48 protein-coding genes and 1 riboswitch (2 of these 49 running past the window's edge) are annotated in these 57,671 nt (G+C 60.4%); of the genes, 16 read left to right on the top strand and 32 right to left on the bottom strand.

Translation table 11 applies throughout. The features are described from left to right. A protein-coding gene (locus ACF8MC_RS03515) for an FAD-dependent oxidoreductase (protein ID WP_039566062.1) crosses the window boundary here: on the bottom strand, window positions 1-1,113 show its 5' portion. 111 nt of this gene lie to the left of the window's left edge; the window shows 1,113 of its 1,224 coding nt (coding positions 1-1,113); its start codon is at window positions 1,111-1,113; its stop codon lies off the left edge, out of view. Beyond that, window positions 1,103-2,506, bottom strand: coding sequence for an NAD(P)/FAD-dependent oxidoreductase (locus tag ACF8MC_RS03510; protein ID WP_164104965.1), 1,404 nt, complete (start codon window positions 2,504-2,506; stop codon window positions 1,103-1,105). Before ACF8MC_RS03510 ends, ACF8MC_RS03515 begins: the two co-directional genes overlap by 11 nt. 257 nt (window positions 2,507-2,763) lie before the next feature. Between ACF8MC_RS03510 and ACF8MC_RS03505 the strand changes: the two genes are divergently transcribed. The 4 genes from ACF8MC_RS03505 to ACF8MC_RS03490 all read left to right on the top strand — a co-directional run bounded on the left by ACF8MC_RS03505 (window position 2,764) and on the right by ACF8MC_RS03490 (window position 5,903). Beyond that, window positions 2,764-4,062 carry a glycerol kinase gene (locus ACF8MC_RS03505; protein WP_392423145.1) on the top strand — a complete coding sequence of 433 codons (1,299 nt, stop codon included), beginning with the start codon at window positions 2,764-2,766 and terminating at the stop codon, window positions 4,060-4,062. Between the two features lie 18 nt (window positions 4,063-4,080). Further along, window positions 4,081-4,224, top strand: a complete 144-nt coding sequence (locus ACF8MC_RS03500; RefSeq protein ID WP_392423144.1) for a hypothetical protein — start codon at window positions 4,081-4,083, stop codon at window positions 4,222-4,224. Then, a complete protein-coding gene (gene eutH, locus ACF8MC_RS03495) occupies window positions 4,217-5,449 on the top strand; it encodes an ethanolamine utilization protein EutH (protein WP_039566054.1) in 1,233 nt (410 codons plus the stop codon). Before ACF8MC_RS03500 ends, eutH begins: the two co-directional genes overlap by 8 nt. Window positions 5,450-5,546: 97 nt before the next feature. Further along, on the top strand, window positions 5,547-5,903 hold the full coding sequence (locus ACF8MC_RS03490; RefSeq protein WP_039566053.1) for a DUF1937 family protein: 357 nt from the start codon (window positions 5,547-5,549) through the stop codon (window positions 5,901-5,903). 38 nt (window positions 5,904-5,941) lie between these two features. Here the strand turns inward: ACF8MC_RS03490 and ACF8MC_RS03485 are convergent, their stop codons facing one another. Continuing rightward, window positions 5,942-7,867 (bottom strand): DUF3857 domain-containing protein, encoded by a 1,926-nt coding sequence (locus ACF8MC_RS03485; protein WP_164104966.1) that lies wholly within the window; start codon window positions 7,865-7,867, stop codon window positions 5,942-5,944. A gap of 123 nt (window positions 7,868-7,990) precedes the next feature. Beyond that, window positions 7,991-8,560, bottom strand: a complete 570-nt coding sequence (locus ACF8MC_RS03480; RefSeq protein WP_033634588.1) for a helix-turn-helix domain-containing protein — start codon at window positions 8,558-8,560, stop codon at window positions 7,991-7,993. A gap of 129 nt (window positions 8,561-8,689) precedes the next feature. Here ACF8MC_RS03480 and ACF8MC_RS03475 point away from each other — a divergent pair, with 129 nt between their 5' ends. Continuing rightward, on the top strand, window positions 8,690-9,583 hold the full coding sequence (locus ACF8MC_RS03475) for a DMT family transporter (protein WP_039566050.1): 894 nt from the start codon (window positions 8,690-8,692) through the stop codon (window positions 9,581-9,583). A gap of 209 nt (window positions 9,584-9,792) precedes the next feature. On the opposite strand, the gene ACF8MC_RS03470 is transcribed toward ACF8MC_RS03475, so the two are convergent. The 4 genes from ACF8MC_RS03470 to ACF8MC_RS03455 all read right to left on the bottom strand — a co-directional run bounded on the left by ACF8MC_RS03470 (window position 9,793) and on the right by ACF8MC_RS03455 (window position 14,522). After that, window positions 9,793-10,398, bottom strand: coding sequence for a nitroreductase family protein (locus tag ACF8MC_RS03470; RefSeq protein WP_033632999.1), 606 nt, complete (start codon window positions 10,396-10,398; stop codon window positions 9,793-9,795). 69 nt (window positions 10,399-10,467) lie between these two features. Then, complete coding sequence (locus ACF8MC_RS03465) at window positions 10,468-11,766, bottom strand: cytochrome c (protein WP_164104967.1); 1,299 nt, start codon at window positions 11,764-11,766, stop codon at window positions 10,468-10,470. A gap of 27 nt (window positions 11,767-11,793) precedes the next feature. Next, the gene (locus ACF8MC_RS03460; protein ID WP_164104968.1) at window positions 11,794-14,052 is read right to left on the bottom strand and encodes a molybdopterin cofactor-binding domain-containing protein; all 2,259 of its coding nucleotides are present in this window, start codon (window positions 14,050-14,052) and stop codon (window positions 11,794-11,796) included. Continuing rightward, a complete protein-coding gene (locus tag ACF8MC_RS03455; protein WP_047567386.1) occupies window positions 14,049-14,522 on the bottom strand; it encodes a (2Fe-2S)-binding protein in 474 nt (157 codons plus the stop codon). The genes ACF8MC_RS03460 and ACF8MC_RS03455 overlap by 4 nt, the downstream gene beginning before the upstream one ends. A gap of 486 nt (window positions 14,523-15,008) precedes the next feature. Between ACF8MC_RS03455 and ACF8MC_RS03450 the strand changes: the two genes are divergently transcribed. Further along, window positions 15,009-15,743: a MurR/RpiR family transcriptional regulator gene (locus ACF8MC_RS03450; RefSeq protein ID WP_033648369.1), complete on the top strand. Its 735-nt coding sequence runs from the start codon at window positions 15,009-15,011 to the stop codon at window positions 15,741-15,743. Between the two features lie 130 nt (window positions 15,744-15,873). Next, window positions 15,874-17,310, top strand: a complete 1,437-nt coding sequence (locus tag ACF8MC_RS03445; RefSeq protein WP_164104969.1) for a 6-phospho-beta-glucosidase — start codon at window positions 15,874-15,876, stop codon at window positions 17,308-17,310. A gap of 70 nt (window positions 17,311-17,380) precedes the next feature. Here the strand turns inward: ACF8MC_RS03445 and ACF8MC_RS03440 are convergent, their stop codons facing one another. The 3 genes from ACF8MC_RS03440 to ACF8MC_RS03430 all read right to left on the bottom strand — a co-directional run bounded on the left by ACF8MC_RS03440 (window position 17,381) and on the right by ACF8MC_RS03430 (window position 21,648). Beyond that, complete coding sequence (locus ACF8MC_RS03440) at window positions 17,381-18,559, bottom strand: 4-hydroxybenzoate 3-monooxygenase (RefSeq protein ID WP_164104970.1); 1,179 nt, start codon at window positions 18,557-18,559, stop codon at window positions 17,381-17,383. A 4-nt stretch (window positions 18,560-18,563) separates the two neighbouring features. Further along, window positions 18,564-19,919, bottom strand: a complete 1,356-nt coding sequence (locus tag ACF8MC_RS03435) for an MFS transporter (protein WP_047567383.1) — start codon at window positions 19,917-19,919, stop codon at window positions 18,564-18,566. A gap of 385 nt (window positions 19,920-20,304) precedes the next feature. After that, window positions 20,305-21,648 (bottom strand): D-serine ammonia-lyase, encoded by a 1,344-nt coding sequence (locus tag ACF8MC_RS03430; protein ID WP_164104971.1) that lies wholly within the window; start codon window positions 21,646-21,648, stop codon window positions 20,305-20,307. Window positions 21,649-21,729: 81 nt separating this feature from the next. On the opposite strand from ACF8MC_RS03430, the gene ACF8MC_RS03425 reads away from it, so the two are divergent. Further along, window positions 21,730-21,912: a hypothetical protein gene (locus ACF8MC_RS03425; RefSeq protein ID WP_154609294.1), complete on the top strand. Its 183-nt coding sequence runs from the start codon at window positions 21,730-21,732 to the stop codon at window positions 21,910-21,912. On the opposite strand, the gene ACF8MC_RS03420 is transcribed toward ACF8MC_RS03425, so the two are convergent. From ACF8MC_RS03420 to ACF8MC_RS03385, 8 genes are all read right to left on the bottom strand, one after another. After that, window positions 21,909-22,382: a VOC family protein gene (locus ACF8MC_RS03420; protein WP_033634598.1), complete on the bottom strand. Its 474-nt coding sequence runs from the start codon at window positions 22,380-22,382 to the stop codon at window positions 21,909-21,911. The two genes, ACF8MC_RS03425 and ACF8MC_RS03420, sit on opposite strands and share 4 nt — an antisense overlap. Window positions 22,383-22,393: 11 nt before the next feature. Continuing rightward, window positions 22,394-22,744, bottom strand: a complete 351-nt coding sequence (locus ACF8MC_RS03415; RefSeq protein WP_033634599.1) for a DUF1428 domain-containing protein — start codon at window positions 22,742-22,744, stop codon at window positions 22,394-22,396. 104 nt (window positions 22,745-22,848) lie between these two features. Next, window positions 22,849-24,291 (bottom strand): diguanylate cyclase, encoded by a 1,443-nt coding sequence (locus ACF8MC_RS03410; protein WP_033648375.1) that lies wholly within the window; start codon window positions 24,289-24,291, stop codon window positions 22,849-22,851. 433 nt (window positions 24,292-24,724) lie between these two features. After that, on the bottom strand, window positions 24,725-26,044 hold the full coding sequence (locus ACF8MC_RS03405; protein ID WP_089187239.1) for an FAD-binding oxidoreductase: 1,320 nt from the start codon (window positions 26,042-26,044) through the stop codon (window positions 24,725-24,727). 249 nt (window positions 26,045-26,293) lie between these two features. Then, the gene (locus ACF8MC_RS03400) at window positions 26,294-26,983 is read right to left on the bottom strand and encodes a GntR family transcriptional regulator (protein WP_033648377.1); all 690 of its coding nucleotides are present in this window, start codon (window positions 26,981-26,983) and stop codon (window positions 26,294-26,296) included. Window positions 26,984-27,079: 96 nt separating this feature from the next. Beyond that, window positions 27,080-27,385, bottom strand: coding sequence for a hypothetical protein (locus tag ACF8MC_RS03395; RefSeq protein ID WP_049196879.1), 306 nt, complete (start codon window positions 27,383-27,385; stop codon window positions 27,080-27,082). Then, window positions 27,363-28,865: an aldehyde dehydrogenase gene (locus tag ACF8MC_RS03390; RefSeq protein ID WP_164104972.1), complete on the bottom strand. Its 1,503-nt coding sequence runs from the start codon at window positions 28,863-28,865 to the stop codon at window positions 27,363-27,365. Before ACF8MC_RS03390 ends, ACF8MC_RS03395 begins: the two co-directional genes overlap by 23 nt. Before the next feature lie 9 nt (window positions 28,866-28,874). After that, window positions 28,875-29,777 carry a dihydrodipicolinate synthase family protein gene (locus ACF8MC_RS03385; RefSeq protein ID WP_197687226.1) on the bottom strand — a complete coding sequence of 301 codons (903 nt, stop codon included), beginning with the start codon at window positions 29,775-29,777 and terminating at the stop codon, window positions 28,875-28,877. 384 nt (window positions 29,778-30,161) lie between these two features. Here ACF8MC_RS03385 and yddG point away from each other — a divergent pair, with 384 nt between their 5' ends. Then, window positions 30,162-31,079, top strand: coding sequence for an aromatic amino acid DMT transporter YddG (gene yddG, locus ACF8MC_RS03380; protein ID WP_074025903.1), 918 nt, complete (start codon window positions 30,162-30,164; stop codon window positions 31,077-31,079). Between the two features lie 216 nt (window positions 31,080-31,295). After that, on the top strand, window positions 31,296-32,681 hold the full coding sequence (locus ACF8MC_RS03375) for an MFS transporter (RefSeq protein WP_039566025.1): 1,386 nt from the start codon (window positions 31,296-31,298) through the stop codon (window positions 32,679-32,681). A 30-nt stretch (window positions 32,682-32,711) separates the two neighbouring features. Here the strand turns inward: ACF8MC_RS03375 and ACF8MC_RS03370 are convergent, their stop codons facing one another. Further along, window positions 32,712-33,731, bottom strand: coding sequence for a GlxA family transcriptional regulator (locus ACF8MC_RS03370; protein ID WP_074026598.1), 1,020 nt, complete (start codon window positions 33,729-33,731; stop codon window positions 32,712-32,714). A gap of 439 nt (window positions 33,732-34,170) precedes the next feature. On the opposite strand from ACF8MC_RS03370, the gene ACF8MC_RS03365 reads away from it, so the two are divergent. Then, window positions 34,171-34,338, top strand: coding sequence for a hypothetical protein (locus tag ACF8MC_RS03365; protein WP_239506343.1), 168 nt, complete (start codon window positions 34,171-34,173; stop codon window positions 34,336-34,338). Between the two features lie 48 nt (window positions 34,339-34,386). Here ACF8MC_RS03365 and ACF8MC_RS03360 read toward each other — a convergent pair whose 3' ends face one another. Next, window positions 34,387-36,816 carry a DUF3772 domain-containing protein gene (locus tag ACF8MC_RS03360; protein ID WP_204350878.1) on the bottom strand — a complete coding sequence of 810 codons (2,430 nt, stop codon included), beginning with the start codon at window positions 36,814-36,816 and terminating at the stop codon, window positions 34,387-34,389. Between the two features lie 450 nt (window positions 36,817-37,266). Between ACF8MC_RS03360 and ACF8MC_RS03355 the strand changes: the two genes are divergently transcribed. Further along, on the top strand, window positions 37,267-38,997 hold the full coding sequence (locus ACF8MC_RS03355) for an ABC-F family ATP-binding cassette domain-containing protein (protein WP_164104974.1): 1,731 nt from the start codon (window positions 37,267-37,269) through the stop codon (window positions 38,995-38,997). A gap of 188 nt (window positions 38,998-39,185) precedes the next feature. Here the strand turns inward: ACF8MC_RS03355 and ACF8MC_RS03350 are convergent, their stop codons facing one another. Continuing rightward, window positions 39,186-39,818 (bottom strand): TetR/AcrR family transcriptional regulator, encoded by a 633-nt coding sequence (locus tag ACF8MC_RS03350; RefSeq protein ID WP_033634603.1) that lies wholly within the window; start codon window positions 39,816-39,818, stop codon window positions 39,186-39,188. A gap of 22 nt (window positions 39,819-39,840) precedes the next feature. Then, on the bottom strand, window positions 39,841-42,945 hold the full coding sequence (locus ACF8MC_RS03345) for an efflux RND transporter permease subunit (protein WP_164104975.1): 3,105 nt from the start codon (window positions 42,943-42,945) through the stop codon (window positions 39,841-39,843). A 178-nt stretch (window positions 42,946-43,123) separates the two neighbouring features. Between ACF8MC_RS03345 and ACF8MC_RS03340 the strand changes: the two genes are divergently transcribed. Next, window positions 43,124-43,969 (top strand): inositol monophosphatase family protein, encoded by an 846-nt coding sequence (locus ACF8MC_RS03340; protein ID WP_164104976.1) that lies wholly within the window; start codon window positions 43,124-43,126, stop codon window positions 43,967-43,969. On the opposite strand, the gene ACF8MC_RS03335 is transcribed toward ACF8MC_RS03340, so the two are convergent. From ACF8MC_RS03335 to ACF8MC_RS03310, 6 genes are all read right to left on the bottom strand, one after another. Beyond that, entirely contained in the window at window positions 43,912-45,288 is a 1,377-nt protein-coding gene (locus ACF8MC_RS03335) for a cation diffusion facilitator family transporter (protein ID WP_103773644.1), read from the bottom strand. The genes ACF8MC_RS03340 and ACF8MC_RS03335 overlap by 58 nt on opposite strands. A gap of 26 nt (window positions 45,289-45,314) precedes the next feature. Continuing rightward, window positions 45,315-45,494 (bottom strand): hypothetical protein, encoded by a 180-nt coding sequence (locus tag ACF8MC_RS03330; RefSeq protein ID WP_033634607.1) that lies wholly within the window; start codon window positions 45,492-45,494, stop codon window positions 45,315-45,317. A 109-nt stretch (window positions 45,495-45,603) separates the two neighbouring features. Beyond that, window positions 45,604-45,687, bottom strand: a complete 84-nt coding sequence (gene mgtS / locus ACF8MC_RS03325) for a protein MgtS (RefSeq protein ID WP_369803928.1) — start codon at window positions 45,685-45,687, stop codon at window positions 45,604-45,606. 140 nt (window positions 45,688-45,827) lie between these two features. Then, window positions 45,828-46,850, bottom strand: a complete 1,023-nt coding sequence (locus ACF8MC_RS03320; protein WP_033653108.1) for a magnesium transporter — start codon at window positions 46,848-46,850, stop codon at window positions 45,828-45,830. A 77-nt stretch (window positions 46,851-46,927) separates the two neighbouring features. Then, window positions 46,928-47,101, bottom strand: a riboswitch (M-box (ykoK) riboswitch). A 142-nt stretch (window positions 47,102-47,243) separates the two neighbouring features. Next, the gene (locus ACF8MC_RS03315; protein WP_164098110.1) at window positions 47,244-48,863 is read right to left on the bottom strand and encodes an ABC transporter substrate-binding protein; all 1,620 of its coding nucleotides are present in this window, start codon (window positions 48,861-48,863) and stop codon (window positions 47,244-47,246) included. Window positions 48,864-49,102: 239 nt separating this feature from the next. Then, window positions 49,103-50,599 carry an alpha/beta hydrolase gene (locus tag ACF8MC_RS03310; RefSeq protein WP_392423143.1) on the bottom strand — a complete coding sequence of 499 codons (1,497 nt, stop codon included), beginning with the start codon at window positions 50,597-50,599 and terminating at the stop codon, window positions 49,103-49,105. Between the two features lie 221 nt (window positions 50,600-50,820). Here ACF8MC_RS03310 and ACF8MC_RS03305 point away from each other — a divergent pair, with 221 nt between their 5' ends. Further along, a complete protein-coding gene (locus tag ACF8MC_RS03305) occupies window positions 50,821-51,069 on the top strand; it encodes a DUF883 family protein (protein WP_004938127.1) in 249 nt (82 codons plus the stop codon). Between the two features lie 237 nt (window positions 51,070-51,306). Continuing rightward, entirely contained in the window at window positions 51,307-53,412 is a 2,106-nt protein-coding gene (fusA, locus tag ACF8MC_RS03300) for an elongation factor G (protein ID WP_033648394.1), read from the top strand. Between the two features lie 27 nt (window positions 53,413-53,439). Here the strand turns inward: fusA and ACF8MC_RS03295 are convergent, their stop codons facing one another. Both ACF8MC_RS03295 and ACF8MC_RS03290 read right to left on the bottom strand, forming a co-directional pair. Next, entirely contained in the window at window positions 53,440-54,408 is a 969-nt protein-coding gene (locus tag ACF8MC_RS03295) for a DMT family transporter (protein WP_164104977.1), read from the bottom strand. A gap of 98 nt (window positions 54,409-54,506) precedes the next feature. Continuing rightward, window positions 54,507-55,334, bottom strand: a complete 828-nt coding sequence (locus ACF8MC_RS03290; RefSeq protein WP_086579889.1) for an AraC family transcriptional regulator — start codon at window positions 55,332-55,334, stop codon at window positions 54,507-54,509. 196 nt (window positions 55,335-55,530) lie between these two features. Between ACF8MC_RS03290 and ACF8MC_RS03285 the strand changes: the two genes are divergently transcribed. Further along, window positions 55,531-56,964: an NAD-dependent succinate-semialdehyde dehydrogenase gene (locus ACF8MC_RS03285; RefSeq protein WP_033634614.1), complete on the top strand. Its 1,434-nt coding sequence runs from the start codon at window positions 55,531-55,533 to the stop codon at window positions 56,962-56,964. Between the two features lie 48 nt (window positions 56,965-57,012). Here ACF8MC_RS03285 and ACF8MC_RS03280 read toward each other — a convergent pair whose 3' ends face one another. Further along, on the bottom strand, window positions 57,013-57,671 hold the 3' portion of the coding sequence (locus tag ACF8MC_RS03280) for an alpha/beta hydrolase (RefSeq protein WP_164104978.1). The gene runs 244 nt beyond the window's last position; the window shows 659 of its 903 coding nt (coding positions 245-903); its start codon lies off the right edge, out of view; it ends in the stop codon at window positions 57,013-57,015.

Below are 57,671 nucleotides of genomic sequence, written 5' to 3'. Positions count from 1 at the left end.
ATACAGCACTTCCTCGCCCAGCCGCACCACCACCGAACCGGACACCGCCCGCTCTACCCGCATATTGATCGTGACCGTGCTGGGTTTGCCGATCAGCGCCACGTTGGCAGGCGCGGTCAGGCGGATCCGCTCGTCGTGCCGCACCGGAAGCATTTGCCGCGCCGGCGGCAGCGTGCGCCGCAGCGAACGGGCAACGGCTTCGCCAACGCGCAACCCTTCCTGATAACACTGGTCGCCCATGTCCGCCGGATGCAGCATGTTGCCGACGGCGAAATAGGCGGCGTCGGAACAGCGGCCGAACTGATCGGTCAGCGGGCAGCCGCTGTCCGGCCGCTGCGCCAGGTGGCTCTGGCGGATCAGCGTATACTCCCCGGTGAAGCGGCCGGTGAAGATCAGGCTGTCGCAGGCGATGCGCCGTTTCTCCCCGCGGCGGTTCTCCACCTCGATGGATTCGACCCGATCGCGGCCGGCAATATCGGTCACCCGCGAATAATAATGAATCGGCACCCCCATCAGGCGCGCATAGAGCGCGCTCAGCCGCCAGGCGACGGGTCTGCCGCCGCTTTCAATCATGGCGACGGCGCGCACGCCGGCGTTGCGCAGCGTCCACAGCGCGGAGAAACTGACCAGCTCGGTGCCGACCACCACCGGCGCCTTGCCCGGCTGCAGCCCGCGCAGATAGACGAACTGCTGCAGCGCGCCGGCGGTCAGCACGCCCTGCGGCCGCAGGCCGCTCACCAGGCGCGGATGGCGCGGCGTCTCGCGCACGCCGGTCGCCAGGATCACCCGCTGCGCTTTCAAGGTGCTGACGCCGTGGCGATCCGTGATGGTCAGCTCGCCGTCCGGCTTGATGGCGAGCACCGTCACGCCGGTGCGGATCTCCACCTGCCCGGCGCGCGCCAGTATCTTATCGACATAGGTGGAGCCGAGCATCGGCCGGTAAAACGTTTGCAGCCCGAAGGTGGGGTGCCGGCAGTGTCTCGGCACGCCGCCCGCTTGCTGCTCCCGTTCCAGGAGCACCACATCCTCGATCCCCGCCTGCCGCAGCGCGGTCGCCGCGGCGATCCCGGCCGGCCCGGCGCCGACAATCGCCACCTGATACTCAGTTTTCATCAATGCTCCCTACGGCCAGCGTCTGGCCAAAACGATCGCCCACCATTTCCGCCACCCGGCTGCTGCAATAAAAACCGTTGCAGCGCCCCATCATCACGCGCGTGCGCCGCCGCAGCCCGCCGATGCACTCCGGCGGCACGGCGGAATCGAACGCCGCCTCGATTTCCCGCTGGGTCACCAGTTCGCAATGGCAAACGATGCCGCCGTTGTCCGGGCGCGCGTAATCGCGCAGCGCGTAGTCGGCAAGCATCGGCATCTGCGGCCAATGCACGGTCTGTGGCGCCGTCGGCGTGAAGCACGGCGTAAAATGGTCGCGGTAAAGCTGCTCCACATATTGCGCGATGCCGAGCGCCGCCGTCAGGCCGGTGGAACGAATGCCCGCCACGCAGATCCACTGCCGCTCGGGATAGTGCTGAATGCGATAGTGTTTCTGCTCTGTCGCCGGGCGCAATCCGGCATAGCTGGCGGTCACGCTGTAATTTGCCAGCGTGGGCAGCAGCCGTGTCCCCTGTTCGATCAGCTCGCGCATTTTGGTTTCGTCCACCGTCGCCGTCTCGCGATCCTGCTGTTCTTCGGCGGTCGGCCCCAGCAACAGATTGCCAAAGATGGTTTTCGACAGCAGCACCCCTTTGGTGATCGCCGTCGGTACCGGCAAGATGATGGCGTTGACCTGCCCGGCGGCGGCCTTGTCGAACACCAGGAACTGCCCTTTGCGCGGGCGGATTTCAAACTCGGGCTGATGGCAGAAACTTTCTACCCGGTCGCCCTGATTGCCGGCGCAGTTGATGACGATTTTGCCGTGAAACTCGCCCCGGTTGCTGGTTAGCCGCCAGCCGGTCGGCAAGCGTTCGGCGCCGGTCACCTCGGTATTGAAGCGATAGTCGCCGCCGTGTTTGACACCCTGCGTCAGGTAAGCCAGCGGCGTGCTCCAGGGATCGATCACGCTCTCGCCCGGCACCTCTACCGCCGCCAATGCGCCGGGCGCCAGCTGCGGCTCACGGCGATACAGCTCGGCGGCGTCGATCTGCGCCACGTCCGGCACGCCGTTGTCATGCGCCTGCTGCACGATCGCGGGCAGCGCCTCCAACTGCTGCTCGTCCCAGGCCACGACCAGCGCGCCGGTGGGCAGCAGCGGCAGATTCATGCGTTCGTGGATGGCGATAAATTCCCGGTAGCCGGCCTGCATGCAACGCAGCTCCAGGCTGCCGCTGGGCGCATCGAAGCCGGTATGCAGCAGCGCGCTGTTGGCTTTGCTGGCGCCGGACAGGATATCGCCCCCCTTTTCCAACAGCAGCGTACGGGCGCCCATCAGGCAGAATTTGCGGAATACCGCACACCCGACCACACCGCCGCCAATCACGACAATGTCCCAACCCGTTTGTTCTTCCATCATGCTGATGTCCCGTTTTGATGTGATAACCACAATAAAACCACACAATAACCGCATTTGGAATGACAAAAACAACACAACTCCCAAAAAAAAGCCGCAGAACGCGGCTATAAGCAAAAAGTATGAGGTCGATCACGCGGGGTTATTTTATCTTGTGATTTATGTTGCTTTAATGTGTGAAATTGAAGATAGATTATTAAAACGGTCACACAACCAACACCAGGCGCAATAAAAAACAAAACCTATAAGAGAGTGAAGCAATGATGAATCAACGTTATGCCGCGATTGATCAGGGAACCACCGGCACCCGGGTCGTGGTGTTCGGCGAAGACGGCAGGCACCATTCGCCGGCCAGCATGCCGCACAAGCAATTCACCCCCAATCCGGGCTGGGTGGAACACGACGCCCTGGAGATTTTGGCGAATATCCGCCGCTGTCTCAGCCAGTGCGACATGGTGGACGCCATCGGTTTGGGGCATCAGGGCGAAAGCCTGCTGGCCTGGGACGCCGACAGCGGCCTGCCGCTGTACAACGCCATCGTTTGGCAAGATCAGCGCACCGAGCCGGAGATCCAGCGCCTGAAACGCGAAGGCGTCGAACCGCTGGTGATGGCGAAAACCGGCCTGCCGCTCGATACCTACTTCTCCGCCAGCAAGATGGGCTGGCTGATGAACAACGCCCCGGGGGCTAGGCAGCTGGCGCAACGCGGCCGCCTGCGGCTCGGCACCATGGACGCCTTCTTCCTGTTCCACCTGTGCGGCCGGCATCTCACCGACTATAACTCGGCCTCGCGCACCTCGTTGTTCAACATCCATACCCTGCAGTGGGACGAGGAGCTGTGCCGTTTGTTCGGCGTGCCGATCGACAGCCTGCCCGAGGTCAGAGACAACATCGGCCACTTCGGCGACGTCGCGCTCAACGGCAAACCGGTGCCGCTGTCGGCCTGCATCGTCGACCAGTTTGCCGGCACATACGGCCACGGCTGCCATCAACCGGGGCAGATGAAGATCACCTTCGGTACCGGCGCCTTTTTACAGGCGATCACCGGGCCGCGCCCGATCGACGCCGGCGAGTCCGGCCTGTTGCCCACGCTGTGCTGGAAGCTGCCCGGCAGCGAGCCGGTGTATGGCTTGGACGGCGGCGTTTATAACGCGGCCTCCGCCATTAACTGGGCGAGAAAGATCGGCCTGTTCAACGACTTCGATGAATTCGGCGATTTTCCGGCCCAGCCGGCCATCGCGCGCGGCCTGGCCTTTGTGCCCGCACTTTCCGGGCTGGCCTGCCCGTATTGGGACCGCTCCGCCGCCGGGGTGTGGGCCGGCCTGTCGCTGGAAACCGAACGCAAGGATCTGCTGCAGTCGATCCTCGAAGGCATCGCCATGCGTTCCGCCGAGGTGATCAACGCCATGGATAAGTTGAAACCGATCGGCGACAGCATTTCGGTGGACGGCGGTCTGTCCGCCAACCGCTATTTCACGCAGTTCCTCGCCAACCTGATCCAAAAGCGCATCGTCACGCCCGCCAACAAAGAGATCACCGCTCAGGGCGTGGCGCAGTAGGCGCGTAAAGGGCTGGGTATGGAACAGCCGCTCAAGGTGCTCAACCGCTATGAAGTGACGGAGCCCGCCGAGGTCGATATGGCGGTCTGGTTCGCCCGCTATCAGGAAATCATCGCGCGCTCGCGCGGCTTACGTTCATCGCAGGAGGAGCACCATGGCTGAGTTCGGTAATTTCATCATCTATATCATCATGGCCGGCACCCTGATCGGCGCGCTGGCGTCGATCGTCAAACCGGAAGGTGAATTGGGGCGCGAGTTCGTCAACGGCATTCACGCCATCGGCCCGGTGTTTCTCGCCCAGGCGGGTATCATGGCGGCGATCCCGATCATCTCTTACCTGATCATGCACAGCATCGGCCCCTTCTTCTCGGCGCTGGGCTCCGACGCCTCAATCGCGGCGCTGGCGGTGATCGCCGTGGACATGGGCGGCTATCAGCTGGCCGACGCCATCGCCGCCAACCGCGACATGTGGATCGTCGCCATGTTGGTGGGATACACCTCCGGCGCCAGCATCGTGTACCTGATCCCGGTCGGGCTTATCATGCTGAACCGCGACGACCATAAATATCTGGCGCTGGGCGCGATGGCGGGCCTGATCAGCATTCCGTTCGCCGTGTTGATCGCCCTGGTGACCATCACCTTCAACAACCTGCCGGTCAGGGAGATCATTTCCACCACCTCGCCCGCCGCACACTACCTGCAGCTGGACTTCCTGCAGGCGCTGCGGCTGCTGTCGCCGCTGTTCGTCCTGTGTTTCCTGCTGGCGCTGGGCCTGAAGCTGCGGCCGGCGGCCATGGTGAAGGGGTTCCTGATCTTCGGCAAGGCGGCGGACGCCTTTATCAAACTGGTGCTGGCGCTGTGCATCATCGAGCATTTCACCGGCGTGTTTAAAAAGGTGTTCGGCGGCTGGGTATTCGATCCGTTATTCGCCGACAAAGACGAATTATTCCGCGCCATCGAGATTGCCGGTTACATCGGCATTATGTTGGCGGGCACATTCCCCATTTGTTATTTGTTCCAGCGCTATTGCCGCAAGCCGATGCATTTCATCGGCAAAAAACTCGGCTTATCAGATACCGGCGCGCTGGGCTTTATTATGGTGTTGGCCAATATCATCGCGGTTTATCACCTGTTCAAAGGCATGCGGGCGCGCGATAAGGTGCTGTGCGTCGCCTTCGGCATCTGTGCGCAGGCCACGTTGGGCGATCACCTGGCGTTTACCGCCAACTTCCAACCTTCGCTGGTGCTGCCGATCATGATGGGTAAATTCCTCGGCGGCATGATTGCCGTGCTGATCGCCATCAAGATCTCGGTGCCGGAAGCCGAATTGCTGGAAAAAGAACAGACGCAAAGGCAAGCGACGGCTATTGCCGCCGCCGCTCGCTGAATTTATCCCTGAGCCATAAAAAATAAACGGGGCGCCGCCTCACGGGAAAGCTGCGCCCTTTTTTCCCACGTTCTAGTTATTGAGAGAGTAAACGGTAATGAGAAAGATATTTTTGGCCTGCCCCTACAGCCACGCCGACGCCAACGTCGTGCAGCAACGCTTTATCGCCTGCAACGAGGTCGCCGCCGCTATCGTGCGCGCCGGCAGCGCCGTTTTTAGCCAAGTCAGCATGTCGCATCCGATCAACCTGTGTTTGCAAGAGCTCGACAAAACCGCCATCGGCAGGCTGTGGGCGCCGATCGACGCCCTGTTCATGGCGGCGATGGATGAGTTGATCGTGCTCGATTTGCCGGGTTGGCAAGAGAGCGGCGGCATCAAGCGCGAGATGGACTATTTCGCCGCGCGCGGCTGCCGCGTCAGCCTGTGGTCCGAGGTCGCGGGCGAGTTCAACTGAGGCGTGCGCCCCGCCGCTTAGCGCGACGGGGCATCGGCTTACTTGCCGGTGGCCAATTCGCCGTACACCACCTGGCCGCGGAAACCGCGCCGCACCTGCTGGAACAGCTCGCGGAACGCCGGGTAATCCTGCGCCTGGCACAGCGCCTCCTTGCCGCGAATGGCGTTCACCTGCAGCTGATGATTGACGATCACCTGCTGCCCGTCGCGCCGCCACGCCACACGATAGTCGCCCGCCGCATTGCGGAACTGCCTGTCTTGCGGAATGGCGATGATCGGCACGTTGGCCGGCAGCTGCAGACGGTAGGTTTCGTCGTAGCGCTGCGCGCTGCAGTAGAACGGCGTTTCGTTGCCCGGCGCCGCCGTGGTGGTGTAAAGCGTGCGGAACGATTTGCCGCCGGGCGGATTCGGCAGCGTCATGCCACCCACCACGCCGAAATCGACGTAGTCGTCCGCCTTGAAGCGGAAGCGGTAACCGAACTGTTTTTTGAGATCCAGCGGATCGCTGTTCATCGCCACCTCGCCGCTGCCGTCGATGCCGGAGGCGGACATGATAGACGCTTCGGCCTGCGCCCGGTTCTGCCGGTTGATCTGCGAGAAGTAGCCCCGCAGGTCAATCTCTTCCACTTCGCTCAGCCGACGCTCGGTTTGCCCGTGCAGATTACCCGCTTTGTCGAACACGAAATCGACGCTCAGCGCGCTCTTGACCGGCTGCTCGTCGCTGCCCGGCGTGCGCGCCAGCTTGGCGTCGCGCGTCAGCAGCACCGGCGCCCCCAGATCGCCTTCCGGCAGTTGCCCGAAGCGCGCCCACGGATTGGTGGAATCCAGGTACAGTTTGAATTCCGGCACGTAGGTGATGGCGTGATTAAAGCGGCTGAGCAGCGGCACTTTAGGCAGTATCGGGCCTTCGTCCATGCCGATCAGCACCGGCGAGCTTGCAATGCCTTTGGCGGCGAGCAGCGCCTCCAGGATCACCACGTGATCCTTGCAGTCGCCGTAGTGGTTGTCGAGAATGCTCTGCGCCGAATTCGGCTCCAGCCCGCCGTTGCCCAGATACACCGCCACGTAACGAATGTTTTGCGCCACCCAGCGATAGAGGGCCTCCGCCTGCTCGCGCCGATCGCTGATGCCGGCGGTGATGTTGTCCGCCAACGCCTGGATGCCCGGCGTCACCTTCGCCGCCGCGCCGGCCTTCAGCTGGTAGGCCTTGGCCAACTGCGGCCACTCGCGGTAGGTGCTGGCCATGATGGTCGGGCTGAAGGTCCAGCTGTCCGCCGCCCAGTTTTGCGATTTCATCGGCGCGCTGCGTGAATAATGCCAGCGCCAGTGCGCCTGCCCGTCGCGGATCTGCGGCTTGTCTCCGCCCGCCACGCCGCGCGTGAAAATATGCATCGGCAGCTTGGCGGGCGCCTGCAGGGTCACTTCGGCATCGTCGAACTGATCGAAAACGCTGAACGTCTCCCACAGGCCGAAATAGTCGGGGAAATACGGCGTGTTTTGCGTGCGGCGCAGCTCATACACCACGCGCGATCCCGGCGCCAGGTTGGAGAACACGATGACGCGCACTTTACGGTCGGCATACAGCGGCGCCGTGGCGCTGGAGTAACTCTCCTGGGTATAGATGCGATCGGGCGCCACGACGTGGCGCTGGCCGTCGGCGGTCAGCGTGTAGGCGGCGACCACCTCCAGCGTTTCCATTTTTTCGCTGTAGCTCAGGCGGATCTGGCTGAATTTCTCGACCGCTGCCTTGGTCTTCAGCAGCACTTCGTAGCTTTCCGTCTTCACGTTGGTGGCGTTGGCGTTGACGCGGTAATCCGCGCGATAGCGTACGAAGCTGAAATCGTTGTTGGCCGTGTCGTTCTGGCCCTGATCCGCCGCGGCGGGCGGTGCGACGGCCAACACGGTGGCCGGGTGCGTCGCCGTCAAACCGGCGAATAACAGCAGGGAAGGAATAGCGATTTTCATCTTCGGTCCTTGAAGGGCAATAAACAGCGACGCCGGGCTACGCGCCCGTCCCGGCGTCAAAACAGGCGGGCACACTAATATAATTGAGAATCATTTTCAATAAACGAACCGTCAACGCCCAGGTTAGCCCTGTTCGATCAGCATCACGGCGGTGGTCTCCGGCTCCAGCGCTTCGAAAACGTGCTCGCGATCGGCGGAATAGCTGATGTAATCGCCGGCGCTCAGCTCCTGCGGCTGGTCTGCCGGCCCCAGGCGCGCGCGCCCGCTGCTGATAATCACATGCTCGACGGTGCCGGGAGGATGCGGCCGGGAAAGCTTGGCTTCTCCGGGCTGCACCCGCAGCCGGTAAATGTCGCGCTGCGCCCCCGGCGGGCAGGTGGCCAGCAGCGTGGCGGCGTAGTTGCCCTGCTCCGACAGTGCCGGCGTTCCCTCATGGGCGCGGATCACCTGCACCTGCCTGCTCGGCTGTGAAATCAGCCGGCTGACCGGCACATCCAGCGCCATCGCCAGCGCCCATAGCGTTTCCAGGCTGGGATTGCCGCTGCCGGCTTCCAACTGCGACAGCGTGGACTTGGCGATGCCCGCACGCTTCGCCAGTTCGGTGACGGACAGGTTCACTCGCTCCCGCTCACGGCGGATCGCCGCCGACAAGAGGCCGATTGGCGTGATGTTCTGCATTAGGCTATCGCTCATTGTTCGTTATACCATCCATTTGTTCGACTTGACGAACACTCGTATTCATGTTCATCATAATGTTCGATTGTTCATTTTAATGATTGCACCGCTTTGCCGCAAGTGCGGGCAGGCAACGAGGGAAACCACATGAAAACGAAAACGCGCGGCGCAGTGCAAATGATCCTCGCCATGACCATCTCCGGCACCGTGGGGTGGCCGGTGCTCGTTTTAGGGCAGCCGCCCGCGACGGTGGTGTTTTGGCGCTGCGCGTTCGGCGCGCTGGCCATGCTGGCGACCTGCGCCGCACTCGGTCAGCTGAAATCAGGCGCGATCAACCGGCGCCAGCTGAGCTTCGCCATTCTGGGGGGAATCGCCCTGGTGCTCAACTGGACGCTGCTGTTTGCCGCCTATGCGCATGCCTCGATCGCGGTCGCCACCGTTACCTACCACGTTCAGCCGTTCATGTTGGTGGCGCTGGGGGCGCTGCTGTTCGGCGAAAAGCTGACGGCTAATCGGCTGGGCTGGCTTCTGCTGGCGTTCGCGGGAATGGTGTTGATCGTCACCGGCCGGCAAAACGGCGGCGGCGATGACTATCTGCTCGGCGTGGCGCTGGCGTTGGGTGCGGCCCTGATGTACGCCATTGCGGCGGCGATCGTCAAACAGCTGGCCGCGCTGCCGCCGCAGCTGATCGTGTTGATTCAGCTTACCGTCGGCGCGCTGGTGATGGCGCCGTTCGCCGGCCTGGCCACGCCGCCTGCGGCCCCGATCGACTGGCTGCTGCTGGCGACCCTCGGCCTGGTGCATACCGGCTTGATGTCCACGCTGCTGTACGGCGCCATTCAGAAGATCCCCACCTCTCTGGTCGGCGCCCTGTCGTTCATCTACCCGGCGGTGGCGATCGTGGTGGACTGGGCGGCGTTCGGCCACCGCCTCAGTCTGTTACAGCTGCTGGGCACGCTGGCGATCCTGGGCGCCGCGGCGGGCATGAACTTCGGCTGGCGGCTCTCGCCGGTCGCCCGGCGGGCTGATAAAACCGGTTAATCCCGTCCGGCGGGCAAGCTATGCACAATAAGGCATTCGTCTTGCGCCCGGCGCGGTGTTATTTATTTACACCGTGTAGGGTAGAAGGAGTTGGCCATGTGGTATCACCGCCTGCAACGGCGCATCCGTTTCAGCTACTGGAACGAACTGTGCGTCGCAAAAAAATAAGGGAAGGCGCAAGCCTTCCCTTTTGTCATTCACCGCTCAGCTCAGAAACGATCGGTTTTCACCACCTCGTCGAACGGCAGTTTGCCGATGCGCGGATAAGGCTGCCCCGCCGCCTTGCCGATGGCGACCATCAGCGCGATCTGATAGTGCGCCGGTTTGTTGATGATCTCTCCCACGGCGTCGAAATCAAACCCGTCCATCGGGCAAGAGTCGTAGCCCTGCGCCTTGGCCGCCAGCATCAGCGTCTGGGCGAAGATACCGCTGCTGCGCATCACTTCGTCGCGCTGCACCTGCGGCTTACCGCGATAATACTGATCGACGGCCGGGATCATGAACTGCTGTACCGGCTCCGCCGCCTCGGCCCAGACGTTTTTTACCTGTGACTCCCAGCTCGACAGATCGCCGCACAGCACGACCAGCATCGACGCGTCGGTGACCTGTGCCTGCCCCCACGCCGCTTCGCGAATTTTCTCGCGCTGGGCGCGATCTTCGATCAGCAACGGGCGCCAGTGCTGCAGGTTAAAAGCGCTGGGTGCGCCCTGCAGCGCGATAGTCAGCAACGCTTTTTTCTCTTCGAGCGTCATCACGTGCTGCGCATCAAACTGTTTGGTGGCGCGGCGCTGGCGGATTGCGTCTAACGTATTCATTTTACTGCCCCTGTCCATGTGAAAGATCCTATTGTCGCCAACGCGACGCGGCTGTCCAGCCCCCGACGGCTATTTCTGCGCGGTTTCGGCGCGCAAACGGCTGACCTGCGCGGTCAGATCGGGCCACGGTGCCTGACCGGCGTAGTGCTGCCGCAGATAGTTGAGCAGGATGGCGATCTGCGCGTCATCCAGGTTATGGCGGAAGCCCGGCATATAGCCCAGTTCGGCGTTCGCCGGCCGCTGTATGCCATCCAGCACCACGCGAATGGCGTTGTCCGGCGCCTCGGCGAACAGGTTGGTGTTCAGCGCCAGAGAAGGCCGCACCCCCGCCATCTGCGCGCCCTTTTCCTGCGCATGACAAGCCATGCAGGCGCCGGAAAACAGCCGCGCGCCTTGCGAGCTCAGGGGCTCCACCTGCCGCTCCGCCTTAGCGTTCAACGTGGCCGCCGTCGCGCCCGCCGCCGTTTCAGGATGATAGCTGCGCAGATAGACGGCGATCGCCTGCAGATCCGCCTGCGGCAAGCGGGACAACCCTTCTTCGATCACCGGCGCCATCGGGCCGGCGGCCACGCCGTGGTTGGCCGAGTAGCCGGTACGCATGAAATCGACCAGATCCTGCTGCGTCCAATCGAGCGGCGCGGGCGAGCGGCCGGTCAACGCCGGCGCCGTCCAGCCTTCCGCCACGCCGCCGGCCAGGTGGTCGCTACCGGTTTTCTCGCCGAACAACACGTTGCGCGGCGAGTGGCAGGCGCTGCAGTGCCCCAGCCCTTCGGCCAGATAAGCGCCGCGGTTCCATGCGGCGCTTTGGGCCGGGTTTTCCTGCATCGCGCCCGGCGTCAGGAACAGCAGGTTCCAGGCGAAGATGCCCTGGCGGATATTGAACGGAAAGTGCAGATCGGTGGCCGGCGGCCGATAGTTGACCGGCGGTTGCGACATCAGGTAGGCGTACAGCGCCTGCAGATCGTCGTCACTCGTGCGGGTAAAGGCGGTATAGGGAAACGCCGGATAAAGGTAGCGGCCCTGGCGATCGACGCCGTGGCGCATGGCGCGTTCAAACGCCGCGTAGCTCCAGCTGCCGATGCCGGTTTCCACGTCCGGCGTGATGTTGGTGCTGTAAATGGTGCCGAAGGGGATCGCCATCGCCAGCCCGCCGGCGTTGCGCTCGCCGCCTGAGCGGGTGTGGCACACCGCGCAATCGCCGAGATCGGCCAGCGTTTTGCCGCGCGCGATCTGCGCCTCGCTAAAACTGTTCGTCGCATCGGCGGCGAGCGGCGCGATTTCCGGTTGCCAACTGGCGACAACGCCGGCCACCACCACGGCGAGCACCGTAACCCCGCCCCACCCGGCGATCTTTTTCATCTTACTCATCTTTGCTGTCCTTGTTCGTGACGGGGATTAATGGCCGGCCTGGGCGCGCAGCGCGGCAAGCACCCGCGCCGGCGTAAACGGCACCTCGCGCAGGCGCACGCCGAGCGCGTCAAACAGCGCGTTGCCGATCGCCGCCGCGCTCGGCACCGAGGCGGATTCTCCGGCGCCCATCGGCGCTTCCTCCGGGCGATCGATCAGCTGGATATCGATCTGCGGCAACTCGTCGAAACGCAGGATCGGATAGCCGCCCCAGTCCAATGACGTCACCCCCGTCTTGTTGAAGGTCACGAACTCTTTCAGCACCCGGCTGGCGGACTGGATAACGTTGCCGTGCACCTGATGGCGCACCCCGGCCGGGTTGATCATGCGGCCGCAGTCATGCGCCACGAAGATTTTATCGAGCGTGATCTGCCCGGAGCGGCGGTTGACGCTGAGATCGCACACCCAGGCCGCCCAGGCGGCGCCGAAGCCGGGGAATTTGCTGTGAAAATAGCGCGCATAGGCGAAGCCGCGGCCGCTCACCACTTCGGCGCCGGCGGCGCGCGAGCGGTGCGCCGGGCCGTCTTGCCAGTTCGCCTGCCGTTTCAGGGCTTCAATCAAGGCCACCGCGCGCGGATCGTTCAGATAGCGCAAACGAAACGCGATCGGATCCTCGCCGGCGCGCCAGGCCAGCTCGTCGATCCAGGACTCATGGGCGAACACGTTGGGCAGCGCCGAAACGCCGCGCATCCACGAAGCCCGCACGATCGGCGCGGCGTCCTGGCAGATCACCCGCATGTGCGGATACTCGTATTGCGGAATGGCGGTGCGATCGCCCATCTGCTGCACGTCGGCCCGGTTGGCCACTTTGCCGGTCAACACCAGCGGCAAGGTCACGGCATTGTTGGAGGGGTAGCTGGTTTTCAATTCGTAGGCCGCCACCCGGTTTTGCGCGTCGAGGCCGCCGCGCACCCGAATCAGCTGGCCGGTGCCCTTCGGCTCCCAGCCGGATTCCTGTTCGCGCATCAGCTGCACGCGCACCGGCCGGCCGGTGGCCCGCGCCAGCAGCGCCGCGTCCGCCGAAACGTCGTCGGCGCAGTTGCGGCCATAGCAGCCGGAGGCCTCCATGCGGGTGATGTGCACCTGCCCAGGCGGCAGCTCGAGCAGCCTGGCGATGTCTTTGCGCAGATCGTGCGGGTTTTGCGTGCCGGACCACACCTGCGCCCGCCCGTCTTTGACTTCCGCCACCGCGCAGGAAGGGCCGATCGAGGCGTGCTGATGGTAAGGCCAGACATAGTCGGCCTGCACTTCGGTATGCAGCAATGCCAGCGCGGCGTCAGTGCCCGCGTCGTCGCGCAGCACGCGGTCGGTTTTCGGATTGGCCTCCAGCGCGGCGGGCAGCGCTTCCGGCGACAGATCCGGCAACCCGGCCCAGGGTTTCCATTCGGTTTTCAGTTGGCGCATGGCGGCGATCGCCTGCTCCTCGCGCTCGGCCACGATGCCGATGAAATCGTTGATCACCACCAGTTTCACGATGCCCGGCAGGTTCGCGATCGAGCTTTCATCCACCGACAGCAGGCCGCCGCCCAACGGCGCGCTGCTGTCGGCGCCTACGTATGGCGGGCGCACCACGCGGCCATGCAGCATGCCGGGCAAGCGCAGGTCGTGGACGTAGGTCAGCCCACCGCTGACCTTGGCCGGAATATCGACCCGGGGCACGGCGCGGCCCACATAGTGGTTCTGCCGTTCGCTGTTCAACTGCACGTTTTTATCCAGCATCACGTGCAGATTTTGTCCACTCGCCAGCTGCGCATAGCTCAGCGATCGCCCTGGGTTCCTGGTCACAAATACCTGCCCCGCCGCCGCCGTCAGCTGTTCGGCCGGCAGTTCGAAGGCTTTGGCCGCCAGCGCCGTCAGCAGGTGCCGCACCTGCGCCGCCGCCTGCCGCAGCGGCACTGAGGTCACCTGAAGGGTGGCGCTGGCGATGGTCGGCCCCTGATCCGGCGTGCGTTGCGTATCGCCAAGGATCATCGTGACGTGATCAAACGGCACGCAAATTTCATCGGCGACGATCTGCGCCAGCGCGGTGCGAATGCCGGTGCCCAGATCGACGTGGCCGTTGAACGCCGTCACCCGGCCGTCGGCGCTGAGGCTGATAAAGCTGTCCACCCGATCCAGCGGCAGATCGGCGGGCGATGCAACCGACTCGGCGGCGAAGGCGCTCAATGGCGCAGGCAGCAGGCTGCTGACCATCACCACACCGCCGGCCTGCAGCAGCTGGCGGCGGGTCAGTTCGAGGCGGCTCATGCTTGCCTCCGCGCGGCCAGCAGATCGCGGGCGCGCTCGGCGGCGTGCAAGATCTCGATATGCGTGCCGCAGCGGCACAGGTTGTAGGCCAATTCTTTCTTGATGGTTTGTTCGTCGGCCTGCGGCTCCCGTTCGAACAGCGCGACCAGCGTCATGATCATGCCGTTGGCGCAGTAACCGCACTGCGCCGCCTGCTCATCAATAAACCCTTGCTGTACCGGATGCGGCGCTTCCGCGCTGCCCAGGCCTTCCAGCGTGGTGACGGATTTGTTTCCTACGGCAGACAGCGGCATTGAGCAGGAGCGTGCGGCGACGCCGTCGATCAGCACCGTGCAGGCGCCACACTCCCCCAGGCCGCAGCCGTATTTGGGGCCGTTCAATTGCAGATCGTTGCGTAAAACGTACAGCAGCGGGGTCTCGGGCGAGATATCGCCGAGTGGAACCACCCGGCCGTTAACATTGATTTCCATGGTGAAACTATCCCTTAAACAAACGGATTTAATCCGTAACATCACTGCGACGAATAATTGCGCAGCGTGCTAATAATTATCATCAAAAGACTTGATAATGTTAAGGGAATGTAGTCGCCATGGCTTTAACGAAAAGTGGGTATTTTCTATAAATTTCCTATAGATAAGCTCGGTTTTATGATTGCGCGCCGCGATTATTGGCGTTCGTCAACGCGGCCTCGGCGCCATAACTTTGCCGATCTTTCACTTTAGAAAGCAGAAACCGGCATTTTGCCGCCGGGATCCGCTGACTTATGCTAACCCGGTGTGATGAAACGCGTTTTCATGGCATGTCTTCCGGAACGTTTTGCTTTATTTGTTCGTCGTGAACCCTGGGCCGCGCCTGACTGGTGCGGCTTTTCTTTTTGCCCGGCAGTGCCAGCGGCGGTGAATTTTGCTATGTTAAGCCGCAGATAAGCTTCCCGTTTTCAGCCGCCGGACCGACTCATGTTTACCCATAAAGCAATCGCCGAGCTCAACGCCCTGGAGCTGATGGTTTATAACTACGTCAGCAAACACAAGAATCAAGTGATGTACATGACCATCCGCGAGCTGGCCGAGGCCGCCGGCGTGTCCACCACCACCGTGCTGCGGTTTTGCAAGAAAATGGGCTGTGACGGCTATTCGGAATTTCGCATCCGTTTCAAGCTGTATCTCGAACAGAGCGATGCGCCGCCGGTCGATTCCGGCATCGGCGAAATCCTCAGCTTTTTTAAAAGCGTCAGCAACGATGAGTTTAATCAGCTGATCGATCAGGCGGTGCAGCATATCGCCGCCGCCGAGCGAATTATTTTCGTCGGCATCAGCACCTCAGGCGCATTGGGGAAATATGGCGCGCGTTTTTTTTCCAACGTCGGGAAATTCAGCACTCATATCGACGACCCTTATTATCCCGTCAACAGCGACATGTATAAAAACGCGGTGGCGATCGTGCTGTCGGTTACCGGCGAAACCGAAGAGATCCTGCGGCTGGCCAGCCAGTTCAGCCTGCACCACTGCAAGATCATCAGCATTACCAACAACGAAACCTCTTCGCTGGCGCGGCTGGCGGACTTCAACCTCTCCTACCACGTTCCGCAGCATTTGATCGGCGGGCATCACAATATCACCACGCAGATCCCCGTGCTTTACATTATTGAAACCATAGGTAAACGGCTTGGGCATATTAATTCGGCCAAATAAAACAGGCTGTTTTTTTATTGTGACAAATCACTTTCCACGGTGATTTGTTATATCGTGACATTTCTTTCGCTCTTGCTACTCTATTCTCAACGCAGCGTTATTACCCTTCATTAAATAAACCGATGAGACATTGACGATGAAACAGTTGCCGAAGGATTTTCTGTGGGGGGGCGCGGTCGCCGCGCACCAGGTTGAAGGCGGTTGGGATCGGGGCGGCAAAGGGCCCAGCATCGCCGACGTGCTGTCCGGCGGCTCGCACGGCGTGGATCGCGTGATGACCGACGGCGTGCTCGACGGCTATCGCTACCCCAACCACGAAGCGGTGGATTTCTACGGCCGCTATAAGCAGGACGTGGCGCTGTTCGCCGAGATGGGCTTCAAATGCTTCCGCACCTCCATCGCCTGGACGCGCATCTTCCCGAACGGCGACGAAGCGGCGCCGAACGAAGCCGGCCTGCAGTTTTACGACGACCTGTTCGACGAACTGCTGAAATACGGCATCCAGCCGGTGATCACCCTGTCGCACTTCGAAATGCCTTACCATCTGGTGAAGGCCTACGGCGGCTGGAAAAATCGCCGGGTGGTGGAATTCTTCGTGCGCTTCAGCGAGGTGGTGATGCGCCGCTACCGCAAAAAAGTGAAGTACTGGATGACCTTCAACGAGATCAACAACCAGAGCAACTACCGCTATCCGCTGTTCGGCTACTGCTGCTCCGGCGTGGACTACACCCGGGAAGACAACCCGGAACAGGCGCTGTATCAGGTGCTGCACCACCAGTTCGTCGCCAGCGCGCAGGTGGTCAAACTCGGCCATCAGATCAACCCGGAATTCAAGATCGGCTGCATGCTGGCCTGCGTGCCGTTCTACCCATACTCCTGCAAGCCGGACGACGTGATGTACGCCGTCGAGGCGATGCACCAACGCTATCTGTATACCGACGTGCAGATGCGCGGCTACTACCCAAGCTACCTGCTGCGCGATTGGGAACGCAAAGGGCTGAAGATCGAGATGCAGCCGCAGGACGCGCAGATCCTGCGCGAGGGCTGCACCGACTACATCGGTTTCAGTTATTACATGAGCAACGCCCTGCAGGCTAACGCGGTGGACGGCAGCGACGGCATGTTCGGCTTCCCGGGCAACGTGCCGAACCCGCACGTCAAGGCCTCCGACTGGGGCTGGCAGATCGATCCGGTCGGGCTACGCTATTCGCTGAACGTGCTGTATGAGCGCTATCAGAAACCGCTGTTTATCGTGGAGAACGGCTTCGGCGCCTTCGACAAGGTGGAAGCGGACGGTCAGATCAACGATGACTACCGCATCGACTATCTGCGCGCCCATATCGAAGAGATGAAAAAAGCGGTGATTGAAGACGGCGTAGACCTGATCGGCTACACGCCGTGGGGCTGCATCGACTGCGTGTCGTTCACCACCGGCGAGTACAGCAAACGCTACGGCTTCATCTACGTCGACAAACACGACGACGGCACCGGCACGCTCGAACGTTCGCGCAAGAAGAGCTTCGACTGGTATCGCCGGGTGATCGCCAGCAACGGCGAACAGCTGTAACCGCACGCAGGCAATCAGGTGGCTCTGCTCGCCGCACGCCGCCCATGCCTCACGGCATGGGCGTTTTCGCTCATAGTGCCGGGAATGGCGCCCCGACATAATTCTCCGCCAGCATCGTCATGGCGCTGCGCGATTTCACCGTGTACTGCAATTCTGACAGTTGCAGCCGATGCTCGAAAGGCGTGTCGTCCCGACGGGTATGCAGCATGTGGGTCATCCACCAGGAAAAATGCTCTGCGCGCCAGACCCGCTGCAAAGCGGTGTCGCTGTACTCGTCCAGCCGTTGCCAGTCGCCTCGCCGGTAAAACGTCTCCAGCGCCTGGGACAACAGGCAGACATCGGCCATCGCCAGATTCAGCCCTTTGGCACCGGTCGGCGGCACGATATGCGCCGCGTCGCCCGCCAGCAGCAGGCGTCTGTAGCGCATCGGTTCTGTAACGAAGCTGCGCATGCCGACCACGTTTTTCTGGAAGATACGGCCCTTTTTCAGCGCCCAGCCTTCATGGTTTTCCAGCCGCTGTTCCAGTTCGTGCCAGATGCGATCGTCCGACCATTGATCGACCTGTTCCGCCGGATCGCACTGAAAATACATGCGCTGTACGCCGGCCGAACGGGTGCTGATCAGCGCAAAGCCGCGCAGATGGCTGGCGTAGATCAGCTCGTCGCTGGAGGGCGGCGCTTCGACCAGAATGCCGAACCAGCCGAACGGATAGATGCGGGTGTAATCCTGCCGCAGCCCGCCGGGCATCGCCGCGCGGCTGATGCCGTGGAATCCGTCGCATCCGATGACGAAGTCGCAGCGGAGCCGGCGCGGCTGGTCTGCGTGACGGTAGTGAACCTCGGGCTGCGCGCTGTCCAGCGCCTTCAATTCAACCTGCTCCACCTCGAAAAACAGTTGCCCCTGCGCCGCCACACGCGCGGCGATCAGGTCTTTCAAGACTTCGTGCTGGGCATAAACGGTGACGGCGCGGTCGGTCAATCCCGCCAGATCGATGCGGTGCTGACGGCCACCGAATGCCAGCCGGATCCCCTGATGCCGCGCCCCTTCCCGCCGCATCCGCTCTCCCAATCCGACCTGGTTGAGCAGATCGACCGTCCCTTGTTCGAGCACCCCGGCGCGAATGGTCGATTCCACCGCCGCCCGGCTGCGCGTTTCCAACACCACCGATTCCACGCCATGCAGATGCAGCAGATGAGACAACATCAAGCCGGCCGGTCCGGCGCCGATTATCGCAACCTGTGTGCGCATAGTATTATTCCCTCACAGCATTTTTATTGAGCGGCGCCGGCAGCGCCGGGTAGCCGGAAAGGTGCTTGGCGATCAACGCCAGCGCCGCGATCAGCGCCGGGATGGCCAGCAGTGTGAATATGGTGCTGAACGACAGCTGCATCTGCATCAGCGCACCACCGCTCATCGCCCCCAGAATGCCGCCAAAACGCCCAAGACCGAGCATCCATGCCACGCCGGTCGCCCGGCTCTGGGTGGGATAAAATCCGGCCGCCAGGGCCGGCATGGATGACTGCGCGCCGTTCATGCAGGTGCCGGCGATGAAGACCGTGATCGCCATCAGCGGCGGGTAGGCATAGACAAAGCCGATCATGCCGACGAACAGGCCGGTGAGCAAATAGCCGACGGCCACCACCTTGTGCGGGTTCATGCGATCCATCAACCAACCGATAATCAATACGCCGAGCCCCCCGCCGAGCGGAAACAGCGCGGTGATCAGCGACGCCTGCGTGACGGAAGCGCCGGTTTCACGGATCAACAGGGGCAGCCAACTGGTCAGCAGATAGAAAATCATCAACCCCATAAAGTAAGTCAGGCACAGCATCAAGGTGCCCAGCAGATAGCGACGGGAAAAAATCATCCCCAGCGGCGAGGCCGCCTTTATCTGCCCCTCTTCCTGCAACATGAAATGCGGCGTCTTTGGGAGTGGCGCAATGCGCTTCAACACTTTGGCGATGCGTTCTGCGGCATAGCCGCGCGCAACCATAAAGCGCGCGGATTCGGGCAAGGCGGCGATCAAGACCAGCGCCAGCAGCAGCGGCATGACGCCACCCAGCACCATCACGCTCTGCCAGCCGAAATGCGGGATCAGCCAGGCGGAAGAAAAGCCGCCCAGCGATGAGCCGAGAGGAAAACCGCAAAACATCAGATTCACCATCAGAGCCCGGCAGCGCTGAGGCGCATATTCCGACATCAGCGTGGCGGCATTGGGCATGGCCGCCCCCAATCCCAGCCCGGTCAGGAAACGCAACAGCGTCAGCGTCGACAGCGAGCCGGCGAAGGCGGTCAGCAAACTGAAGCCGCCGAACAGCAGCAGCGAGATCACCAGCACTTTCTTGCGCCCGATACGATCCGCCAACGGCCCAGCGGCCAACGCGCCCACCGCCAGGCCGACCAAAGCAGCGCTCATCACCGGCCCCAGAGAGGTTTTTTCTATTCCCCACTCCTGCACCAGCGACGTGGCAATGAAACCGATAATGGCGGTATCGAAGCCGTCCAGCGCTACCGCCAAGAAACACAAAACCAGTATCAACCACTGGTAGCGAGAAAATGGCTGGTCATCGATAAACCCTCGGATTTCTACGTTGTTATCGTGTGGCATGGCTTGCTCCTCAGGGGGTGCGGCAACCCTCACCGCACAGAACAACCGGCTGCGTACCGGCAAGAGGGTTAATTTGTGCGATTATCGGAACATAGTTCGTTAATCGACAATTAAATCAAACCACCCCACGGCGAATGCTTCAATATTGTTAAAACAATAAGCGTGCGATAAACGAACATCAGAGGACGGTAAATAAAATAATTTTATTTACTATTAATGGGATGGGGTTGTTTTTTCCGTTACCACAGAATGAGGGTTTGTGATTCAATTAACATTTTAGAAACATTGGCGCTACCCTGTTTGGCGCTGACCATCGGCCTGAAGGCACAGACGCTTTTCGAACGGCGCTCGCCCTCTAAAAAGGGAGCGAGCGCAAGAAACGCCCTTATTGACTCAGAGACGCCTGCCCGGCGGCGAGGTACTTCGCCATTTCCGCCGGCGGCACCATGCCGCCACCGGTCGCCCACACCAGGTGCGTCGCCTGCGCCAGGCTCTCTGTGCTCACGCCTTGCTCGCTGAGCTGCCGCGCCTGGGCCGCAACGCGCCACGGCCCGGCCATGCCAGCCAGCGCGGACGGCTCCAGCTGGATATGCTCGTGCTTGTCCAACAGCCCGAGCAGCGCAAACATCTCTTCGTCGCTCAGGGTGTAAAATGCGCTCAGCAGGCGCTCCATCGCCCGCCCGACAAAGCCGGAGGCGCGTCCCACCGCCAGCCCGTCCGCCGCGGTGCGGTTATCGATGCCAAGATCCTGCACCGCAATGCCGTCGTGCAGCCCGCTGTAAACGCCGAGCAACATGCAGGGCGAATGGGTCGGCTCGGCGAAAACGCAGTGAACATGGTCGCCGAAGGCCAGCTTGAGGCCAAATGCCACGCCGCCCGGCCCACCGCCGACGCCGCACGGCAGATACACGAACAGCGGATGCTGTGCGTCCACCACGATGCCCTGTTGGTCAAACTGCCGCTTCAGGCGGCCGCCGGCCACCGCGTAGCCGAGAAACAGGGTTTGCGAGTTTTCATCATCGATAAAGAAACAGCGCGGATCGCTCGCCGCCTGCTTGCGCCCCTGCTCGACCGCCACGCCGTAATCTTCGGCGTACTCCACCACCGTGACGCCGTTGTCACGCAGCTTTTGCTTCTTCCACGCCCGCGCATCCGCCGACATGTGGACGCTGACGTCAAACCCCAGTCGGGCGCTGATGATGCCGATAGAGAGCCCCAGGTTGCCGGTCGAACCGACTGCGATGCGGTACTGGCGGAAGAACTGGCGAAACTCGTCGGAAAACAGCCGGGCGTAGTCGTCGCCAATCTGCAGCAGCCCCGCCTCCAGCGCCAGCGTCTCCGCGTGCGTCAGCACCTCGTAGATGCCGCCGCGCGCCTTGATTGAGCCGGAGATCGGCAGATGGCTGTCCTTTTTCAGCAGCAGCTTCCCGCCAAGCCGCAGCCCATAGCGCAGGTCCAACGCCTGCTGCATGGCGGGGATCGCCACCAGCTCGGATTCGATGCTCCCCTTTGTCGGCCGGGTTTCCGGGAAGGCCACGGCGAGATAAGGCGCAAAGCGCGCCAGGCGCTGCTCCGCGGCGGCGACGTCGGCGGCGGTCAGGCCGACATGGGGCAAGCCTGCGGCCAGCGTTGTCGCGCGCGGATTGAACCAGGTGATAGGCTCGAGGGCGACCATTCGTTGCAACAGCGGATGCTGCGCAACCCACGGTTGAATCTGTGATTTTTGCATAAGTGTCCCTGACTGATTTGGCGTTGCCGTCACCATGCCGCGAACGCCGGCGGCTGACAAATGATAAATACTGAGCTTGAGATGCAACAGATTGATGCAAGCGCGGCGCTACCCGGCCGCGACGCCAAACCAGATCAGAATACCCGCCACGCCCGGCAAAATCGGCGCACCGCCGGTTTTCGCGGCGGTGCCGCCGGGAATGCCGAAGGAAACCAGCGCCGATGCGTTAAGTGCTGCGCTCTCGATGCATCTTTTATCCGCTAACCCCGCGCCGCCGCTTCCAGGCCGGCGATGTCGATTTTGCCCATCAGCAGCATCGCTTCCGTGACCCGCCGCACGCGGGCGGCGTCAGGATCGTTCATCAGTTCGGTCAGGCGCCGCGGCACGATCTGCCAGCACAACCCCCAGCGATCGCGCAGCCAGCCGCACTGCTCCGCCTCGCCGCCCACGCACAACGCGTCCCACAGCCGGTCGACCTCCGCCTGATCGTCGCATTCCACCATCACGGAGAAGCTGTGGTTGAACGGATCCAACGGCCCGGCTTCGATCGCCGCATAGCGCTGGTCGCCCAGGGTGAAGGAAGCCAGCTTCACGCTGCCGGCCGGGCCGCTCGGCGTATCCGCCGGCAGATCGGAAAACCAGTTCACGGACGAACCGGGGATCAGCGCGACATAGCAATTCAGCGCCGCCTCCATGTCTTTTTCAAACCACAGATGTTGCGTAATTCTGGCCATCTGCGCCTCCTTCAGGTATCGAGGATCGGCGCGAACCCGCCAAAGATCATGCGCTTGCCGTCAAACGGCATCTCGCCCAGCGCCTTCATGCGCGGATCGTTCATCATTTTCTCGTTGGCGGCGTCGCGCACCGCCTTGGAGGGGTACTCTATCCAGCTGAACACCACCACTTCGCCTTCCTGCGCCTTCACCGCGCCGCGAAAGTCGGTAAGTTTGCCGTCGGGCACATCATCGCCCCAGCACTCCACGACGCGCGTGGCGCCAAACTCTTTAAACAGCGGCGCCGCTGCGGCCGCCAACCGGTGATATGCCTCCTTATTGGCGGCCGGCACCGCCACCACAAACCCGTCTACGTATTTCATTCTGATATCCTCTTGTCTGATTAAGGACAGTCGGTTCAGCGCGGGCAAAGTAGTCCGCGCCCCCTACCAGTTTAGACGGCGGGCGTGCGGCACGGATCGGAAGTTCAGCGGTCAGGATCGTTCGGCGGGCAAGATTCCGGCGTGGCGACCCGGTTACGGCCGGCGTTTTTCGCTTTGTATACCGCCAGATCCGCCAGTTTGAGCAGGTCGGCCAGGCTGTGGCCGGAACCGCCCGGGCAGGTTACCATGCCGATGCTGACGGTGATCTGCAGCGGATGGCCGGCCGGCATGGTGATCGATTCCGCCTCAATGCGTTGCCGCAGCCGTTCGGCCAGCTGCACCCCCTGCTGCGGCTGGCCGAGCGTCGAGACGATGGCGAACTCTTCCCCGCCCATGCGGCCGAACAGATCATCGACGCTCAGATCGGCGGCAATCGCACGGGTAAACGCCATCAGCGCCTGATCGCCACCGGCGTGGCCGAAACGGTCATTGATCGATTTGAAGTAATCGATGTCGAGCATCATGACGCACACCAGCTCGCCTTTCTGGTCTATCACTCGCTCGCCGCGCTGCATAAACGCATTGCGCGTCAGCACGTGGGTCAACGCATCGTGACTCGCCACGTGCTCCAGCGTGCGCAACAGCGCGTTGCGCGCATAGTTCATGCTGGCGACGGCAATCGGCCCCAGCGCCAGCAGCGCGATGCCCAAACGCATCGATACCGTGTTCTGCAGCACCTTCATGTCGAGCGTGGTGCTCAGCAACCCGAAATCGATCGCCAGATGGCACCACAGCACATAAACCAGCACCGCGATCATGGTGCTGAACAGCGAAAAGGACATCGCCAGCCACAGGAGCACCGGCATGGGAAAGATCACCGCGCCGGGGCCGCCGATCAGCACGCTGCAGACCGCCGCCAGCGCCAGCAGCGCCAACACCGCCATTTTCCGCCCCGCCTGCGGCCATTGGCTGCGCTGCGTCAACATGGCGCAGGCCACGCGCAGGCGATAGCGCCAATCAGCGGGAAACACCAGAATGAACGGCATCAGCGTGACGTAGTTGGTGAATTCGGACGAGAACCACAGCGCCAGCGAGGTTAAATAGGGCCTGCCGAACAGCCACTGCGAGACTCCCGCGCCCACCACACCGGTCGCGGCGGCGGCGGCCAGGCAAATACCGAACAGGTACATGCTGGAGGCGCCGCGCTGCAGCATGCGCGCCGGCGGCGACAGCCGCATGAACAGCAGATACCCCACCACCACGCCGGTCAGATTGGCGGCGTTCAGCAGCAACGCCTTTTGCAGCGAGCTGCCGGTCAGCAAATCCGCCGCCAGATACCCCAGCACCGCCATGCCCCAGCCGGCGCGCGTAGCCCACTGCGGGCAGCGCACCAGAACCGCCAGCAGAACGGCGTTTACCGGCCAGAATACCGCCAAAAATCCGACGGGACGGCTGACGATGCCCAGCAGGCAAGCCGCGAACACCAACAAAAAGACGGTGAGTGCGGGCCAGATTTTCCGGGTATCGGACAACGAGGTGGTTTGCATCTTGGATCCAGAGACTTCTGCTGTGTAAGGTGACAATCTGTTCGTGTCACAACCGTCGACGATGAGGAGAAGATAAGCGGCCGACCCGCCTATTATTGCCAGTTTTAGCGGCCCGAGCACCTGTTTATTCATCAAGGGAAAATATATTTGTGTATCAATGTATTGACGGCAGTTGCTCGTCTGGCGCAGAAACTGCTGAAGCAGCCACGCCCAAGCCGGCCTGACACCGGCAAAAACCGCCGTCTTGTTCCTAAAAAGTAAAATAAGATTGGGTGATGTGCGGAGATTTTTTCCCCCCACGTCAAAGCGCCTTGCGGTACATCACAAAACCGGGGCGCTCCGCCATCTGGTCATACAGCAGCATGGCGGTCTGGTTGGTTTCGTGGGCATTCCAGTAAACGCGCGGCAACGATGGTGGTTCGGGTGAAAAAGACTAAACTTCTGAACCTGCTCTATATTGTCCCCATTTCAGTACCGAATTAACGCCGATGGAGAGGAACGGCTCCGGCGGGGTTTTATTCGGGCCCGGTGACGCCACAAGGAAGTCGATCAACTCATTGCGCTCACCGGCAATCATATCCGCCAGCAGTTTGCCGGTAGCCGTGCCGCGCGTGATGCCCAACCCGTTGCAGCACAGCGCGCCGTACACGTTGGGTGCCAGCTGGCCGAAGAAACCCTCATGATTCTCCGACAGACAAATAGCCCCACTCCAGGAATAGGCGAAATCAACCTGGTCAAGCGTCGGAAAACGGCGCTCAAAGGATTTACGGTGGTTAGCGATAAAGTTCTTCAGATGGTGCTCGCGCGGACGACCATCAGGGTGGAAGCTGAAGCTGTTGCGTACCAGTATGCGGTTATCTACCGTCCGGCGTACGGTGCTGCCAAACGGATGCGCGGGGATAACGCCCCAGACCGGTTTGCCGCCCAGCCGGGTCTGCTCATCGGCGGTCAGCGGACGGGTCAGGCTACCGTACAGGAAGGTCGGCAGCAGGCGTCCGCGCAGGAAGCCAAAGTGCGACGCAAATGCGTTGTTCGCCAGAATCAACTTATCTGCCGTGATGCTGCCTTTGTCATGCACCAGCGTCACTTTGTCGCCATAATTAATAGCCGTGATCGGCGTATACTCGTAAAGCGTCACGTTCGATGGCAGATTGTTCGCCAGCCCTTTCACCAGCGCCGACGGTTGCAGCAGGATGGTGCCGGGAATATAAAGCGCCTGTTTGTAGTAACGGGTGCCGATGTGGTCAGGTAGATCCTCGCCCGTTATCATCTGCGTTTCGCGGCCAATCTTCTCTAGCCCGCGGCGGTAGGCCTCAAGAATCGCCACGCCCTGCTCGCCCACGGCAGCTTGATATTTCCCGGATTCTGACATCTGACACTCAATTCCGTGCTCCTGCACAATAGCACGCAGATAGTTCTGCCCCAGCGTATTGAGCTGCAGGATAAGCCTGGCGGTTTTGACATCGCCGATGTAGTCCTTGGCGCCGATATCGTGCGGCACATCAATGGCAAAACCCGCATTGCGCCCGGCGGGGCCATAGCCCACTTCCTGCGCTTCAATCAGTACAATTTCATCGTCAGGAAAGTGGATCGCCATCTGGCGGGCGGCTGCCAGCCCGGTTAACCCGGCCCCCACAATGGCCCAGCGAGCGTGTTTTTGCCCCACGTGAGCAGGCCGTGGGGGGCGAGATGGGCTGGTGTGATACCACCCTGGCAGGGCGTCATCAGCAGGGAGAGAAGTGATCTTTTGCACGCTGTTTACTCCGGTTCGCTGTTATTTTTCTTTTGCGCTTAGCAGGTCAGTAAGCGCGGTATGAACTCATGTTATCCATGTCGAAAAAATGAATACGTGATGAATATCCCATGTATACAACAAGTATAAAAATAGTTAAATCCAGGTTAATTTAGACGTAGAAAAACCCCGAGCGAGTAACGCTCAGGGCGTGTTACGATTTGAAAGTAGCCCCCAAGCGAATGCCTGGGAGCACGCCATCAGGTGGGGTTATTCAGGTGACTGGATGCGCTCATCGGCCTTGAGTCCCTGCGGCGCAATAAAGATCTCCATGTTTTCCCGGGAGAGTTCCCAGTGTTCGAACACCAGATCCACTACCGCCTGCTCATCGTGCGCTTCCAGTGCGACGATAAACGCATCGTGATGATCGGCAGCCAGTTGTAAACGCCGCTCCATGTCATCATTACGTGGACGGAAAAAGGTGTGACCGATACGACAATGATCGATCAGCAAGCGTCCGAGGCTCGGTTGCAAATAGGGGTTAGCCGCCATTTCCCCCATGATCTCGTGAAAGCGGTTGTTCTCCAGAGCCAACGCTTCGACATCATGGCTCTGAACCGCTTTGCGAAAGCGCTTTTGAGTTTCTTTTAGCGCCTTCAACTGCGCGGGTTTGTAGTGCTGAGCTGCAAGGCGCCCGGTGGCCGCATAGATCATCGGTGCCACCAGGAAAAAGTTGCGCAGCGTGGCATGGCTCATGGGAATCACGCGTACGCCACGCTTTTCAACGATCTCGAGATACCCTTCACCTGCCAGGCGCTGAAACACTTCGCGCACCGGTGTCCGTGACAGGCCGTACTGAGCGGTCAGACTGGCTTCATCCAGCAGCTCATCCGGGTCGAGTTCCATCGTTAAGATAAGCCGCTTGAGATCCTCGTACAGCGCTGTCTTACCCGTTCTCATTACCGCCTCCTGAAAATCGCCCCATGATGCTTAACTATGATGCTGCTTAACCTACAGATAAAGGTCAGCTACGGCAAAATTTATCCGCAACGGCGATCACGTTCTGTGCATTTTACTGGCTGTCCGGTAAATCAGCATCAGAACCGGTTCCGGGTCCCGATCGGGCGAATGACGCAGGATCTCCCCACGCAGCCATACAATTTCACTGTCGGCGCACTGATGGAAAGATCCCATCTCCCGAGCATTCTTTAGCCATTTAATAATAAAGGCATTTTTTTGCCGGTTGGAGGTAATGCGTCCCAGCTTCTTCGACAGCCCCACCGCCACCAGAAGACAGAAATAGAAATGGATTCTGTCTTCCAGGCCACGAAGCACGGCTTCAGGCGTCGTCTTCAGCAACATCAACCCAGATGGTCTTCAGCTCGGTGTACTGGTCAAGCGCAAACACTGATTTATCGCGACCGCCAAAACCGGACTGCCTGTAGCCGCCAAACGGCGTGGTTGCGTCCCCCTCTCCGAAGCAGTTCACGGTCACTGTTCCGGCGCGAATAGCGCGAGAAACGCGGATGGCGCGATTAAGCTTGCCGGTATAAACCGACGCCGCCAGGCCGTATGGGGTGTCGTTGGCCAGCGCGATGGCCTCGCCTTCGGTTTTAAACGTGGTGACGCACAGCACCGGGCCGAAAATCTCCTCCCGGAACAGCGCGCTTTCCGGCGTCACGCCATCGATGAGGGTCGGCTGCACGTAAGCCCCCTGCTTCGTGTTACCTCCGTGCAGAATAGGTAACCCTTCCTGGCGCGCGATATCAAGATAGCGGCTCACCTTACTAAAGTGCTCAGGAGAGATCATCGCACCCAGCCGATTGCGCGGATCGAACGGGTTACCCATCGTCCAGTTACCGATTTGCTTCGCCATCTCCGCCAACAGCGCCTCCTTCACATCTTCCTGCACCAGCAGGCGCGAGGTCGCGGAGCAATTCTCGCCCATGTTCCAGAACGCACCGTTAAGCACATGTCCGGCAACCGCAGCGATATCGTCGGCATCGTTAAACACCAGCGCCGGGTTTTTGCCGCCGCACTCCAGCACGACCTTTTTGAGATTGGATTCCGCCGCATAGTGCAGGAAGCGACGTCCGGTGGCGGTGGAGCCGGTAAAGCTCACCATATCAATATCCGGATGCAAACCAATCGGCTCGCCGACTTCTTTTCCGGTACCGGTCACAATATTCAATACCCCCGCAGGAACGCCCGCTTCAAACGCCAGTTCAGCCACGCGCAGCGACGTCAGAGACGTTTGTTCAGCCGGTTTCACCACCACCGAACACCCTGCCGCCAACGCCGGGCCAATTTTCCAGGCGAGCATCAGCAGCGGGAAATTCCACGGCAGAACACAGCCCACCACGCCAATCGGTTCACGCACTATCAACGCCATCGCATTATTGCCTACCGGCGCCGTGTGGTCGTAAAGCTTGTCGATGGCTTCCGCATGCCACTTCAGCACATGGATAGTCTCAGGTACGTCCACCGCCAGACACTCGCTGACCGGCTTACCGCTGTCGAGGCTTTCCAGCACAGCCAGCGATGCGAGCTGCTGTTCCATCAGCGCCGCCAGTTTTAGCAGCACCGCCTTGCGTTCGCCCGGAGCCAATTTGCTCCAGCTTCCGGCCTCAAAGGCTGTGCGAGCCGTGCTCACCGCCGCGTTAACGTCGGATTCATCGCAGGCAGCAAGATTTACGATGGCTTCACCGGTCGCCGGGTTGTACGTCGTCAAGGTTTTACCGGAACGCGCCGGGGCGAAACGGCCATTGATAAACGCCTTGTCCGGAAGCGTAAGTTCATGCGCCAAGCGCGTTACATCGTTGAGTGTCTGAAGCTGTTTCATTTCGCCCCCTTACGCCGCCGTGGCCGCAGCCACGTTGCGTTTCACCCCGGCAATCACCGCTTTCAGCTGTGCTTTCTCTTCTTCGTCCAGACTTTGCAGCGGCGCACGCACCGGACCCGAGGTCAGACCGTTCAATTCGCAGCCATAGCGGATGGACTGCACAAACTTTCCGCCGTCGAGGAAGTTCATCAGCGGCATCATGGCGGCCATAATTTTGCGGCCTTTCGCGAAGTCCTTTTCCACTACGCAAGCCTCATACAGCGCCACATGTTCACGCGGAATAAAGTTAGAACCGGCGCACACCCAGCTGCGTGCTCCCCAAGCAAAGAACTCCAGCGCCTGATCGTCCCAGCCGCAGGAGAGCGCAATGTTCGGAAATTTACAGGCCAGCAGATGCAGGTTATTGAAATCGCCCGAGCTTTCTTTAATGGCGACCACGTTGGACGAGCGGCTTACCTCGCGGAAGTAGGTTTCACCCATGGTGATCCCCATACGGCCTGGGTAGTTGTAGAGCATGATCGGCAGCTGCGCGGCTTTATCCACTGTTAGCGCGTGATGGGCATTTTCCTGCTCTGTAGGCAGCGCGTACGGCGGCGAGGTCACCAGAATAGCGTCGGCTTTAATCTCGCGGGCATGCTTCGCGTAGTCCACCGCATCTTCGGTACGGATTGCCCCGGTTCCAACAATCAGCGGCAGACGGTTGCCAATGACTTGACGCGCATGCTCGGCCAGCGCCTTACGCTCTTCGGCGCTCTGGGCATAGTATTCGCCGGTTGAACCGCCAATGATGATGCCGTGAACTCGAGCTTCAATCAGGGATTCCAGCACATCCGCAAAGCGGGCGAAATCAATACTGCCATCGGCCGCGTAAGGGGTAATTGCCGGGGTGTAGATACCTTCAAATGTCAACACGATAACCTCCAGGGGGGGATTCACGACCGCGATGGTCTGTTCAGCAGCTCGAGGCTGCGTTTGTTAAGAATTTGCACACAGATGTGAAAGGGGTCAATGAATGAATATTTTTTGTATACATTGAAAATACAACATAAATACCAATGAGTAGTAAAATCCTACACCGATGTTATTTTTAATCATTAATAATCAATAAATTAAAAGTTAAATTTTGATGTAGTAATTTTATACATGATTTCAGATAACGATCACATTCCGGAATTTTGGCCTCCTGAGACATATTTACAGCACCAATACGGAGGCATAGCTTTAAGGCATGATTTAACCAGAATTTAACATCAAGCCGGTTCGGTTGTGATGGAAATGTAAATAGAGGTACAGGGTATGCCCCAGAAAAAAGCGACGCTCATCGGACTGATAGCCATCCTGCTGTGGAGCGCAATCGTTGGGTTGATTAAAAGCGTGAGCGAAGGTTTTGGCCCGGTGGGCGGTGCGGCGCTGATCTATACCTGTAGCGCAGTCCTGCTGTTATTCACCGTTGGCTTCCCGAAATTGCGGCTGTTTCCACCGAGCTATCTGATCCTCGGCAGCATCCTGTTTGTCTGTTATGAACTCTGTCTGTCGCTGTCGCTGGGCTTCACCCATTCCGGCCGTCAGGCCATTGAGGTCGGGATGGTGAACTATCTCTGGCCGAGTATGACCATATTACTGTCGGTTATCGTGAACCGACAAAAGACCAACCCGCTGATTATTCCGGGCGTCATTTTAGCCGTCGCCGGAATTTGCCGGGTATTAGGAGGCGAACAGGGTTTCTCTTTCACTGAGATGACCCATAACGTAATGGAAAATCCGTTCAGTTATGGCCTGGCATTTAGTGGCGCCATTATTTGGGCAATATATTGCGTGGTCACCAAAATCATCGCCAATGGCAATAACGGCATTACCCTGTTCTTTATTTTGACCGCACTGACGTTATGGGGGAAATACCTCACTTCCCCGCAACCAGAATTTATTCTCTCCTGGCATACATGGATAAGTTTATTGCTGGCCGCCATCGCCATGGGGTTTGGTTATGCCGCCTGGAACGTCGGCATTCTACACGGCAATGTGACAGTGCTGGCGGCCGCTTCGTACTTTATCCCGATTATCTCGGCGGTACTGGCTGCGGTTATGTTGAAGTCACACCTGAACATCGCGTTCTGGCAAGGCACTGCCATGGTGAGCCTGGGCTCGCTGCTCTGCTGGTGGTCTACCCGCAGTTCTGCGCCGAAAGCCTTACCTGTAATAAAAGAAAGTAAGTAAGGCCCTAATAATAAAAAACATCTTACCCGACCATCCTGCACCGGAGGAGTATTTATAATGAACGACCAAAATTAACAGAAAAAATATTCATTACGTTCGATTTAACAATATTACCTGACCTACATTTAAACCGCGATCGTCGGATTAGCGGCAATGGCTTCGTGTACCCGTTGCAGGCCGTTAATCCGACGACATCGGGGAAAGACAGGAGTTACCATGTCAAATACCATTTCTGTAGAAGACGTTCCCCTTAACCGCTTTCACCGGTTGCTGACCGTGCGTTCGGGAGGTGGATCCTTTGTCGATGGCTACGTGCTCAGTATTATCGGCATCGCCATGATGAAAGTCTCACCTGCACTAGGTCTGAGCGCATTCTGGGAAGGATTGATTGCCGCCTCGGCGCTGATCGGTATCTTCTTCGGTGGTTTTATCGGCGGTGCGCTGACTGACCGTCTTGGCCGCCGCGTACTCTATTTCGTTGGGCCGACGCTGTTTGTCGTCTGCTCTCTGGCGCAATACTGGGTGCAAAGCGGTGAAGTGCTGTTTGCGCTGCGCTTTATGAATGGCGTTGCCGTCGGGATTGAATACCCGGTCGCGACCGCTTTCCTGGTGGAGTTTCTGCCGAAGAAAAACCGCGGCCCCTGCCTCGCGACGCTGACCATCCTCTGGTTCGCAGGCGCAGCCGTGGCGTACCTGGCCGGCGAAGCCATTCTTAATTTTGGTGGACCTGACGCCTGGCGCCTGACGCTGGCGAGTACGGCCGTCATTGGCGCTCTGCTGTTCATCGTGCGTCTGGGCACCCCGGAATCCCCGCGCTGGCTGTTAAGTAAAGGCCGCCATGCCGAGGCAGAAGCGATCATCCGCCGCGTTTACGGCCCTGAGTTTGGTCTGGATAACTTACCGGTACAGGCTGAAAGCAAAAACCTTTCTTTTGCCAACCTGCTCCATTCCGGTTACGGCAAGCGCATGGCGTTTGTGGCGATTTTCTGGACCTGCTCCGTCATTCCGGTATTTGCCGTCTATGCCTTTGCCCCTAAGGTGCTGGATGCGCTGCACCTCAGGGGCAACTGGGCATCCTATGGATCCGTTGCCATTACCCTGCTGTTCGTGGTGGGCTGCGTCATCGCGACTCGCCTGATTAATGTCCTGGGACGCCGTAAGCTGCTGCTGCACAGTTTCCTGTGGTCAGGCCTTGCGCTGTTGCTGCTAGGCTTTCTGCGTGATGGTCCGTCTGCGGTGATCCTGCTGATGTTCGGTCTGTACGCGCTGTTCATCGGAGGGGCGCAGGTGCTGCAGTTGGTCTATCCCAATGAGATCTTCCCGACTGAAATTCGCGCCGGTGCCGTAGGCGTAGGGACGTCGCTGTCGCGCATCGGCGCGGCGGTGGGCACCTGGCTGGTGCCGCTTTCGTTGCAGAATATTGGGATTGGTCCGACGATGTATATCGCTGCAGCGATCACCTTCTTTGGTCTGATAGTGTCGTGGTTTATGGCACCGGAAACCAATGCACGCAGTCTGGAAGACGCCTCCTCATTAGAGGAGGAACCTCCGCGTAACAAGGTTTCAATGCAGGGGGTCATGCCGAAACGACACTCTCTTTGATTCACCGGGGCTGCATAACTGCAGCCCTATTTACTCCTTCACCAACTTTTCCACTTCCCTGCGTCGCTTGCGGAACGAACTCGGTGTCTCACCGTATTGCTTACGAAACCACGAAATGAGATGCGACGCGTCCGAAAATCCGGTCGCGGTGGCAATTTCGTTAATACTGTTACTTGAATCGGCCATCAGCTTTCGCGCCTGCTCCAACCGCATACTGCGCCAGTAAACGGCTGCTGAGTGGCCAGTGCATTTGGTGAATATCAGATTGAGCTGACGAAAGGTCACACCCGCAAAATCCGCCACGTCGGCGAGCGGGATCGGTGAATCAAGGTGCTGTTTCATAAATTCAATTACCTTACTGACCCGTTCGTTCTCATACACATCCGGCGCATTAAGCGGGGCTTTCTGCTTCGCCTTTCCGGCAGGTTGCGGTGCGTCCATCAGTAGATATTTCAGTACCTTCTGCGAGCGTACCAGGCCGCAATGCTGACGGATCAGATCGGCCGCCAGGTCAATTGCCATGCCGCCCGGACAGGAGATAATCCCGCCGTCTTTAATATAGGTTTTGTCGATTACCGGAATGGCTTTTGGAAAACGTAGCCGAAACTCGTCGCGGGTAGTGAAGTGGATCGCACAGTGATGATTATCCAGCAGCCCGGCGTTACCGGCAACGAACGCTCCGCTGCACAGCGTAATGATTGGAATATTGCGGGCGTGCAGATCCCGCAGCGCCTGTAACAACCATTCTGGCGGGGTGCGAGTCTCTTCGAGCAATCCGCCAGCGACCACGAAATAGTCCCAGTCTCGGGAAAAATCGAGCTTCGCAGTCGGTGATACCGGCAAACCGCAGCTGGCAGTGACCGGCCGATCGTCGCAGGTCATCCACTCCCACTGGCAAAAAATCTGCCGGCTGGAGAAGGATTCATCCGCCGCAAAGCGCAGAGATTCCACCAGGCCGGCAACCGAAGCCAGCGTAAATTGCTTCATCAGCAAAAAACCCATTGTCAGGTCGGGTTTTGGCTCGATGTTTTTTTCATAGGCGTTCTTCATCAGACTCCTGCAATCCTCCAGCTTTTTCAGAAGACATTACGGATCGGCGATGTCCCGAGTATTTAGACCAACGGCGATCGGCTTCTCGGCGCTATTGCCCAACTTTTAACTGGTCGCATAACGTTTTCCACCAGTATGGCGTACTACCCTGCGCGGCGCTTAGGTGCATTAATGGACAATCACGGAGCGATAGCAGAGAGACAGCCAGGAGCCGAATGTGCAGATTTACACACATATTGCGAACGGTACAACCGTTGTATACCAAAGTGATCCGTCTTGTGTGTGACTCCACCCGCGGACTTATGGTCTGCTGTATCGCGTAAGTCATCAGGAGATATCAGGACACTACCGATACCGCTGTATAGATCGCACCGGCGAGCGGTGCCGTTCGCTTTCCCGACATATACTTAAGGGAGGAATCGCAATGGAGGACGGTGAGATGAAGAAGATTATTCTCGTGTTTTTGATGCTGATGCTGAGCGGGTGCATCGGCGGCGGTGGCAGCCCGTCGAATGCGCCTTCGGCCTCGCCGAATGAGCCTTATACCTGCACCAAATCCAGCGCCAACAGCGACTGTTCGCAATCGGTGGAGCCGTCGATGTACTAGCCGCATTCGGCGGGCCGTCGCTTAACGGCCCGCCGCCTCAGGGCTGAATTAGGAGGAGTGTTCCTCTTCGTTGGCCTGATATCGCGTCGCCTGCTGCTTCATAAACACCACTTCCTGCGGGCTGGACAGGCTGACACGCTGCGCGCGCAGCAGCTTGAGGATGTTGAACAGCAGTTCGCTCTTGGTCGCGCCGACCATGCGCGGGCTCGGCACATAGCCGGTCACGCTCAGGATAATGCCGTCCGGCCCCAGCTGGCTGAAGCGCACGTAAGGCGCCGGCGTTTCCAGGATGTTTTCGTATTCGTGGTAAGCGTTAAGCAGAATATTGCGCACCTGCTCCGGATCAATGTCGGTCGGGAACGTCAGCGCGATGGTCACCACCCCTTGCGCGTTGCCCATGGTGGCGTTGCGCACGTTCTGCGAGATCAGCTGCGAGTTCGGTACGATCATGGTGGAGCGGTCGCTGAGCTGGATTTCAGTGGCGCGCACGTTGATGCGCCGCACGTCGCCTTCCACGCCGCCGATGCCGATCATATCCCCCACCTTCACCGGGCGCTCGGTCAGCAGGATCAGGCCGGAAATAAAGTTCTTCACGATCTCCTGCAAACCGAAACCGATGCCGACCGACAGGGCGCTGACGATCCACGCCAGGTTGCTCCACTGGATGCCCAGCGCCGCCAGGGTGATCAGTATCACCAGCACATAGCCGATATTGCTGAACAGCGTCACCAGCGAGGCGCGGATGCCGACGTCCGAGATGGTTTTCGGCAGCAGTTCAGATCCCAGCCAGCGCCGCACCGCGCGCAGAATATAGATGCCGATCGCCAGGCAGATCACGGCGTTGAGCAGGTTGCCGGGCACGATGTTGAAACGCTGCAAGCCTTCACCGGTCAGGATGGAGACGATTTTCTCCATCAGCGAGCCCGGCGTGGTGCTGCCGAACGAGCCGTTGAACAGCGAGACAATCATCAATAGCAACAGCGAACATTTGGCCAGAGCGGTGGTGATGATCGCCATCTGCTCCAAATGGCGATCCTTGAAGCTGAGCGTTTTTTTCAGCATCTTGCCGCTGACGGTCTGCGGCGAAAACAGCGCGGCGCACAAATCGGTGGCGAACAGCACCATAAAATAGAACGCCATCAGCACCAGCACCACCCAGATCAGTTGGTAGGTCAGGAAGCGGGCGAAGGCGATGTAGCCGATAAGCAGGGAAAACAGGATCACCACCGAACAGACCAGGGTGACGAGGTGCACCAGCCCGCTGACCAGCGTGCGTTTTTCCAGGTGCGCGCCCTGCTGTTCCAGCCGGCGCCGAATGCGCTGGCCGCGCAGCGGCGCCGCCAGCAGCACCATGCCGATCAGCCCCGCCACCAGGCCGTTGCCGAAGATGGTGGTGGCCAATGAGGCGCTGACGACGTTGTTGATCAGCTCCACGGTGCCGAACGCCAACGCCAGGCCGGCCAGCAGCGGCGAGAAGTAACGCAGCCCGGCGGCCACCTCGTTATCCATGGAAGCCAAGCGCCACGACGGGCGATTCAGCGACAGCGCCGCACGCCCCAGCCCGGCGATCAGCGCGCAGAAAATCCCCAGACGGTTAAAGCCTTCGGCGAAGTCCTCCAGCATCACCGGCAGCGGCTGCACGCGAACAAAGACGTAATACAGCAGGTTCAGCGCGATAGAGGTGGTGATCACCGTCACCACCACGGTGACGAGCGCCATAAAGCTGCGGCGCAGACGCCCGTCCGGCAGGAAACGGATGCTGACCCAGGCGAGGAAACGCTCGGAGAAATAGCGCCCCCAGGACCAGACAATCACCGCCAGCGCCAACAACGCCAGCGTGCCGTAACGCCACTCGTCCTGCCAACTGGCATCCCAGGCCGCTTTCATCTCGGCGTTGAACTGATCCAGCCGCTGCACGTCATTTTCGGACGGCTGCAGCACCGGCGCCCAGAATTTGATGCCCAGAATGCTGCCGGTATTCAGCGCCAGCTGGGTTTTAAACGCCACCCGGCGCAGATCGCCGATCTGTTGCCCCAGCTCGAAGGCGTTGGTCTTGATGGCCTGAGCGCGTTTTACCGCATCGTCCAGCTGTTTCTTGCTGTTGTTCAGCGCGTTGCGCTGCTGGGCCACCGCCGGGGTTTCAGGCAGCGCGCCGGCCGCCGGGGCCGGCCCCAGGACGTCAAGCTGCGCTTTCAGTTTGTCCTGCTCGGGCTGCAGATCGGTGGCGAGCTTTTCCATGCTGGCGACCAGATCGTCGGTCGCCAGCCGCAGTTTGCTGAGCTGGTTATCGGTGGTCGCTTTGGAAACCAGCTGCTTCATGCTGTCCAACTGCTTTTGCGCGGCTTTCAGCTGCGTAGCGGGATCGGGCGCGCTTTCGGCGGCGGGATCATCCTGGGCGGCGGCGACGGCGCCGAACGGCGTCAGTTGCAAACCAAACAGCAATAACAACAACAGCAGGAACGGGCGAGGCTTTAACATAAATTCAGTGCTCAGCATCATTATCTGATAGACAGACGAACAGGCGGCGGATGAACCGTCGCTTAACCATAAACGCTAATTATAATAGCTGCTTAATGTCGGCCGAAATACAGTAATTATTCCCATTGTGTGCCACGCGCGCGCGCCCTCCTTAGCCTGCTGATTATTCAGGCGCTTTTACACTGGCGATACGGCACAAGGCGCTCTATACTCCAGCCACCGATTAACCTGCAACCAATAAAAGGAGACTTACTATGCTGACGTGTGAATTGTTTTTTCACTCACACTTCTTTGGTAATCGTCGCCGCTCAAGCATTACCGGTATCGTGCTGCGATAACCCAGCTTGAGCGAAGCTTACTAAAATCCAGGATCTTCCCTCCGGCTTACCGGGTTGTCGTCAGCGATGTTTGACGATAGGCATTGTCATGCCTGTAACTCTTGAGTAAGCAATGAGCACACTACTGTCTGCACAATCTGTCGGTTACGACAACGCGTTCGGCGTCCTGCTGAGCGAGATTTCCTTCACCCTGAAAAAAGGCGATCGCATCGGTTTGATCGGCGACAACGGCTGCGGCAAAAGCACCCTGCTGCAACTGCTCAGCGGCGCCCTGCCCATCCACAGCGGAACGGTGACATTGTCACAACAGTGCCTGATGGCGCGCATCGAACAACACCTGCCGCCCGAGCTGCACGCCAGCACTCTGCTGGATGCGGTGCTGGCGCGGCTTCCGGCGAGCCAACACCTCAGCGAACGCTGGCGCTGTGAAGCGCTGCTCGCCGAGCTGGGGTTTGAACCGGCGAGCTGGGCGTTGACCGCCGGCACCCTCAGCGGCGGCCAGCACACCCGCCTGCTGCTGGCGCGCGCGCTGATCCGTCAGCCCGATCTGCTGCTGCTCGACGAGCCCAGCAACCACCTGGATCTGCCCACGCTGCTGTGGCTGGAGCAGTTCTTGCGCAGCTGGAACGGCAGCTTCGTGCTGGTGTCGCACGATCGCTATCTGCTCGATCAGGTGACCAACTGTACCTGGATCCTGCGCGACAAAACGCTGCAGTTTTTCCGCTTGCCCTGCTCCGCCGCGCGTCAGGCGCTGGCGGAACAGGACGCTGCGGACGAGCACCGCCGTCGGGCCGAGCAAAAAGAGATAGACCGGGTGGAAAAAAGCGCCAAACGTCTGGCGACCTGGGGCAAGGTCTATGACAACGAAGATCTGGCGCGCAAAGCCAAGCAAATGGAAAAGCGCGTCGATCGGTTGAAGGAAGAACAGACCACCCTGACCGCCGGCAGCCTGTGGCGGCTGCGACTGCAGGGAGAGGCGCTGGACGCCGATCGCCTGCTGGCGCTGCCGCAATGGGCCGTGCGCCCGGCGCCGGAGGCGCCGGTGCTGTTCAGCCTGGCACATCTGCGGGTGAAAAGCGGCGATCGCATCGCCATCGTCGGGCGCAACGGCTGCGGCAAATCGTCGCTGCTGCGCTTGCTGTGGCAGGCGTATCAGCAGCCCACGGAACGCCCGGCGCTCTTCCACCCGCGCGTGCGCATCGGCTATTACGATCAGAGCCTGCAACAGCTGCGCGATGAAGACACGTTGAGCGAAGCGCTGGCGCAGTTTGCGCCGCTGACCGAGGAACAGCGGAAAATGGCGCTGATCGGCGCCGGCTTCCCTTACCTGCGCCATCATCAGCAGATCCGTTCGCTGAGCGGCGGCGAGCGTTCGCGGCTGCTGTTCGTCGGCCTGACGCTGGCCAACCATTCGCTGCTGCTGCTGGACGAGCCCACCAACCACCTGGATATGGCGGGCAAAGAAGAGTTGGCGGAAACGCTGCGCCAGTTCGCCGGCGCCGTCATGTTGGTCACCCATGACCGGATGCTGATCGAACAAAGCTGCAACCGCTTTTGGCTGATCGACCAGCAAAAACTGGAGGAGTGGCACGATCTGGCGCCGGTGTATCAGCGCCTGGCGGGCGAAGCGCCGGCGCTGCCGACGGCGGGCAAGGCCAACGCAGACTGTCCGACGCCGCACGAACGACTGGAAGACGAAGAAGCGCTGTTGGCCGCGCTGTTGGCCCTCGAAAGCAAACTGGAGGACGACCTGGCGCGCAAGCCCAAGCACCAGAAACCGGCGCTTCAGGCGCGCTGGCGCCGCGAGATTGCCGACATCACCGCCCGGTTGAATCTGGGCTAACCCCACAGGCCGCCGAAAGGCGGCCTGTTTATTGATGTATTGATGGAAAGCCGCTTGTCGCTTTCCCTTGGTTCGCACGGCATCCCGATTGCTGGTCACTGTCGGCCAGCCAGGATAATCCGCGCGGGCGGCGATACCGGCCGTGGCTTTGCGTATGCAGCAAAGCGCCAGGATCACGTTCTCTTTGGTTATTCGGTAATGGCAGGCGGCGAATATCGCCAGGCTAAAAGAAACGCGGTGATAGCCGCTTCGGCCATCTGTTGCAACTGTTCCGGCGTCGGCCACTGGTCGGATAACAGAGCTGCCGGCAACGGATACCCCATCACCGCGCCCAGAAATGCCATAGCCTGAGGCTGCGCATCAGCAAATTGGACTTGCCCATGTTGCCGCGCCTGTTCCAACATTTTCACAAATGCCTGCAGCACCCGTCCGGCATTGCGTTCACGCAACGTGGCGTACAACTCAGGTTTCTGCAACAGCAGTTGCACCATCAGCCGCTGAAAATGCACGTTATCAACGCTGAAAAAATGCGCCTGCACCACCGAAGCGAAACGCGCCAGCACCTGCGGTAAATCCATACTCTCCTGAGCCAAAATGGCGGCGATCGGCGGCTGCATCTTCTCGATAAGATGGTTGAACGTCTCCAGCACCAGGGCGTCTTTGCTCGGGAAGTGATTATATAAGGTTTGACGGGTGGTTCCCGCCTCGTTGGCTATCTCGTCCAACGAGATATCCAAGCCCTGCTGCAAAAACAGAACGCAGGCGGTTTCCAGTATCCGTGGCCTGGCCTTCATCGGCCGTCCCGGTTGGCGGTTGATCATGCTCTCTCTCCAGCCCAGAGGCTCATTTTCGCGCCTTAAGTCGTGCCAACCCTTGTTTGGTCAGAACAAAAAACAACGGTACGAACAATAATGTCAGCAGTGTGCCAGAAATCATGCCGCCGATCACCGCAATCCCGATTTCGCGCCGGCTGGCGGCCCCGGCACCGACAGAAAGCGCCAGGGGGATCACACCCGCGACAAACGCCAATGAGGTCATCACGATGGGCCGCAGACGCATTCGCGCCCCTTCCAGGGTCGCCTGCAACAAAGCGGATCCCGCTTTGAGCCGTGTTTCAACAAACTCGACGATCAGGATAGCGTTTTTCGCCGACAGGCCAATCGTCGTCAACATTCCCACCTGGAAGTAAATATCGTTTTCATACCCCGCAAGGCGCGCGGCGACAACGGCTCCGATAATCCCGAGGGGAATGATCAACATCACGGACAATGGGATAGACCAACTCTCGTACAGCGCGGCCAGGCAGAGGAAAATGAACAACACCGAAGCCAGATACACCAGCAATGTTTGCCCGGCGGCCAATTGCTCCTGATATGAGAGCCCGCTCCACTCAAGGCGGTAGCCGTCTACACCGCCGATGATGCTCTGCATACGCGCCATCGCGGTGCCGGAGCTTTCGCCCTCGGCTGCCGTCCCCTGTAACTGCGTGGCCGACAGCCCGTTAAAGCGCTGCAGCATTTGTGGCCCTGAGAGCCAACGCGTAGTCGCGAAGCTGGCAAAGGACGCCATGCTGCCGCTTTCACCACGTACGAACCAATTATCGATATCATCCGGCGCCGATCGCCAGGCCGCGTCCCCCTGCATGTAGACCCGCTTTACGCGGCCGCGATCGATAAAATCGTTAATATAAGCGCCCCCCCAGGCGGCAGAAAGCGTGTTGGTGATGTCAGCCTGCTGCAGCCCTTGTGCGCTGGCCTTTTGCTGATCGATATCGACCTGCAATTGTGCTTTATCTTCGAGGCCATTGATGCGTACCGCCGTTAACAACGGATCTTCGGCAGCGGCGGCGATCACTTGCCTCTGCGCAGCTTGCAGTGCGTCATGCCCAACGCCGTTTTGATCCTGTAACCACAGTTCAAATCCACTGGACTGCCCCAATCCGCGCACCGCCGGCGGCGACAACACATTGATCTGCGCGTCGCGATAGTTTTTGAAATGGCGATTGGCGCGGCTAATAATCGCCAGCGCGTTATTCTCATTACCGCTGCGCAGCGACCAATGTTTAAGTTCGGCAAACGCCATGCCGACATTCTGACCACTGCCGGCGTTATTGCGCCCGACAACCATGAAGATCACATTCAGGTTATCCCGCTCGGCGGTCATGAAATAGTCGACGATAGCGTCAGCAGTCTGTTGCGTTCTGGCCATCGGGGCGCCTGGCGGCAGAGAAAACTGGACCATTACCGAGCCCTGATCCTCGACTGGGAGAAAACCGGTAGGCATCCGCAGATATTGCCAGATCATGAAACCGACCAGCAGCAGCGCCAACATGCAAAAACGCCCTTTGCGCGCCATCACATGGTTCAATCCCAACCCATAACGCCGCTGTCCGTATTCCACCAGGCGGTTAAAGCCGCGAAAAAAGCGGCTGCGCGGCCGCTGCACCGACGGTTTTAGCAAACCGGCGCACAATGCCGGCGTCAAGGTCAACGCCACCAAAACCGACAGCACCATAGCGGCGACGAGCGTGATGGAAAACTGTCGATAGATTATGCCGGTTGAACCGCCGAAAAATGCCATCGGAACAAATACCGCCGAAAGTACCAGCGCGATGCCGATCAGCGCACCATTGATCTCCCGCATCGAATGCAACGTCGCCTCGCGCGGCGGCAATTGCGCTTCCTCCATCACGCGCTCAACGTTCTCAACCACCACTATCGCGTCATCCACCAACAGGCCGATCGCGAGCACCATGGCGAACAGTGTCAAGGTGTTTACGCTGTAACCCAACAGCGCCAAAATGCCGAAAGTGCCGAGCAGCACTACGGGTACCGTAATGGCGGGGATCAATGTGGCGCGCCAATTTTGCAAAAACAGATACATCACCACAATCACTAGCGCGATCGCTTCCAACAAGGTTTGCACGACGCCTTCAATGGACACCAGTACGAACGGCGTGCTGTCACGCGGATAAGCCACCTGCAGCCCCGGCGGAAACTGCGGCGCCATGCGATCCACTTCAGCCCGCACCCGTTCGGCAACCTCCAGCGCATTGGCGCCGGAAGCCAGTTGAATCGATATGCCGGCCGCTGGGTACCCGTTGAGGCGCGTTTGGTTTTGATAGTTTTCCGCACCGATCTCCACGCGCGCAACATCGCGCAAATACACCGCCGAACCGTCGGTATTGGTGCGCAGAATAATATTCTCAAACTGCTCCGGCGTTTCCAGCCGCGATTGCGTGGTCACGGTCGCGTTCAACGCCTGGCCATCCATCGTAGGCAATGCGCCGATCTCACCGCTGGTGACCTGGGCATTTTGCGCTTCTATCGCGGCTTGCACGTCAGATGGCATCAGGCCATAACCGCTCAACTTGATCGGATTGAGCCAAACGCGCATCGCATATTGAGCGCCAAATACCGTCGTCTCCCCGACGCCATCCACCCGGCTCAGCGGATCTTGCAGCGAACTGACCAGAAAATCATTGATATCAACGCTGTCCATGCGGCCTTGCGTGTCGTACAGGGCGACTACCATTAGGCTATCGCCCTGCGATTTTGTCACCGTGATCCCTTGCTGCTGCACTTCTTGCGGCAATCGCGACGTTGCCTGATTGACCGCATTTTGCACTTGAACCTGAGCAATGTCCGGGTCGGTTTGTTGTTCGAAGCTAAGGCTGATGCGAGCCTGACCCGCCGAACTGCTGGTTGATGAGAAATACAACAGGCCATCGATCCCTTTAATTTGCTGTTCGATAATCTGAGTTACGCTGTCCTCTACCGTTTTGGCCGAAGCGCCGGGGTAATTGGCGGTCACCGTGACGCCGGGTGGGGCGATGTCGGGATATTGCTCAACCGGCAATGTCCAGAGCGCCAGTGCGCCCGCCGCCATAATGCAGATGGCCAGCACGGCCGCAAATACCGGTCGAAAGACGAAAAAATGCGCTAGCATGCCTGACTCCTCTGATTATCTCGCTTACGGATGCTTTGATGATGCATCTAATGACGTCAATTACTTTACAGTAAAGTAAATAAATTAAATCAAATCTGAAATCAAGCAGGAATCAACACCGTATTGTCATCTGACTATGGCACCCTGCACGCTAAACTTTGTTCGGAACATTGCTGCCATGACTTCACTTTCGCCTCGGGACATCGAGGCGCGCTACCGCTTCGCGCGTGAGATCGCCCGCGCCGCCGCCGATCTCGCCTTCAGCTTTTATCAACGGCGGCAAAGCCTGGCCATCGACTTCAAACAGGGGCTGCAGGACGTGGTCAGCGAGGCCGATCGCCGCGTCGAAGCGCTAATCCGCCGCATGATCAGCCGCCGTTTTCCCCAGGACGGGTTTCTCGGCGAGGAAAGCGGCAGCGCCGGCGAGAATGCCGCCTGCATTTGGGTCGTCGATCCGATTGACGGCACCGCCTGCTTCCTGAACGGATTGCATACCTGGTGTATCGCGATAGGCGTGGTGATCGACGGCGAGCCGACGATAGGCGTGGTCTACGATCCCAACCACCGCGAGATGTTCCGCGCCTGTCGCGGCGGCGGCGCCTTTCTCAATGGGGAGCCGATCGCTGTGCATGCCGGGCGCAGCGTCGCGGATGGCGTGATGGGCGTCGGGATTTCCCCGCGCGCCTCGGCGGCGGAATTCAGCGGCTTTCTCTGTCGCCTGCTGCAGGCGGGCGGGATGTTTGTGCGCAGCGGCTCCGGCGCGTTGATGACCGCCCAGGTGGCCGCCGGACGGCTGCTGGGCTATTACGAACCGCATATGAACGCCTGGGACAGCCTACCTGGGTGGGTGCTGACGCGCGAAGCCGGCGGCGTGGCGAATGACTTTATGCACAACGACGGGCTGCGGCGCGGCAACCCGTTGCTGCTGGCCAACGCGGCGCTCTACCCGCAGTTGGCCGAGCTGATTCATATGCCGGGCTTGATCGGCTCGACGTGCCCTATCGCGCGCGTGATGGCCGGATAAAGCGCGCGCAACCGGCGCTCGACCCGATCGACCGCATCGTGCGCGGCGGCGATGGTCACCGCCGGCGACACCCGGCAGTGGAAGTTGACAATGATGCCGCCGTCGCTCTTGCGTGCACGCACGTTGTGTACGTCTTGCACGCTCTCTCCCTGCTCCAGCGCCGACTGCAGGATCCGCCGAATATCGGCCAGCTCCGTCGCATCGACATCCTCGCTGGTCAGCCAGTGCGGCGTCTGCGGCTCCAGGTGCGTCTCTATCTCGGTGTCCTCACCGATCGCCTGGCGCAGGATCCCTTCTATCTCCGTGGCGATGTCATGCGCCTGCGCCACGCTGGCGTTGGCCGGCACCGCCAAATCCATGCCGATCGCCATGCGCGTCGGCAGCTGCTGCAAGGTCACATTCTGTACCTGCGCGCCGTGGTTGGCGGCGATCGCCCGAATGCGCGTCGCCATGTCTTCATCGCTGCGGGTCTGCGGCACCGCGATGACGGTGAATTCCGCCCTGGCGTAGTGCTCCCGCAGTCGCTCGACGATCTCTCGCTTCAGCGCGTCGATGCGCTCCAGCGGCAAGGTGCGGCACACCGCCACCGTGATCTCGACGAACAGCACCGCGCCGGCATTGCGAATGCGCACGCTGTCGCAGGCCAGCACCGCCGGAAAACGCGCCAGCGTGGCGCGGATCGCCTCAGTAGCCCCGGCCGGCGCGGCATCCATCAGTGAATCGAAGGAGCGTTTACCCAGTTTGATCGCGGCGACAAAGATAAAGCCGGCGACGATCAGCGCGGCGATGGCGTCCGCGCGGCCAAAGCCCAGCAGCACAAACACCATGCCCAGCAGCACCACGCCGGACGAAAGCATGTCGGAGAAGAAATGCAGCGCATCCGCTTCCAGCGCCGCGCTGTCGGTCGCTTTGGCGACGCGGTTGAGCGCCCGCACGCGGAAGAAATCGACGCAGATGGAAATCAACAGCACCGCGATCACCACCGGCGCGGCGACGATCTCATGCGGCTGCCCGAGCAGGCTGCTGCCGGCCTCATAGACAATCCAACCGGCGGCGCCCAGCAACAGCAGCACCTCAAACAGCGCCGCCAAGTTTTCCACCTTGCCGTGGCCGAAGTGGTGATCGTCATCGGCGGGCTTATCGCTGATGCGCACCGCCAGCCAGGTGATGCTGGTGGCGATAAAATCGGTGAAAGAGTGGATCCCTTCGGATATCAGACCAATACTGCCGGTAAAAATGCCGGCGACAAATTTGCCCGTGGCCAGTAACCCGCTGGCGATCATCGAGTTTCTGGCCACGGCCTGTTTTTCATTCTGCATTATGCTGCTCACATTCGGACGGTGATTTATTTTTTTATTTTAGAGGATAATTGCCATACAACGGCGATCAGCAACATACTGCCAGAGAATGTCAGCATGAGGCTAGTAAGAAAATTGGATTTTCCGGTGGAATAAAAATAAATCTCATTAACGCCAACCGAGATCATTAAAATGGCGTAGAGCAATCCCAGAATAAGAATCGTCATTATTATCAACTCCCGTATCAGGCCGCGCGTTCGGCGCGCCGCTAAAAATCCTCCCCATAATAAATAACGGTTACGGGGAGGATGCATCTAGGCGGATCTTTTGCGTTCATCAATCATCCCATTTGGTGCTCATATAGGCCGCCAACAGGCCCAGTGAGCTGATCATTGCCAGGAATCCCATAAAAATAGTCATGTTTCCCATTGTTTTTTCCTCAGGTTAAATGTTATCGATAAAAGCCCCTCGCGTTAAATATCGGGGTTGGTCGGTATCCATATTTTTTAACGCCCTCCTCTTTTTTGTCACACTCCCGCCATTTTTAGAGCGGGAACCGTTTAAATCCCCAAAACGTACTGGGCAATTTTGAAATAAATAATCAGGCCGGTGCCGTCGATAAAGGTGGCGATAAACGGCGCCGACACCACCGCCGGATCGATGCCGAGCCGTTTCAACAGCATCGGAATGATCGACGAAACAATCGCGCTCCACACGGTGATCGCCACCAGCGACAGGCTGACCACCAGCGTCACCTCCATGCCGACGCCCATGATCCAGGCGCGCACCCAGGCCGCCAGGCCAATGGTGACGGCGATCAGCAGCGAGGTCGTGACCTCTTTGCGGATCACCGCGCCAAGATTGCGCAGGCTGACCTCGCCCAGCGCCATGGCGCGCACCAGCGTCGAGGTGATCTGGGTGCCGCTGTTGCCGCCGGTGCCGATCAGCAGCGGGATAAAGAACGCCAGCGCGATCGCCGCTTCGAGTTGCTCTTCAAACGCCTTGAGCACGTTGCCGGTGTAAGCCTCGGCGACGAACAGCATCAGCAGCCACACCGAGCGTTTGCGCCACAGCGCCCACGGACTGGTCTCCAGATAAGGTTTGTCCAGCGGCAGGCTCGCGCCCTGGCGCTGCGCGTCTTCGGTGTTTTCAGCCTCGACCAGCCGGGCGATCTCTCGCTCCCCCAGCACGCCGACCAGCGTGTTGTTCGCCACGACCGGCACCACGTCCAGGCCGCCCTTGCCGAGCAGATGCGCCACGTCGTTGCGATCGTCGTCGGGTGAAACCTGAAAATAGCTGTGGTCCATCATCACGCCGACCGCTTTATCCTGCTCGTCGCACTGCAGCAGTTTTTTCACCGACAGCGTGCCGCGCAGATGATAATCGTCCGCGGTAATAAATACCCGGGTGGGAATTTCGTCCGTTTTAAGCTGTGAAAGTAAATATTCCCGGGCATGATTGACCGTCATCGTCGCGGGAACGGTAATAAAATCGGCGTTCATATAACCGGCGACCGATGTCTCGTCGAGAGTTTCAGTCGCGCTCAGCGCCGGAGAAGAATAGTGTTGATGTGACTTTATCATTTTGTCAGTCCCTATTTCTGTTTTGAACTTCAACAGCGAATCGCATAGGGGCGTAACCACAGAGGGGGAGTGCAGACTGCCTATCTCCGCGTCCAGGTTTTAGCACTATACAACGTATCCGAATTGTTGCTCGGAAGTTACTTTGGGCTGAACCTTAATCCGATAAAGCCTGTCTTAACCTTGGGCATCTCTCGATGTCGTCAGATCAGTAACCTGTGTTTGTATAGGAGCCTCGCCAAACGAGATACTGCATATAAACTACCGGCGCAGTATAGGCGGTGTTTTATCCGGCGGGAAGAAAAGATTGCCCGTCGTTTATGGAGTATTTAGGATAATGTTATTAAACACGAATCTATAAAAACGGCTGATATAAATCAGCCGTTTTTTTATTTCTCAGTGCTCGAGAAGGTAGACGTTTTTATCGTACAAAGCGCCCTGGCGGGTAAAGTCGATCCCCTTCACGTAGGGTTTAATGAGCGTGGCGTTGGCCTCGTAGTACACCGGCGCCACCGGCGTATCGGCGGCCAGCACCGCCTCGGCCTGCTGGAAGTAGCGCTGCACCTGCTGCGGCGTCTGCGCCGCCGTCGCCTGGTGCAGAATGCGGTCATAGTCCGGGTTATGGTATTTGGCGCTGTTCTCGCTGCTGTCGGAACGGAACACGTTCAGAAAAGTAGACGGATCGTTATAGTCCGCCAGCCAGCGGGTAAAGGCCACGCCGTACTGCCCGCGGTTGATATTATCCAGCGTCACTTTACGCTCCTGGCTTTGCAAGCGGGCTTCTACCCCAAGGTTCTTTTTCCACATGGCGGCGGCGGCGATGACGATCTTCTTGATGGTGGCGTCGTTGCTGTACAGCACGGTAAAGCGCAGCGGATTCTCGGCGTTGAAACCGGCCTGCGCCAGCAACTGCTTCGCCTGGGCGTGCCGCTGTTCCGGCGTCCAGCCAGCCGCAGCGCCGGGCTGCAGGCTATAGCCGCCCGCCCCCGTTGGGGTAAAGGTCCAGGCCGGCTGTTGGCCGTATCCCAGCACCTTGCCGGCGATAATCTCTTTGTCGAGCGCCAGATTCAGCGCCTGGCGCACCCGCAGGTCGTTAAACGGCGCCTGGCGATTGTTGAAGGCGAAGTAACTGGTGGAGAGCAGCGGATAGGTCACCAGCTGTTGCTCGCCGAGCGTTTTTTTCAGCTGCTGATACAGCTCCGGCGGTGTGGTATACCCCAACTCAACCTCACCGGCGCGAAAACGCGCCACTTCCGGGAACCCCTGTATCGGCAAGAACGTCACCTTGTTGAGCACGGTGTTGGCGTTGTCCCAATACTGCGGATTGCGCTCCACCACCACCTTTTCGTTCACCACCCACTGGCTGAGGCGAAATGCGCCGTTGCCGACAAAATGCGCCGGTTGAGTCCAGTTCTTGCCGTACCGCTCCACCACCTTGCGGTTAACCGGCAAGACCGGAAAATGCACCAGCTGCTTGAGCAGGTAGGAGTTGGGCTCCGACAGCGTCACCTGCAGGGTGTGCGCGTCCAGCGCCCTGACGCCCAGCTCGCTCGGCGGCTTGCTGCCGGCGTTGATCGCCGCGGCATTCAGCACGTAGGCCGAAGCCAGATAGCTGCCGTACGGCGACGCGGTTTTCGGATCGGTGAGGCGCCGCCAGCTGTAGACAAAATCGTCGGCGGTCACCGGATCGCCGTTCGACCATTTGGCCTGCGGCCGCAGATGGAAAGTCCAGACGTTGCCCTGATGCTCCCACTTCTGCGCCAGCGCCGGGACCGCTTCGCCGTCTTTACCGACGCGCAGCAACCCTTCGAACAGATCGTTAAAGATGTAGAACTCCACATTGCTCTCGGCCAGGTTCGGATCCAGCGTCGCCGGCTCATACCCGTTGGCGCGCACCAGCTCTTGCACCTCCGCCAGTTTAGCGCCCGCCGGCACCTCGGCCGCCTGAGCGTTCGCCGCGTTAAAAGCCAGGAGGATTAAACCAGCCAAATTCTTGCCATTAAATGAATATTTCACATCGATATACCTGTTAAGTGTTTTATCGCGTTCAATATGCAATGAGGCAGTGGAATAAATTAAATCATTAATCGCTATGAGTCATAACCAAAAGCGGTGTTGAATTTCTTTCATTATCAAAGGTGTAGTGGCGACAGAACGACGAAAAACGGCAGTTCGGACACGGCGGCGCTCGGCGCCGAAGCCATGATCCTTCATCACCATCAGCCCCTGTCAGGCCGGCATTCCGCCCGGCCTTCTCAACGGCAAATTTTGTCGCGACGCGGCTTTTTCGGCGCCAGCAGATAATCCACTACGCTTTCGTCAACGCAGCTGTCGATGCCGTTCAGCGCCAGCGTATGCCCGTCGCGTTCGCGGGTGATCAGCGGGCTTTTAAAGGCGGCGGCCATCACCTGCGCATTGCGGTACGGCGTGGTCGGATCGTAGCGCTGGGCGACGAACAGCAGCGGCGGCAGCGCGGCGGACGCCACCGGCGTGTGCGGCCGATCTTTGCCGCGATACGGCCACAGATCGCACATCTCCAGCGGGTATTCGTGCAGCGGCAGATAGTGGGCATACAAAGCGGCGGTATTGATCTCCTGCCTCTGCCGGCGCAACTGCTGCGGATCGGCCGTCGGGTTGGCGACGTCGGCGCAGGTGATGACGTTCAGGGCGTCATCGGCATCCGGCGAATAGCTTTCGTCGATCAGATCGGAAACCTGCTGCCCGGCGATCCCGGCATCGAGCTGGCGCAGCACGGTCGCCAGCTCATGCCAACGCTCCGGCCACAGCAGCAGCGAACGCGTGACCGTCAGCACGTCGTCGGCGGAGATTTCATAACCCGCCGCGGTGACGAACGGCTGCTCATGCAGCTTGCGCAGCAAGGCGTGATAGCGCTGCAGCGCCTGATTGGCGCCGCCACCCAGCTGGCAGCTGTCGGTTTTTCCGCAGTAGGCGGCGAAGCGCAGGAAGCTTTTCTGGAAGCCCCGCTCCTGGTTCAGCCGCTGGGTGAAATCGTCCTCCGCCAGATCCACCACCCCGTCGAGCACCAGCGCGCGCGTTTTCTTCGGAAAACGCTCGGCATACAGCGCCGCCACCTTGGTGCCGTAAGAGTACGCCACCGCCGTCAGCCCCGGTTCGCCCAGCGCGTGGCGGATCGCGTTCAGATCGTTGACCGCTTCGTCGGTGCCGATATGTTGCAGCACGTCCGCGCCGGTCTGTTTGATACAGGCGGCAATCAGGGTGCGCGTCTGGCTTTCCGCACCGGCCACGTCGTTGTCGTCCGGTGACGGGGTTTCGTCGCCTTCGGCCAGCTGGCAGGAGATTTTCGGCGTCGATTGGCCGACGCCGCGCGGATCGTAACCGATGATGTCGTAGGATTTTCGCAGTCTGGCGACGTGGGCGTCGTTGCCCAAATAAGGGTTAATGCCCGGCAGACCCGGCCCGCCGCTGATCATCACCACGCTGCCCTTTTTCGGCCCGGTAGCGGGCAGCAGGGTCAGCGCCAGCCGCACGGTCTGTTCGCCCGCCCGCGCCGCATGAGCAGGAGGCGTAGCGTACGCCAGCGGCGCTTCAAGGTAACCGCAGCGCAGCCCCGGCGGCGGCGGCTCATCGAACCAGCGTTGAAAGCCGCTGTTGAGACAAGATTGCCAACGAATGCCGTTCTCGGCCGCCGCGCCGTGAGCCGCAGGCCTGGCCTGGGCGGGCAATGCGGCGGCGGTCGCGGCGAGCAGCGCCAGAATACGCAGTACTGACATGGGGAGTCCTTTCAACGCAACGAATCGGTCAAAGGTTAACGGTACTCGGTTAAACCGCTAGCCAATAGAACACAAAAAACCGCGCGGGTGAAGCCGTCACCGCGCGCCCGGCAAGACTTTTCTTTGCTCAGATTGCTCTTATAACGCACAGAATGCTGCAAAAAGTGCCGTTCACCTGCTAGGCTTAAGGTTCGTTAACCCACAAGGAACAGGAGAGCAGCATGTTTGGAAAAGCGGAAGACAAAGCCAATGAAGCCGCAGGCGCGGTAGAAGAAGCGTTCGGCAAAGCCGTCGATTCGCCGGAGCATCAGGTGCGCGGCGCGGCGCGCAAATACGCCTCCCAGGCCAGCTATGCCGCCCGAGACGCAGCGGACAGCGTAAGAACCCAGGTGGAAGCCAACCCGCTGGCCGGCGTGGCCGTTGCGGCGGCGGTCGGCATCGTTTTCGGCTTCTTGCTGGGACGCAAATAACGGCGAATTCGCCACTCGACAACAGGCCCGTTACGGGCCTTTTTTTCGCCCTCTCCTCCACCTGCTTGCTAACTTTCATCTATCACAGCCATCGCTTAAAAAAACCAACGCCTTCAACTACGATTAGTTTGTGACCAGAGCGAGGCTCTGCGATCCGGCAGATAACCCTATGAGGATTATCACCATTATCCATGCTGTTTAAGCCGCTCTCCTTCACGCGGCTAAGAAAGGTTGATTATGGCTCGCACCACCCCTATCGAACGTTACCGCAATATCGGCATCTCCGCGCATATCGATGCCGGCAAAACCACCACCACCGAGCGGATTCTGTTTTACACCGGGGTCAGCCACAAGCTGGGTGAAGTGCATGACGGCGCGGCGACCATGGACTGGATGGCGCAGGAACAGGAACGCGGCATCACCATCACTTCGGCGGCCACCACCTGCTTCTGGAACGGCATGCAGCATAATTATCCGCAGCACCGCATCAATATCATCGACACCCCCGGCCACGTCGATTTCACCATTGAAGTGGAGCGCTCGATGCGCGTGCTGGACGGCGCCGTGATGGTCTATGACTCGGTGGGCGGCGTGCAGCCGCAGTCGGAAACCGTCTGGCGCCAGGCCAATAAATACAAGGTGCCGCGGCTAGCGTTCGTCAACAAGATGGACCGCATCGGCGCGGACTTTTTCCGCGTGCGCAAAATGATGATCGAGCGCCTGAAAGCCAACCCGGTGCCGATCGTTATTCCGATCGGCGCCGAAGACCACTTCAGCGGCGTGGTGGATCTGGTGCGGATGAAAGCCATTCTGTGGGACGAGGCCTCGCAGGGCATGAACTTCAGCTTCGAAGAGATCCCGGCCGAGCTGCGCGATTCGGCGCAGGAGTGGCGCGAAAACATGATTGAGGCCGCCGCCGAAGCCTCGGAAGAGCTGATGGAAAAATACCTCAACCAGGTGCCGCTGAGCGAAGAGGAGATCGTCCACGGGCTGCGGGTGCGCACCGTCGCCGGCGAAATCCAGCCGATGCTGTGCGGCTCGGCGTTCCGCAACAAAGGGGTGCAGCGCATGCTGGATGCGGTGATCGAGCTGATGCCCTCGCCGCTCGACGTGCCGCCGATGGAGGGCCACGGCGAACATGATGAAATCATCACCCGCAAAGCCGACGACAACGAAAAATTCTCGGCGCTGGCGTTCAAGCTGATGACCGACCCGTTCGTCGGCCAGCTGACCTTCGTGCGCGTCTACTCCGGGGTGCTGGCCAAAGGCAGCAGCGTTTACAACCCGATCAAGGGCAAAAAGGAGCGCATCGGCCGCATCGTGCAGATGCACGCCAACGATCGTAAGGACATCGACGAGCTGCACGCCGGCGACATCGCCGCCTGCGTCGGCCTGAAGGACGTCACCACCGGCGATACGCTGTGCGACCCCGGCGCCATCATCACGCTGGAACGCATGACCTTCCCCGAGCCGGTGATCGCCCAGGCGATTGAGCCGAAGACCAAGGGCGACCAGGAGAAAATGGGCATCGCGCTGCAGCGCCTCTCTTCGGAAGATCCGTCGTTCCGCGTGCGCACCGATGAAGAATCCGGCCAGACCCTTATCTACGGCATGGGCGAGCTGCACCTGGAGATTATCGTCGATCGCATGCGCCGTGAATTCGGGGTGGAGACCACCACCGGCAAGCCGCAGGTGTCGTACCGCGAAACCATCCGCAAACGGGTGGCCGACGTGGAAGGCAAGTTTGTGCGCCAGTCCGGCGGTAAAGGGCAATACGGCCACGTGGTGCTGACCGTCGAACCGAACGAACCCGGCAAAGGCTTCGAGTTCTTCGATGAGATCAAGGGCGGCGTCATTCCGGGCGAGTTTATCCCGGCGGTGAAAAAAGGCGTGCTCGAGGCGCTGAACAACGGCGTGCTGGCCGGTTATCAGGTGGTAGACGTCAAGGTGCACCTGACCTTCGGTTCTTACCATGACGTCGACTCGTCGGAACAGGCGTTCCGCATGGCGGCGATCTTCGGCTTCAAAGACGCCTGCCGCCTGGCGGATCCGGTGATCCTTGAGCCGATTATGTCGGTGGAGGTGGAAACGCCGGAAGATTACGCCGGCAACGTGATGGGCGACCTCTCCTCACGCCGCGGTCTGGTGCAGGGCATGGAAGAGATCCCGGGCGGCGGCGGCAAGGAAATTCGCGCCAAGGTGCCGCTATCCGAGATGTTCGGTTACTCGACCACCCTGCGTTCGATGTCGCAGGGCCGCGCCACCTACACCATGGAATTCAGCCACTACGCTGAAGCGCCGCGCAACGTGGCCGAAGAGATCATTCACCACAGCAAGCGTTAACCCTCGCGCCCGCCTTCGCGGCGGGCGTCACCCCTGCTTGTCTTCCAGCGCCACCACCACCGGCTGCGGCTTGATGCGCATGGCGTACACCACGCCGGCGATCAGGCAGACGATGCCGGCCAGCGTCAGCAGCGGCGGCCAGGCCTGGCGCAGCAGAAAGGTATAGGCCAACCCCGCCAGAATTTCGAACACGATGAGCGGCCCCACCAACACCGTCGGCAGCCGCTGGCTGGCTTCGTTCCAGCACAGCGCCCCCAGCCAGGAGCAGAACACGCCGATGACCAGCATCAGCGGGATAAACACCTCCGGGCGCGGGCCGAACGGCAAGGCGAACGCCGGTTCGCTCAGCGCCAATTGGCCGCAGACCGCCAGATAGCCCAGCAGCGCCAGCGGCAGCGTCACCAGCCCTTGCGCCGTGGCCCAGGTAGCCGGCCGCTGCGTCGGGTTCTCCCGCAGCCAGCGCGAGTTGCGCAGCGGGAACCAAGTCCAGCACGCCACCGCCAACACGGCCAGCCCCAGGCCGCTGAGATAGCGCCAGCCGTCGACCGGCAGCGCATTGCCGCGCAGCTCGGCGACGTTCACGCACGCCAACCCGCAGACGATCAGCAGCAGCGCCGGCGCCAGCTTGCCCCAGGCCAGCCGCCCGTCGTGCCGGCCGTAAAACAGATTGGCGCAGAGGGCGATCACCACCGGCAAGGTGCCGATGATCATGGTCGACACCGGTGCGCCGGTACGCTGAATGGCGCTGGCCAGGCACAGGTAGTACAGCAGGTTGCCGATGGCCGTCAGCTTAAGCGCCTCCAGCCAATCCTGGCGCCGCAGCTTGCGCAGGCGGCGACGATCGAGCCAGGCCAGCGGCAAGGTGATCAGCCCGAAGGACAGATAGCGCCCGGTGGACTGCAGCGCGGCGGGATAATCCGGCACCAGCAGCGGGCCGACGAAGATCAATCCCCACATCAGCCCGGCGGCCAGGGCAAACACAACGCCAATGAACATAACGACTCCGACAAACGGCCGGCGCGGCCAACCCGCCCGACAAGACAGCGGCAGAGTAGCGAAAACGCGGGGAGGAATTATTGTAGCAGGTTGCTGTTTTAACCCAATTTCACCTGTTTCTGGAAACGCACCGGCGTGACACCGTAACGATTGGCGAAGGCGCGCGTCAGGTGCGCCTGATCGGTCAGCCCCGCCGCCGCCGCCACCTGTGCGGCGGGCATGCCACGCTCCAGCATGCGTTTGGCCTGCGACAGCCGGATCGCCATCAGCATCTGCTGCGGCGAAACGTGGTATTCGGCCTTGAACTTGCGCAGAAAATGGTACGGGCTGAGCGACACCAGCTCGGCCAGCTGATTGAGGGTCACCGCCTCGGCGAAGTTATCGTGCAGGTAGCTTTTCACCACCTCGAAACGGTGCGCCGCCTCGGTTTTTTCCCGCTGCCCGATGCGGATATGCGGGTGCAACAGCTCGACCGCTTCCAACAGCAGGCCGTCCAGCGTAAGCGGATCGTCGGTTTGCCACAGCGTGGCGAGAATGGCGGACAGGCGCTGCGCCGCCCGCGGATCGTGGCGCACCGCATCGGTGAACCACTGGCTCCGATCGCCGGACAGCTGCTCCAGCGCCTCGGGCGCCAGATAGAGCATGCGGTAACACCAGCCGCCCGGCGTTTCGGCTTCGCCGGTATGCAGCTCGTCGGGGTTCATCAGCACCAGCGCGCCCGGCGCCGCCAGATGCTGCGCGCCGCGATAGCGGAAACGCTCCGCCCCGGTATCTACGGTGCCGATAGCGAAGGCGTCGTGGGTATGCGGCTCGAAGGCATAGCGCTCAATGTGCGCCTGATAGAGTTCGACGCCCGGCAGATGCGACAAATGGCGGAACTGCGCGCAATCCTTCTCGAACGGAAACTGTTGCGGTACCCCTTGCACTCGACCTCCTCGTCCGTGCTGACAATCTGCTCAGCATAGCCAAAACATCGCCGGTTGAGTAGCCGCCCTGGCGCTTTCGTGCCCCTCGCCTGGACGATCGCCGCCATTCGGCGTAGGGTTTAGATCTCTGTCCCTTTCAGGCGCGCCGCATCGCGAAGCTCATCGGCCCCTGACACTCCGCAAACAAGAGGCAACAATGTATCCGGATACTCAACTGTATATCGATGGACAATGGCGCAACGCACTGGCCGGGAAAACCCTGCCGGTCACCAACCCCGCCACCGACGAGGTAATCGGTCAAGTGGCGCACGCCGCCACAGAGGATCTCGATCTGGCGCTGGCCGCCACCGAGCGCGGATTTAACGTCTGGCGCGACACCGCCGCGCACCAGCGCGCCAACCTGATGCGCAAAGCGGCGGCGCTGCTGCGCGAACGCGCCAACGCCATCGCCGCCGTCATGACGCAGGAACAGGGCAAACCGGTGGCGCAGGCCAAAGTCGAAATTCTCAACGCCGCCGACGTTATCGACTGGTTCGCCGGCGAAGCCACCCGCACCTACGGGCAGATCATTCCGTCCCGCGCCCGCGACGTGCAGCAGCAAACCCTCAAGCTGCCGGTCGGCCCGGTGGCCGCCTTCACGCCGTGGAACTTCCCGATCAACCAGATCGTGCGCAAGCTGTCCGCCGCGCTGGCCGCGGGCTGCTCCATCATCGTCAAAGGCCCGGAAGAAACGCCGGCCTCGCCGGCTGAGCTGATCAAAGCCTTCGCCGACGCCGGGATCCCGGCCGGGGTGATCGCGCTGGTGTACGGCACCCCGGCGGAAATTTCGGAATACCTGATCCCGCATCCGACCATTCGCAAGATCTCCTTCACCGGCTCCACCCGCGTGGGCAAGCATCTGGCGGCGCTGGCCGGCCAGCATATGAAAAAGGCCACTATGGAGTTGGGTGGCCACGCGCCGGTGCTGATCTTCGACGACGCCGATCTCGACGCGGCGGCCAAAGAGCTGGCGCAGTCCAAGTTCCGCAACGCCGGCCAGGTCTGTATCGCGCCGACCCGCTTCCTGATCCAGCAAGGCGTTTATGAAGCCTTCGTGGAGAAATTCACCGCCGCCGTGCGTGAGCTCAAGCTCGGCAACGGGCTGGAAGACGGCGTCACCATGGGGCCGATGGTGCTGGGCCGCAGCGTCGACAATATCGAGGCGCTGGTGCAGGATGCCGTCGCCCACGGGGCAAAAGCCTGCACCGGCGGCAAGCGCGTGGCGGGCAAAGGCAACTTCTTCGAGCCGACGGTGCTGCGCGACGTGCCGCTGAGCGCCCGCGCCATGTCGGAAGAGCCGTTTGGCCCGGTCGCCCTGCTGCGCCCGTTCGCCACCTATGACGAGGCGATCGCCGAAGCCAACCGCCTGCCGTATGGCCTGGCCGCCTACGCTTACAGCCGCAACATCGCCACCGTCAATGCGCTGGGGCGCGACGTGGAGAGCGGCATGCTGAGCATCAACCATATCGGTTTCGGCCTGCCGGAAACGCCGTTTGGCGGCGTGAAAGACTCCGGTCACGGCACCGAAGGCGGCAGCGAAGCGATCGAATCCTACCTGGAAACCCGCTTCGTCACCGTCGCCGGCCGTTAATCGCACGCCGGATGAATGGCCAAAAGCCCCGCTGTGCGGGGCTTTTTTTTACTCGCGAGCCAGTTCGAACAGCCGCCGCGCCGCCGGGGTCAGCCCCAGCATGTGAATGCAGGCATGCACCATGCCCGGCAACCGTTCGCAGCGCACCGGCACGCCCGCCTCGCGCAGCCGCTGCGCATACTGCTCGGCCTCATCGCGCAGCGGATCATATTCGCAGCTCAGGATGGTGGCCGGCGGCAATCCGTGCAGCGTAGCGGCGTACAGCGGTTCGGCGCCGGGATCGCGCCGCTGGGCCAGATACTGCTGCCAACAAAATACCATCGCATCGCGCGTCAGAAAGTACCCCTCGGCAAACTCGCAATAGCTCTTCGTCGTCATCTCGCGGCTGAGCGCCGGGTACAGCAGCAGCTGGCGCTCGATGTGCGGGCCGCCGCGATCCCGCGCCAGCAGCGCGACCGCCGCCGCCAGATTGCCTCCGGCGCTGTCGCCGCCCACCGCCAGGCGCTTCGCGTCGATCCCCAACTGCGGCGCCTGTTGTGCCACCCAGCAGAGCGCCCGATAGACATCTTCCAGCGGCTGCGGAAACGGGTATTCCGGCGCCAGACGATAGTCGACCGACAGGATCACCCGGCCGGTGGCGTTGGCCAGCGCCTGACAGGGCCGATCGTACAGCGCCAGCGAACCGAGGCACCAGCCGCCGCCGTGGG

It is taken from the genome of Serratia sp. LACPHL-BACT-2024-00286 (genome assembly GCF_043109535.1).
Lineage (GTDB): Bacteria > Pseudomonadota > Gammaproteobacteria > Enterobacterales > Enterobacteriaceae > Serratia > Serratia sarumanii.
The sequence above is the reverse complement of the archived record's forward strand: the minus strand, read 5'-3'. Positions and strand labels throughout refer to the sequence as shown.

Excerpts from the sequence above, each read along its gene's own strand:
- ACF8MC_RS03510 (WP_164104965.1), bottom strand. The coding sequence starts at position 2,506 with ATGATGGAAGAACAAACGGGTTGGGACATTGTCGTGATTGGCGGCGGT.
- ACF8MC_RS03505 (WP_392423145.1), top strand. The coding sequence starts at position 2,764 with ATGATGAATCAACGTTATGCCGCGATTGATCAGGGAACCACCGGCACC.
- ACF8MC_RS03500 (WP_392423144.1), top strand. The coding sequence starts at position 4,081 with ATGGAACAGCCGCTCAAGGTGCTCAACCGCTATGAAGTGACGGAGCCC.
- eutH (WP_039566054.1), top strand. The coding sequence starts at position 4,217 with ATGGCTGAGTTCGGTAATTTCATCATCTATATCATCATGGCCGGCACC.
- ACF8MC_RS03490 (WP_039566053.1), top strand. The coding sequence starts at position 5,547 with ATGAGAAAGATATTTTTGGCCTGCCCCTACAGCCACGCCGACGCCAAC.
- ACF8MC_RS03485 (WP_164104966.1), bottom strand. The coding sequence starts at position 7,867 with ATGAAAATCGCTATTCCTTCCCTGCTGTTATTCGCCGGTTTGACGGCG.
- ACF8MC_RS03480 (WP_033634588.1), bottom strand. The coding sequence starts at position 8,560 with ATGAGCGATAGCCTAATGCAGAACATCACGCCAATCGGCCTCTTGTCG.
- ACF8MC_RS03475 (WP_039566050.1), top strand. The coding sequence starts at position 8,690 with ATGAAAACGAAAACGCGCGGCGCAGTGCAAATGATCCTCGCCATGACC.
- ACF8MC_RS03470 (WP_033632999.1), bottom strand. The coding sequence starts at position 10,398 with ATGAATACGTTAGACGCAATCCGCCAGCGCCGCGCCACCAAACAGTTT.
- ACF8MC_RS03465 (WP_164104967.1), bottom strand. The coding sequence starts at position 11,766 with ATGAGTAAGATGAAAAAGATCGCCGGGTGGGGCGGGGTTACGGTGCTC.
- ACF8MC_RS03460 (WP_164104968.1), bottom strand. The coding sequence starts at position 14,052 with ATGAGCCGCCTCGAACTGACCCGCCGCCAGCTGCTGCAGGCCGGCGGT.
- ACF8MC_RS03455 (WP_047567386.1), bottom strand. The coding sequence starts at position 14,522 with ATGGAAATCAATGTTAACGGCCGGGTGGTTCCACTCGGCGATATCTCG.
- ACF8MC_RS03450 (WP_033648369.1), top strand. The coding sequence starts at position 15,009 with ATGTTTACCCATAAAGCAATCGCCGAGCTCAACGCCCTGGAGCTGATG.
- ACF8MC_RS03440 (WP_164104970.1), bottom strand. The coding sequence starts at position 18,559 with ATGCGCACACAGGTTGCGATAATCGGCGCCGGACCGGCCGGCTTGATG.
- ACF8MC_RS03435 (WP_047567383.1), bottom strand. The coding sequence starts at position 19,919 with ATGCCACACGATAACAACGTAGAAATCCGAGGGTTTATCGATGACCAG.
- ACF8MC_RS03430 (WP_164104971.1), bottom strand. The coding sequence starts at position 21,648 with ATGCAAAAATCACAGATTCAACCGTGGGTTGCGCAGCATCCGCTGTTG.
- ACF8MC_RS03425 (WP_154609294.1), top strand. The coding sequence starts at position 21,730 with ATGCAACAGATTGATGCAAGCGCGGCGCTACCCGGCCGCGACGCCAAA.
- ACF8MC_RS03420 (WP_033634598.1), bottom strand. The coding sequence starts at position 22,382 with ATGGCCAGAATTACGCAACATCTGTGGTTTGAAAAAGACATGGAGGCG.
- ACF8MC_RS03415 (WP_033634599.1), bottom strand. The coding sequence starts at position 22,744 with ATGAAATACGTAGACGGGTTTGTGGTGGCGGTGCCGGCCGCCAATAAG.
- ACF8MC_RS03410 (WP_033648375.1), bottom strand. The coding sequence starts at position 24,291 with ATGCAAACCACCTCGTTGTCCGATACCCGGAAAATCTGGCCCGCACTC.
- ACF8MC_RS03400 (WP_033648377.1), bottom strand. The coding sequence starts at position 26,983 with ATGAGAACGGGTAAGACAGCGCTGTACGAGGATCTCAAGCGGCTTATC.
- ACF8MC_RS03395 (WP_049196879.1), bottom strand. The coding sequence starts at position 27,385 with ATGTTGCTGAAGACGACGCCTGAAGCCGTGCTTCGTGGCCTGGAAGAC.
- ACF8MC_RS03390 (WP_164104972.1), bottom strand. The coding sequence starts at position 28,865 with ATGAAACAGCTTCAGACACTCAACGATGTAACGCGCTTGGCGCATGAA.
- yddG (WP_074025903.1), top strand. The coding sequence starts at position 30,162 with ATGCCCCAGAAAAAAGCGACGCTCATCGGACTGATAGCCATCCTGCTG.
- ACF8MC_RS03375 (WP_039566025.1), top strand. The coding sequence starts at position 31,296 with ATGTCAAATACCATTTCTGTAGAAGACGTTCCCCTTAACCGCTTTCAC.
- ACF8MC_RS03370 (WP_074026598.1), bottom strand. The coding sequence starts at position 33,731 with ATGAAGAACGCCTATGAAAAAAACATCGAGCCAAAACCCGACCTGACA.
- ACF8MC_RS03365 (WP_239506343.1), top strand. The coding sequence starts at position 34,171 with ATGAAGAAGATTATTCTCGTGTTTTTGATGCTGATGCTGAGCGGGTGC.
- ACF8MC_RS03360 (WP_204350878.1), bottom strand. The coding sequence starts at position 36,816 with ATGTTAAAGCCTCGCCCGTTCCTGCTGTTGTTGTTATTGCTGTTTGGT.
- ACF8MC_RS03355 (WP_164104974.1), top strand. The coding sequence starts at position 37,267 with ATGAGCACACTACTGTCTGCACAATCTGTCGGTTACGACAACGCGTTC.
- ACF8MC_RS03350 (WP_033634603.1), bottom strand. The coding sequence starts at position 39,818 with ATGATCAACCGCCAACCGGGACGGCCGATGAAGGCCAGGCCACGGATA.
- ACF8MC_RS03345 (WP_164104975.1), bottom strand. The coding sequence starts at position 42,945 with ATGCTAGCGCATTTTTTCGTCTTTCGACCGGTATTTGCGGCCGTGCTG.
- ACF8MC_RS03340 (WP_164104976.1), top strand. The coding sequence starts at position 43,124 with ATGACTTCACTTTCGCCTCGGGACATCGAGGCGCGCTACCGCTTCGCG.
- ACF8MC_RS03335 (WP_103773644.1), bottom strand. The coding sequence starts at position 45,288 with ATGCAGAATGAAAAACAGGCCGTGGCCAGAAACTCGATGATCGCCAGC.
- ACF8MC_RS03330 (WP_033634607.1), bottom strand. The coding sequence starts at position 45,494 with ATGACGATTCTTATTCTGGGATTGCTCTACGCCATTTTAATGATCTCG.
- mgtS (WP_369803928.1), bottom strand. The coding sequence starts at position 45,687 with ATGACTATTTTTATGGGATTCCTGGCAATGATCAGCTCACTGGGCCTG.
- ACF8MC_RS03320 (WP_033653108.1), bottom strand. The coding sequence starts at position 46,850 with ATGATAAAGTCACATCAACACTATTCTTCTCCGGCGCTGAGCGCGACT.
- ACF8MC_RS03310 (WP_392423143.1), bottom strand. The coding sequence starts at position 50,599 with ATGTCAGTACTGCGTATTCTGGCGCTGCTCGCCGCGACCGCCGCCGCA.
- ACF8MC_RS03305 (WP_004938127.1), top strand. The coding sequence starts at position 50,821 with ATGTTTGGAAAAGCGGAAGACAAAGCCAATGAAGCCGCAGGCGCGGTA.
- fusA (WP_033648394.1), top strand. The coding sequence starts at position 51,307 with ATGGCTCGCACCACCCCTATCGAACGTTACCGCAATATCGGCATCTCC.
- ACF8MC_RS03295 (WP_164104977.1), bottom strand. The coding sequence starts at position 54,408 with ATGTTCATTGGCGTTGTGTTTGCCCTGGCCGCCGGGCTGATGTGGGGA.
- ACF8MC_RS03285 (WP_033634614.1), top strand. The coding sequence starts at position 55,531 with ATGTATCCGGATACTCAACTGTATATCGATGGACAATGGCGCAACGCA.